Annotated in this window: 34 protein-coding genes (1 of these 34 cut by a window edge); 15 read left to right on the forward strand and 19 right to left on the reverse strand. The window is 58.8% G+C overall.

Going from position 1 to position 48497, the window contains the following annotated elements; genetic code table 11:
- Positions 1-1244, reverse strand: partial view of a vitamin B12-dependent ribonucleotide reductase gene (locus CA85_RS05475; protein WP_146390270.1) — the 5' end (the start) only. The gene continues 1927 nt to the left of window position 1, outside the view; only the first 1244 of its 3171 coding nucleotides appear in the window; the start codon lies at positions 1242-1244; the stop codon falls past the left edge of the window.
- Between the two features lie 934 nt (positions 1245-2178).
- On the opposite strand from CA85_RS05475, the gene CA85_RS05480 reads away from it, so the two are divergent.
- Positions 2179-5844 (forward strand): DUF7133 domain-containing protein, encoded by a 3666-nt coding sequence (locus CA85_RS05480; protein WP_246112531.1) that lies wholly within the window; start codon positions 2179-2181, stop codon positions 5842-5844.
- 638 nt (positions 5845-6482) lie between these two features.
- Here the strand turns inward: CA85_RS05480 and CA85_RS05485 are convergent.
- A complete protein-coding gene (locus CA85_RS05485) occupies positions 6483-7451 on the reverse strand; it encodes a UDP-glucuronic acid decarboxylase family protein (protein WP_146390271.1) in 969 nt (322 codons plus the stop codon).
- Positions 7452-7962: 511 nt separating this feature from the next.
- Between CA85_RS05485 and CA85_RS05490 the strand changes: the two genes are divergently transcribed.
- The 4 genes from CA85_RS05490 (at position 7963) to CA85_RS05505 (ending at position 11003) form a co-directional block, all read left to right on the forward strand.
- Positions 7963-8982, forward strand: a complete 1020-nt coding sequence (locus CA85_RS05490) for a ketoacyl-ACP synthase III (protein ID WP_146390272.1) — start codon at positions 7963-7965, stop codon at positions 8980-8982.
- A 23-nt stretch (positions 8983-9005) separates the two neighbouring features.
- Entirely contained in the window at positions 9006-9764 is a 759-nt protein-coding gene (locus CA85_RS05495; RefSeq protein ID WP_146390273.1) for a YqgE/AlgH family protein, read from the forward strand.
- Positions 9765-9773: 9 nt separating this feature from the next.
- The gene (locus CA85_RS05500; protein ID WP_146390274.1) at positions 9774-10481 is read left to right on the forward strand and encodes a metallophosphoesterase family protein; all 708 of its coding nucleotides are present in this window, start codon (positions 9774-9776) and stop codon (positions 10479-10481) included.
- 249 nt (positions 10482-10730) lie between these two features.
- Complete coding sequence (locus CA85_RS05505; protein ID WP_246112532.1) at positions 10731-11003, forward strand: hypothetical protein; 273 nt, start codon at positions 10731-10733, stop codon at positions 11001-11003.
- Between the two features lie 1139 nt (positions 11004-12142).
- Here the strand turns inward: CA85_RS05505 and hisS are convergent.
- From hisS to CA85_RS05520, 3 genes are all read right to left on the reverse strand, one after another.
- Entirely contained in the window at positions 12143-13516 is a 1374-nt protein-coding gene (hisS, locus tag CA85_RS05510; protein ID WP_146390275.1) for a histidine--tRNA ligase, read from the reverse strand.
- 128 nt (positions 13517-13644) lie between these two features.
- Positions 13645-14823 carry a hypothetical protein gene (locus CA85_RS05515; protein WP_246112533.1) on the reverse strand — a complete coding sequence of 393 codons (1179 nt, stop codon included), beginning with the start codon at positions 14821-14823 and terminating at the stop codon, positions 13645-13647.
- A 59-nt stretch (positions 14824-14882) separates the two neighbouring features.
- Positions 14883-15551 carry a hypothetical protein gene (locus CA85_RS05520; protein ID WP_146390277.1) on the reverse strand — a complete coding sequence of 223 codons (669 nt, stop codon included), beginning with the start codon at positions 15549-15551 and terminating at the stop codon, positions 14883-14885.
- 262 nt (positions 15552-15813) lie between these two features.
- On the opposite strand from CA85_RS05520, the gene CA85_RS05525 reads away from it, so the two are divergent.
- From CA85_RS05525 to CA85_RS05535, 3 genes are all read left to right on the forward strand, one after another.
- On the forward strand, positions 15814-16563 hold the full coding sequence (locus tag CA85_RS05525) for a lysophospholipid acyltransferase family protein (RefSeq protein ID WP_146390278.1): 750 nt from the start codon (positions 15814-15816) through the stop codon (positions 16561-16563).
- Between the two features lie 124 nt (positions 16564-16687).
- Positions 16688-17524: an arsenite methyltransferase gene (gene arsM / locus CA85_RS05530; protein WP_146390279.1), complete on the forward strand. Its 837-nt coding sequence runs from the start codon at positions 16688-16690 to the stop codon at positions 17522-17524.
- A gap of 844 nt (positions 17525-18368) precedes the next feature.
- Entirely contained in the window at positions 18369-18818 is a 450-nt protein-coding gene (locus tag CA85_RS05535; protein ID WP_146390280.1) for a hypothetical protein, read from the forward strand.
- A gap of 3 nt (positions 18819-18821) precedes the next feature.
- On the opposite strand, the gene nth is transcribed toward CA85_RS05535, so the two are convergent.
- The 3 genes from nth to CA85_RS05550 all read right to left on the reverse strand — a co-directional run bounded on the left by nth (position 18822) and on the right by CA85_RS05550 (position 21282).
- A complete protein-coding gene (gene nth / locus CA85_RS05540; protein ID WP_146390281.1) occupies positions 18822-19475 on the reverse strand; it encodes an endonuclease III in 654 nt (217 codons plus the stop codon).
- A 9-nt stretch (positions 19476-19484) separates the two neighbouring features.
- A complete protein-coding gene (locus CA85_RS05545; protein ID WP_146390282.1) occupies positions 19485-20459 on the reverse strand; it encodes a serine O-acetyltransferase in 975 nt (324 codons plus the stop codon).
- A gap of 247 nt (positions 20460-20706) precedes the next feature.
- Positions 20707-21282, reverse strand: coding sequence for a hypothetical protein (locus CA85_RS05550; protein WP_146390283.1), 576 nt, complete (start codon positions 21280-21282; stop codon positions 20707-20709).
- Between the two features lie 834 nt (positions 21283-22116).
- On the opposite strand from CA85_RS05550, the gene CA85_RS05555 reads away from it, so the two are divergent.
- From CA85_RS05555 to CA85_RS05570, 4 genes are read left to right on the forward strand one after another with little or no spacing between them, the layout of a single operon-like run.
- The gene (locus CA85_RS05555) at positions 22117-22593 is read left to right on the forward strand and encodes a hypothetical protein (RefSeq protein WP_146390284.1); all 477 of its coding nucleotides are present in this window, start codon (positions 22117-22119) and stop codon (positions 22591-22593) included.
- Between the two features lie 50 nt (positions 22594-22643).
- Positions 22644-24557 carry a DUF4129 domain-containing protein gene (locus CA85_RS05560; protein ID WP_146390285.1) on the forward strand — a complete coding sequence of 638 codons (1914 nt, stop codon included), beginning with the start codon at positions 22644-22646 and terminating at the stop codon, positions 24555-24557.
- An 11-nt stretch (positions 24558-24568) separates the two neighbouring features.
- The gene (locus CA85_RS05565; RefSeq protein WP_146390286.1) at positions 24569-25297 is read left to right on the forward strand and encodes an SOS response-associated peptidase family protein; all 729 of its coding nucleotides are present in this window, start codon (positions 24569-24571) and stop codon (positions 25295-25297) included.
- Between the two features lie 19 nt (positions 25298-25316).
- The gene (locus CA85_RS05570) at positions 25317-27080 is read left to right on the forward strand and encodes a serine/threonine-protein kinase (protein ID WP_146390287.1); all 1764 of its coding nucleotides are present in this window, start codon (positions 25317-25319) and stop codon (positions 27078-27080) included.
- An 83-nt stretch (positions 27081-27163) separates the two neighbouring features.
- Here CA85_RS05570 and dnaB read toward each other — a convergent pair whose 3' ends face one another.
- Positions 27164-28615, reverse strand: coding sequence for a replicative DNA helicase (dnaB, locus tag CA85_RS05575; protein ID WP_146390288.1), 1452 nt, complete (start codon positions 28613-28615; stop codon positions 27164-27166).
- A 101-nt stretch (positions 28616-28716) separates the two neighbouring features.
- A complete protein-coding gene (locus tag CA85_RS05580; protein ID WP_146390289.1) occupies positions 28717-30351 on the reverse strand; it encodes a DnaA/Hda family protein in 1635 nt (544 codons plus the stop codon).
- Between the two features lie 587 nt (positions 30352-30938).
- Between CA85_RS05580 and CA85_RS05585 the strand changes: the two genes are divergently transcribed.
- Entirely contained in the window at positions 30939-31880 is a 942-nt protein-coding gene (locus tag CA85_RS05585) for a DUF6263 family protein (RefSeq protein WP_186774760.1), read from the forward strand.
- Between the two features lie 483 nt (positions 31881-32363).
- Here CA85_RS05585 and CA85_RS05590 read toward each other — a convergent pair whose 3' ends face one another.
- The 8 genes from CA85_RS05590 to CA85_RS05625 all read right to left on the reverse strand — a co-directional run bounded on the left by CA85_RS05590 (position 32364) and on the right by CA85_RS05625 (position 42946).
- The gene (locus tag CA85_RS05590) at positions 32364-32966 is read right to left on the reverse strand and encodes a nitroreductase family protein (protein ID WP_146390290.1); all 603 of its coding nucleotides are present in this window, start codon (positions 32964-32966) and stop codon (positions 32364-32366) included.
- A gap of 45 nt (positions 32967-33011) precedes the next feature.
- Positions 33012-33878, reverse strand: a complete 867-nt coding sequence (locus CA85_RS05595) for an alpha/beta hydrolase (RefSeq protein ID WP_246112535.1) — start codon at positions 33876-33878, stop codon at positions 33012-33014.
- A 576-nt stretch (positions 33879-34454) separates the two neighbouring features.
- The gene (locus CA85_RS05600; protein WP_246112536.1) at positions 34455-36221 is read right to left on the reverse strand and encodes a sodium:solute symporter; all 1767 of its coding nucleotides are present in this window, start codon (positions 36219-36221) and stop codon (positions 34455-34457) included.
- A 42-nt stretch (positions 36222-36263) separates the two neighbouring features.
- Positions 36264-37691 carry a sulfatase family protein gene (locus tag CA85_RS05605; RefSeq protein ID WP_146390292.1) on the reverse strand — a complete coding sequence of 476 codons (1428 nt, stop codon included), beginning with the start codon at positions 37689-37691 and terminating at the stop codon, positions 36264-36266.
- A gap of 4 nt (positions 37692-37695) precedes the next feature.
- Positions 37696-39177 (reverse strand): sulfatase family protein, encoded by a 1482-nt coding sequence (locus CA85_RS05610; protein ID WP_146390293.1) that lies wholly within the window; start codon positions 39175-39177, stop codon positions 37696-37698.
- A 322-nt stretch (positions 39178-39499) separates the two neighbouring features.
- Positions 39500-41101, reverse strand: coding sequence for a sugar porter family MFS transporter (locus CA85_RS05615; protein ID WP_146390294.1), 1602 nt, complete (start codon positions 41099-41101; stop codon positions 39500-39502).
- 9 nt (positions 41102-41110) lie between these two features.
- Positions 41111-42541 carry an MBOAT family O-acyltransferase gene (locus CA85_RS05620; RefSeq protein WP_146390295.1) on the reverse strand — a complete coding sequence of 477 codons (1431 nt, stop codon included), beginning with the start codon at positions 42539-42541 and terminating at the stop codon, positions 41111-41113.
- Between the two features lie 27 nt (positions 42542-42568).
- Positions 42569-42946, reverse strand: coding sequence for a hypothetical protein (locus tag CA85_RS05625; RefSeq protein ID WP_222435407.1), 378 nt, complete (start codon positions 42944-42946; stop codon positions 42569-42571).
- An 845-nt stretch (positions 42947-43791) separates the two neighbouring features.
- On the opposite strand from CA85_RS05625, the gene CA85_RS05630 reads away from it, so the two are divergent.
- Positions 43792-44655 (forward strand): DUF1853 family protein, encoded by an 864-nt coding sequence (locus CA85_RS05630; RefSeq protein WP_146390297.1) that lies wholly within the window; start codon positions 43792-43794, stop codon positions 44653-44655.
- A 488-nt stretch (positions 44656-45143) separates the two neighbouring features.
- On the opposite strand, the gene CA85_RS05635 is transcribed toward CA85_RS05630, so the two are convergent.
- On the reverse strand, positions 45144-46370 hold the full coding sequence (locus tag CA85_RS05635; protein WP_146390298.1) for an ISAzo13 family transposase: 1227 nt from the start codon (positions 46368-46370) through the stop codon (positions 45144-45146).
- On the opposite strand from CA85_RS05635, the gene CA85_RS05640 reads away from it, so the two are divergent.
- Entirely contained in the window at positions 46355-47506 is a 1152-nt protein-coding gene (locus tag CA85_RS05640) for an IS4 family transposase (protein WP_261344705.1), read from the forward strand. The two genes, CA85_RS05635 and CA85_RS05640, sit on opposite strands and share 16 nt — an antisense overlap.
- The last annotated feature ends 991 nt before the right edge of the window (positions 47507-48497 follow it).

Here is a 48497-nt window from a genome sequence, read left to right on the forward strand (position 1 = left end):
ACGCCCGGGTCACCGCAGTGCCAGGCGCACTCAGCCATCTTGTTGAGCAGTTCTTTAGCGTCGTACTTCGGCGCCGCATTGGTCGGTTTGTCCGTGATCCAGCGTGTTTGCCACTGTTCGCCCTGGCGGACGGTCTCCATGAAGTCGTCTGTTAGACGCACCGACAGGTTCGCGTTCTGGAAGCAGACACTGCTGTAGGCTTCGCCGTTGAAGTTGGATTCGTAGCCTTCGCGGATCAAGGCGTGGGCCTTCTTCTCTTCTGCCCATTTGCACTCGATGAACTCAAGGATATCGGCGTGCCAAACCTTGAGGGACTGCATTTTCGCTGCCCGCCGTGTCTTGCCGCCCGATTTCACCACGCCCGCGATCGAGTCGTAGACCCGCATGAACGAGAGCGGACCCGAGGGGGTGCCACCGCCGGAAAGCTTCTCGCGCTGGCTGCGGATCGTTGAAAGGTCAGTCCCGGTTCCACTGCCGAATTTGAACAGCATCGCTTCGCTGCAGGCCAACCGCATGATGTCTTCCATGTTGTCATCGACACTCTGGATGAAACACGCCGAACCCTGCGGGAACTCATAGGGGTTCTCTGGTTGAGCGGTCGTCTGCTGCGTCGCATCCCAGTGCCAGTTGCACTTCGATCCGGTCACGCCGTACTGGGCGTGCAAGCCAACGTTGAACCAGACGGGGCTATTGAATGCACCGTGTTGGTGCAGGCACAACCATGTCAGATCACGATAAAAACGTTCGCCGTCTTCAGGGGTGTCAAAGTAACCGTCTGCCAATCCCCAATCCGAGATCGTACGCGTTACGCGATGCACCAACTGACGAACACTGCGTTCTCGCTCGCCCTCGGTGTTCGGGTCGCCGTAGAAATACTTCGACACGACCACGTTGGTCGCCAACTGGCTCCAACTCGATGGGATTTCACAGTCGTTTTGTTCAAAGAGAGCATGTCCCGTCTCGTCCTTGATCGTGGCACTGCGCAAATCCCACTCGGTCGTGGCAAAGGGGGTTCGCCCGTCATCAGGGCAGAACTGTGCCGCAAACTTCAAACCTGCCCGCTTGCCCCGGGGCGCTGCGTTGAACTTTGTCCTCGCATAGTCGACGCCATGCTGCGAATCGACCTTCTCCAGAGCCGGGTCATTGTGCGGCGCGTTCGCCGTGGTCTTCGCGTTCTCTTTTCCCCCAGCGGTGGTGCGGGAACGAGCATTCGAATCGGTCTGGGTAGGCAAAACAGTGGACATGGTTAAGTCACAGGCTCCGGAAAGAAGGCATCCTTGCGGCAAACATCCTTGCGATCTCTTTCAACAGAATCGAATGTTGCAGCGGACGGAGAAAAAGCGATAACGATTCAGCATCAAATCATCAAAATCATTCAGCCGACGCACACGACACACCGCTTTTCGTTTCCCTGAATTAAAGGGGGGGCGGGCCATTGGTACCGGCGGCTGAGCAGACTAGGCAAAATCGGCTCAATCCGAATTGCTAGCACTACCGGTAGTGGCTTCCATGCCCTCGAGGCACTACATGTGGGCGACGAGGAGAATGGTATGCATTTCAGAGGCTGTGTCAATCAAAATTATTTTCACGTCCTAAGTTGGCTGTGCAGCGGGACTTGCGGCTCCCCCCGTGCCGCTGTGGGAATGTTCGAAGTGGTGTCGGAGTCGTCGTAAGGTGCTGTCCTGCGATGACTTACAAAATCGCCGCGGCGATGGCGTTGCCGCGGTGGAAAACTTGTCTGGAATCGTTTTTTTCATATTCTTTCGCCAAACAGTCCCTAACCCGGACAAATGCGACGTCAGACGGGTTCGCGGCAGTGGGGATTCCAGAGTCGACCGACGGCTCCGCCCGTCGCGAGAAGGCAGACACATGGAAGCACTGGGGGGAGGAGCTCAGACGGGCGGAGCCGTCTGGTTACGGACGGTCGCCCTTCCCGCAGCCGCTGCAGTTTCCCAGTGCGAGGTCGTTTGCGGCAAATACACTATGTTCGTAAGCGAGCTCACTCCAAGGACAGTTGGGCGTGAGAAAAAGCCCCATACCCAGTGCCGGGTGTTTCAGTCCAGTTGCTGAACTGCTGGGCCAGTTCAAACTGATGGCCGATGGGGCCCGCTACGATGTCGCCTCTCCCTTCCCCACTCTCGCTCCCTCCCCCGCACCACCGATCTTGCCAAAGTCATCATGACGAGACCTTTTTCTACGGCGCTGCTCGCCATCCTTTCTTTGTCCGCGTTCTCCTCGCCGAGCCGGGCCAGGGCCGACGAATCGGACTCGCCGCCCCTCCACGCGCTTTTGATCGCCGGGGGTTGCTGTCATGATTACGCCTCGCAGCAGTCCGTGATTGCCGAGGGCATCCAAGCCCGGGCCAACGTCCGCGTCGACGTGTACTGGACCGATAATTCAACGACCGCACCTATCCTGCCGCTGTATCGCAAACTCAACTGGGCCGAGGACTACGACGTCATCATTCACGATGAGTGCGCCGCTGACATCAAGGACGAAGCTTTGGTTAACCGGATCGTGGGGATCCATCAAAAGCTTCCAGCCGTTCATCTGCACTGTGCCATGCACAGCTTTCGGACCGGAACCGACGCATGGTTCGCCCATCTGGGCATCCAGTCGAGTGGTCACGGACCGCAGGAGCCGATCGACATTCACTTCGTTGTTCCGAACCATCCGATCACAAAAACGTGCCAAGATTGGACGACGATCGGTGAGGAACTGTACAACAACGTCAAAGTCCTCGGTGCACAGCCGCTCGCGATTGGCACACAAAAGATCGGTGGCAACAATCCTCGTACCGACGAAGCGATCGTGGCCTGGACGAACGAGACTCAAGGCGCCCGCAGCTTCTCAACGACGATCGGACACAACACGGAAACGGTGCAAGATCCTCGCTATCTCGAACTCGTCACGCGTGGGTTGCTGTGGTCGTGCGGCAAATTGAACGACGAATACCTCACGCCCTACCAAGGCGAGAACGAAACAACATTCATCGATCAAAAGAAATATCGAGCCCCCGAAGCGACCGATCTCGGGACGATTCCCGACGACGCGACGCTGGTGAAGATGACGGCGTCGAGCACGCAAAACGGGCATCCTGCCTACCATGCGATCGATGGTGAGCGAGATACTCGATTCTGCGCCGATGGCGGTAGTTACCCACAGTGGTTGCAGTTCGAATTTGAGCAACCGCAGCGGATGGATCAGATCCGGGTTTTGTGGGAAGACCGCAATGCCGCCTACCGGTACCTCGTCGAGGGATCCAACGACGGTAAATCGTGGTCGACCCTCCTCGATGAATCCGAGAACACCGCCAACGACCGGTCGGCGAAGACGCTCTCAGGGGATACGGCGATCAAGTTCGTGCGGATTCATGGACTCGGAGGCCCGGTGGGCAAATGGTGCAGTATCCGGGAGGTTAACCTGATCGGCAAAGACCTGGGCACACTCTGGCCCGCCGACACCAAGGCTGACGCGAATGAGTTCGTACCGCTGGCGGCTGACCGCTACCAGAACCAGGGCAACGTGCCGCCCCGGATCGAGAAGCTGACGGCTGAAGCGGAAGCCGACATTCTCCGTGATGTGCGTATCCCCGACGGGTTCACCGCGACCGTCTTTGCCTCGCCGCCAGCGGTGAACTATCCGGTTTTCGTCGCCGCCGACGTCGATGGAACCCTGTATGTCAGTTCCGACGGCAACGGTTCGCTCGGCCGCAACCCCGAGCGGGGCCGTGTGATTCGGCTGCGTGATCTTGATGGCGACGGACGCGCCGACGAAACAAAGGTCTTCTGCGAAGTCGACGCCCCCCGCGGATTGCTATGGGATCACGATCGGCTGTACCTGATGCACCCGCCGAACCTGAGCGTGTTTTTCGACCACGATGGCGATGGTGTCGCTGATGAACAAAAGACCTTGGTCAAAGGGCTCGCGTTTGACTACGCCGATCGACCTGCCGACCATACCACCAATGGGCTCAGCCTCGGCGCCGACGGTTGGCTGTACATCGCTGGCGGTGACTTCGGATTCCTCGAAGCCGTTGGTAGTGACGGAACGAAACTCACTCATCGCGGCGGTGGAGTGATCCGGGTCCGGCCGGACGGCTCGGATCTCGAAATCTATTCCGCAGGCACTCGTAATATTCTCGAGGTCGCGATCAGTCCCGAGATGGAGATGTTCGCTCGCGACAATACGAACGATGGCGGTGGCTGGGACGTGCGTCTGCATCACTTCACCGGCATGGAGAACCACGGCTACCCGCGGCTCTACAAGAACTTCAATGACGAATGCGTCCAACCGCTTGCCGATTACGGAGGCGGTTCGGGTTGCGGTGCGGTTTACATCGACGAACCCGGATTTGGAGACTGGAACCACGCTCCCTTCACCGCAGATTGGGGTACCGGTTCGCTCTATCGACATACCGTCACGCCCAGTGGCGCGAGCTATCAAGAATCAGAGGCCCCCGAGTCGTTTATCAAAATGACGCGCCCCACGGACGCCGACGTCGATGGCAACAGCCGGGTGTACTGCGCCAGCTGGATGGGGGCGACGTTCAACTGGGGCGGACCCGATGTGGGTTACATCGTCTGTGTGCGTCCCGACGATTTCACGCCGCCGCCAATGCCCGAGTTTTCGGCAGCCAGCGACGATGAGCTGACCGAGTTGATGGAGTCGCCCAGCTATCGGCGGCGGATCGCGGCGCAGCGTGAGTTGATGCGGCGAGGCAACCCGGCGTCCGAACAGTTGCTCACCCGTGCGATCGCGAACCGCGCTCCCGCCCGGAATCTGTTGCTGCACCTACAAACCGAGGCGACGGATCAGGAATGCGTTTCGGCCCTGTCGCATGCAGACCCTGTCGTCGTCCATACCGCAATCCGCTGCCTCGCGGATCGGAACGCCGCCGCCGAGTGTTTCGGCGCCTTGGATTCGAGGAGTGGTTCGGCCGCGACCGAGGGGCTGTTGCGTGCCCTTGCGATGATGCACACGGCCGAGGTTGTCGACGGTTTGATCAGCCGGCTGGCCAAGGCGGATGACGATCTGAAAACAGGCATCGTTGCCGCTCTGTGTCGCCTGCATAGTCAGGAAGCGAAATGGAAAGGCGATTCGTGGGGAACGCGTCCGGATACGCGGGGGCCCTATTACGAACCGGTGCCGTGGAGCGAATCGGAGAAGATCGCCAGTGTATTGAAGCGAGCTTTGCCGGAAATCGATCCGCAGGTTGCCGCCGATGTGGTCCGCAAGCATTACTACTTGGGCAAAGAGATTTACGATGCCGGAGACGCGGAGGCGGAAACTCCCGAGCCAACCGCGCCCACTTGGTCGCCTGAGGAGATCGCGTTGCTTGAGGAGTCGATCCCCTCCGATGCGGTCAAGATCAGCACGCTGTCGCTCGACAGTGCGGCCGACCAAGCGGTTCGGACTGAGGGCAATGTGGAGCTAGGCAAGTATGTGTTCACCAAAGCCAACTGCGTCGCCTGTCATACCGTGTCGGAGGACGAAAAGCAGAAGGGACCGTTCCTGGGCAGTATCGCAAAAACCTACAAACGCCCCGATCTCGCCGTCGCCGTGTTGCAGCCGAGCAAGACGATCGCCCAGGGGTTCGTGACCAACACGATTCTGACTCTTGACGGAGAACTGTTCACCGGGTTCGTTACGAATGAACGCAGCGAGCAGGTCACTCTCCGCGACCAGAACGGGAAGGAGACCACAATCGATAAAGAGGAGATCGATTTCCGCAAGACATCCGAAGTGTCCGTCATGCCGACGGGAGTATTGAACGAATTCACGACCTACGAATTCGCTTCGTTACTGGATTACATGGAATCGTTGTCGCAGAAGTCTGAATAGATAGTCGACCGACGGCTCCGCCCGTCGTGAGTGAGCAGGCGTTGGATGAAGTTAGACGGGTAGAGCGATTGGCTGCACAGACTGCGAGTCGATTGTCTGTTGCGAGGATGGGGGGCGTTGGATGAGCTCAGACGGGCGGAGCCGTCTGGCTACTTTGGGTCATCGTCGACCGACGGCTCCGCCCGTCGTGAGTGAGCAGGCGTTGGATGAAGTTAGACGGGTAGAGCGATTGGCTGCACAGACTGCTAGTCGATTGCCTGTCGCGAGGCTGGGGGCGTTGGATGAGCTCAGACGGGCGGAGCCGTCTGGCTACTTTGGTCATCGTCGACCGACGGCTCCGCCCGTCGCGAGTGAGCAGGCGTTGGATGAAGTTAGACGGGTAGAGCGATTGGCTGCACAGACTGCGAGTCGATTGTCTGTTGCGAGGATGGGGGCGTTGGTTGAGCTCAGACGGGCGGAGCCGTCTGGCTACTTTGGTCATCGTCGACCGACGGCTCCGCCCGTCGCGAGTGAGCAGGCGTTGGATGAAGTCAGACGGGTAGAGCGATTTGGCTGCACAGACTGCTAGTCGATTGCCTGTCGCGAGGATGGGGGCGTTGGTTGAGCTCAGACGGGCGGAGCCGTCTGGCTACTTTGGGCTAAGAAAAGTTGGGGGTCGGTGGTCGGTAGTCGTCGAGGTTGATCGATTGGAACCAATCGATCGTTTGTTTCAGGCCATCGTCGAGTTTCACCGTTGGCTCCCACCCCAGTTTTTCCTTGGCGAGGGTGATGTCGGGGCGGCGGCGGGTCGGGTCATCCTCGGGCAGCGGCGCGAGCACCAACTTGCTGGGCGAGCCCAGGATCGCGATCACTTTCTCGGCTAGCTCGCGGATCGTGAACTCGTCGGGGTTGCCGATATTGACGGGGCCGATGAAGTCGTCCTGGTCCATCATCCGGATGATCGCTTCGACGAGATCGTCGCGGTAACAGAAGGAACGGGTTTGCGATCCGTCGCCGAACAAGGTGATGTCTTGCCCCGCGAGTGCTTGGCGAATGAAGTTGGATACAACGCGACCATCGTAGGGATGCATCCGCGGCCCGTAAGTGTTGAAAATCCGCACGATTCGCGTGTCGACACGGTTGCTGCGGTGGTAGTCCATGAACAGGGTTTCGGCGACCCGTTTCCCTTCGTCGTAGCAGGCTCGGATGCCGATGGGATTGACGTTACCCCGATAGGATTCGGTCTGGGGATGCTCTTCCGGGTCGCCATACACTTCGCTGGTGCTGGCCTGCAGGATGCGGGCGCCGCAGCGTTTGGCGACGCCGAGCATGTTGATCGAGCCGAGCACGCTGGTTTTGATCGTCTTGATCGGATTGTATTGGTAGTGGCCCGGCGCCGCTGGACAGGCCAGGTTGTAGATCTTGTCGACTTCGAGATGGATCGGCAGGGTGATGTCGTGGCGAATCAGCTCAAAGTTCGGGCGACCGAGCAGGTGGGCGACGTTGCTTTTCTGGCTGGTGAAAAAATTATCCAGGCAGATCACGTCGTGGCCGTCGTCGACGAGTCGTTCGCAGAGGTGCGAGCCGAGAAAACCGGCGCCGCCGGTGACAAGAATTCGGTCAATCATGATTCACTTTCGAGCTGCAAGGGGAGCCGCTATCGTCGCCAACACCGCCAGTTCTGTCGAGCGGTCTGGAGCGACTTCGCGCTTCTGGTCAGTCTCGCGGCGTCTAGAATGAGGTCTTCTGGATCGGTTCTGAGCGGAGGCGAAGCACGTCGGGGGAGTTGTTTCGGTTTATTAGCCGGTGGGCGCGAGCCCCGGTTCCTACAACGCTTCGCGTTTGGCGGCAGCAAACCGGGGCTAACGCCCACCGGCTAGTTGAGATATGCGGCAAGACTTCCTCATACGTGATTATCGTGTCCGTCACAGCGGGATTTACTTTCCCGGATGTGTTCTCAGGGGGCCCTCTCGCGGTTGGCCTTGGCCGGCGACAGGCCATCCGGGACGCAAAAGATGCTCGAAACCTTGCTTCCGCCCTAGCGGGTAGGCTGCTACGCTTGGGGGGCGACTGCCCGAGTGCGTTGACTGGCTTTGCATTTCTCACCAATCCCACCTCCCCCGTCCGCTGTAAACTCACGTGCCATACGCTCAAATCGGTCCCATTGCCGTCCATTTGCCGCCACGAGTAGAAGACAACGCTAGCCTCCAGTCACAGTTTCCCAATTGGGACCTGGATCTGATCGCGGAGAAAACAGGGATTCAGCAACGCCATGTGGCCGAACCCGATGTGACTGCCGCTGATTTGGCAGTAACGGCGGCCCAGGACCTGTTTGAACGCGAGTCCATTGACCCGGCCAGCATCGATTTTGTGCTGCTCTGTACCCAGACGCCGGACTACCCGCTGCCGACGACAGCCTGCTTGCTCCAGGACCGCTTGGGGCTGCCGACCCGCTGCGGCGCCATCGATTTTAACCTGGGGTGCAGCGGGTACGTCTACGGACTCGCCATGGCCGACGGGTTGATCCAGAGCGGTGTGGCCAAGCGGGTGTTGCTGCTGACCGCGGAGACGTATAGCAAATACATCGATTCGGACGACCGAAGTCTCCGCACGATCTTTGGAGACGCTGCCGCCGCGACATTGGTGACCGCCAGCGAAACCCCAAGCCTGTGGGGCTTTCAGTTCGGCAGCGATGGCAGCGGCGCCGACATGCTGATCGTGGGCGACGGTGGAGCCCGGCCAGCGAAGGATGCGATCCCGCCACGGCACCGTAAACGCTGGAAGAGCCGTCTGTATATGGACGGACCGAGTTTGATTGGGTTCACTGTCGAGGCGATTCCGCGGCTGGTCGACGAAATTCTGGAAGCCAACTCGCTCGGTGACGCCGATGTGCATCGCTATCTGATGCATCAAGCCACCTGGAAAATGCTCGACCAGCTTCGGCTGCGGATGAATGTTTCCGAGGAAAGACTGCCAATTGACTTGGCGGATATCGGGAACACGGTATCGTGTACCCTACCAATCTTGATCGATCGGCAGCGGCGTGGTGGCGATTGGAACGGTTCGGGGACGAACATGCTCGTCGGGTTCGGCGTCGGGCTGTCGTGGGCGGGCTGTTTATGGCGAGATGATTGGTTTGGCGACCACCCGGTATCGTGACTTGGCATTAGGAAGGATCTTCCATGACATCAATCGAGCAGAACTGCACCGGCTGTTTTCTTGTCGCATCCCCGTATCTCACCGACGGGCATTTTTTTCGCTCTGTCGTGTTTGTGATTCGCCATACCGAAGAAGGTGCCTTTGGCGTGGTGATCAATCGCAGTACGTCGAAGCGTTTTAGCGAAGTGGTGGAGATGTCCAGTCCATCGTCGGAACCCGGTGCATCGCAGCCGGCAGGAGCCGAGGCGACAGGGGCTGCTGCACCAACCCCGCCGGCAGGCGTCCCACGAGACCAGATTTACTTGGGCGGGCCGGTCGAGGGACCGCTGTTGGCGCTGCATGAGGTGGCGGGGATCGGCGAACCCTGTGGGGATCCCGAGGGCGGTACGCCGAACGATCCAGCCTCGCAGGATCCCGCGGGTGCGAAAATGACGCTGCACAACCATCCCGCCGAAGCTTGGGGATCGATGTCGATCCAGTGGTCGGAGGTCCCGGCCTGGATGACCGCCGACGAGGATCACCTGCGGATCTTAGCCCGCCGCGAGGACGCGCGGCTGAAATTTATCGTGGGGTATTCCGGTTGGGGCGCCGGGCAACTCGAACAGGAACTCGATGGCGGAGGATGGTTGGTCACCCCAGCCGATCCGGATTCCATTTTCGATCCCACCGACGAGGTCTGGGAGAAGCTGGTTCATCGTTGTGGCCACGCGATTCTTCAAGAATTGCGCCCCGATCTTACCTTGCCCGATGAGGACGTCGGGTTCGACCCCGGTGTGAACTGACAACCGCCCATGGCCCGTTATGTGATCGGCGATGTTCATGGATGCGCCAAGGCGTTGAGGTCCTTGCTCGCGGCGCTGCAGCTCGGTTCGGACGACGAGGTTATCTTCCTCGGTGACTACGTCGATCGCGGCCCCAATTCCCGCGGCGTGGTCGAGCAACTGATCGATCTGGGGCAGCGGTCCCGTGTGATCGCACTGCGGGGAAACCACGAGATCATGCTGCAGGCTGTTGCCGTTCATGGGATGGACGATTCGGTCTGGTTACGCAGCGGCGGCAAGGCGACCGTGGTGAGCTACGGTGGTTCCATCACCAAAATTCCGTCCGCTCATTTTGACTTCTTTCACGCTTTGCAGCGTTATCATGAAACCGAGCGCGAGATCTTCGTCCATGCGATGTACGACCCACAGCTCGGCATCGACGACCAAAATGATGAATTGACGTACTGGACGCACCTCCCGCAACCGTTGCCGATCGCACACACCAGTGGAAAGCGGGTCTACGTGGGGCACACACCCCAGCCGCGTGGTGAGGTGTTGTGGCGGCCCCATTTGGTAGGCGTTGATACGTACTGCTTCGGGGGCGGCTACCTCAGCGCCGTCGATCTAGAAACCGGCGCCACGACCCAGGCCGATCGCCATGGTCACATCCGCCGCGTTCCCATCGAACGCGCCTTGCACGCCCTCGCACGCTGGGGCAAATGGCTGCGAGGATCATAGTCGACCGACGGCTCCGCCCGTCGCGAGAGTGGGGCGCCGGATAAGCTGAGACGGGCAGAATGGTTTGGCGACACTGCTTGCTGGTCGATTGGTGGTCGCGGGAGTGGGGCGCTGGGTGAGCTCAGACGGGCGGAGCCGTCTGGCTACGGAACGGGGGAGGAATAAGTGTCGTGTTGGACGGACCAACGAGCTGCTCAATATCCAGAAGTATCCCGTCAGGGATGATAGAAAATAGCCGGTGGTTTGAGCGTGAGCGAACACCACCGGATAAGACCGATCGCACACACCAGTGGAAAGCGGGTCTACGTGGGGCACACACCCCAGCCGCGTGGTGAGGTGTTGTGGCGGCCCCATTTGGTGGGCGTTGATACGTACTGCTTCGGGGGCGGCTACCTCAGCGCCGTCGATCTAGAAACCGGCGCCACGACCCAAGCCGATCGCCATGGTCACATCCGCCGCGTTCCCATCGAACGCGCCTTGCACGCCCTCGCACGCTGGGGCAAATGGCTGCGAGGATCATAGTCGACCGACGGCTCCGCCCGTCGCGAGAGTGGGGCGCTGGATAAGCTGAGACGGGCAGAATGGTTTGGCGACACTGCTTGCTGGTCGATTGGTGGTCGCGAGAGTGAAGCGCTGGATGAGCTCAGACGGGCGGAGCCGTCTGGCTACATTAGCTGCTAGTCGATTGGTGGTCGCGAGAGTGAGGTGCTGGATGAGCTCAGACGGGCGGAGCCGTCTGGCTACGGAACGGGGGAGGAATAAGTGTCGTGTTGGACGGACCAACGAGCTGCTCAATATCCAGAAGTATCCCGTCAGGGATGATAGAAAATAGCCGGTGGTTTGAGCGTGAGCGAACACCACCGGATAAGACAGCTATTCTCGCTCATCCGACGGAAGCGTGCGCCCGAGGTTTTCAAGGCATGGCTCCCGTATCCAAGGATTTATTTGTGGGATGTGATTATTAATGTTAGACTGGCACCGCCGGGAGAAACGGAGCCGAGCTCGAATGGCGTGGACTTAAGCAGCTTTACTCGAGTTTCACGGGCATCTGTTTTCGCTTCCGTCCGGCTTGTCCGGGCGGAGCGGCAACTGCAAGCTACCTGCAAAACGCCCTCGCCAGATCGATCTCCGCTCCGGGCTTGTCCCGGCGGAATCAGCGAAGCAAGTCGTGTGACCGCCGGGACAAGCCCGAAACGGAGCACCGTTTCTACTTCGCATTTTTTCGGTAGCTGCCAGTTGGTTCCTCCGCCGAGACAAGCTCGACGGAAGGATGTTTCACACGCGGCAATCGCTTAAGTCCACGCCATTCGAGCCGAGCTCTGCAGAGGTGCTGGCTTGGCAAGGGATATCTCGGTCGACGGTACGCCAATGGTGTTGTTGGTCCCTGGCGAGCGTTTGTTCATCAGGGACGCATTTTTGAACGATCATTGGATACGAGAGCCATGCCTCAAAAAACCTTCCGCTGTGCTCTGCTCACGATTCCGTCGGATGAACCGCTATTCTCTTCAACGCGTCCGGCGCAGGAAGACTTGCGGGGCTCAACAGTTCGTTGCCTCGTCCACCACAGAAAAGCTTTCGCTAAATCCGCCAGTTTTTGATCGCGTGTGGCGACACTGCTTGCTAGTCGATTGGTGGTCGCGGGAGTGGGGCGCTGGATGAGCTCAGACGGGCGGAGCCGTCTGGCTACTTTGGTTGCGAGTGGGATTTTCTGTTTCGCTCAAGCGGGCGATTAGTTTCTCCGGTGCATCGTGAGTGTATTCGATCTCCTCGGATGCTTTCTCTGCCAACGTTTTGACTTGCACTTTCCCATCGGCCCATTCGTTGCCGCCCGCGATGAGGGCATAGGCGAATCCGTGGGCGTCGGCGTACTTCAACTGCGCCTTGAGTTTGCGAGGTTCTGGGTAGACTTCCGTGCCAATTCCCGCGCGGCGGAGATTGGTCGCTAGCTTCAAGTAATCGTCTCGGCGGTCTTTGTCGAAATAGGGGATGAAGACAGGACAGGGCTTGCTCGTCGAGGACAATCGGTCGAGCGTTTCCAGGGCGGCGAGCAAACGGTCCAGGCCGAGTGAGGCGCCGATGCCGGGCAAGTGCTCTTTGGTGTAGAGTCCGGCGAGATTGTCGTAGCGTCCGCCGCTGCAGACGCTGCCGATGGACGGCAATTCGTCGAGCGTGGTTTCAAAGATCACGCCGGTGTAGTAATCCAGCCCACGGGCGATCGATACGTCGATCTTCATGCGTTCCGGGGCGACCCCCGACGCGATCGCACCCTCATAGATCTCTCGCAGTCTGGTGGCGCCGTTGACGGCGGTCGCATTGTCACCAATGATCGCGGGCAGTTTCGCGAATACCTCGTCCGCCCCGCCACCGCATTCGGCCAACTGCAGCACCTGGTCCGCCTGGTCGGGGCGAATCTCCGCGGCGCTGACCATTTCTGCCGCGGTGGCTTCGCGTCCGATCTTGCCGAGTTTGTCGAGGCTGCGCAGGATCGGGGTGGTTTGATCGGCCAAGTCGAGGGATTCGAGCAACCCACTGAGAATGGCGCGGTTGTTGATGCTGATCGTGAACGCTTCGATACCAATGCTTCGCAGCAACGAATCGATGACCGTGACGGCTTCGATATCGGCCAGTACGGATTCGGTACCGATGGTATCGAAATCACACTGATAGAATTCGCGATACCTTCCTGCTTGCGGGTTTTCACCTCGCCAAACCGGAGCAATCTGGTAGCGTTTGAACGGAGTACCCAGCTGTCCGATGTGTTGGGCAGCGAACCTCGCCAGCGGCACGGTGAGGTCAAATCGCATGCCGACCGGACGCTTGCCAGCGTCAACGAATTGGTAGAGCTGGCGGTCGGTTTCCTCGCTACCTTTGCCCGTCAGGATTTCCAAGTGTTCGAGAGTGGGCGTATCGATCGGCGCAAACCCGAAGCTGCGAAACGTTTGCCGCGCCGTTTCCATGATTCGCTCGCGCGGGATCATCGTGGCGGGTAGATAGTCGCGGAATCCCTTGAGCGTGCGAGGTTGAATGAGGGCCATGGGCGATGCAAGAGTCGTGAATGGAAGGGTGGGAGAATGGCTGACGTAGCGTAAGTCACGAGACCAACCTGTGGTAGGGAAGGTTCGCTGCGACATCAATCCCAGGGAGGCTGAAAGTCCTTTGTCCCCTAGAGTTCTTCGTCGACAAAAATGATGTGCCGGAAGTAGTGTTGGGATTCAAAGCTCGCACCGAGTGCTCCGATCAACAGACCCAGGGAGGCGGCGAACACGGCCATCTGCGGACGATCGGCCCAGACCAAATCGAGCGGGCCGCTCACCGTCGACGCTGCCCAATCGGCGATCAGGGCACTCGGGAACAAAAAGAACGAGAGTGCGATTCCGACTAAGAACAAGGCTGTCCAAGTCGTCGCCATCCCTACGAACACGATGCCCATCGCCGAAGACGAAGTGACGATCGCTTGCTCGGATCGCCGGGTACCGCGACGCACCAGGAGTTGTTGGCGGAGCACGACGTAGGACGTCGTCGCCACGAGCGACAAGATGAACAGGGCCAGCAAGCGGAGGCTGCTCTGGGCCAGAGCGAGGTCCCAGGCCTCGGCCGTCATGAATAGAATTGCCAAGGTTGAAAAGGATGCGATCGTTAATCGGCTGAGGCGTTTGGGAAATTCCCAAGGGCGAGCTGACCAGATCGAGCGGTAGATTTCCGTCCGGTTGATCCACGCCGCTCGCAGCGCGAAGACGGGTTTGGTAAGTCGCCGGCCAGCCCCCTCTTCGAGTCGCTGGTCGGCGATTTCTGCCAACGTGGCACGCTGACGCTCCACGCTCTCGGCATCCATCCCAGCCATCAAGTCCAGTGCGGCCGCGTAGGGCGGGTGGTACATCAAGTCGTTGGGGTGGCTGCTTTGAGGCAGGCCGCTGAGGTGCCCGATGCTGTGCAGGATCAATCGGCTCAGACGCCGGGCAATCCGCTGGACCCTTTCGTCGCGGTTGGCTTCGATGCCGAGTGCCATCGGATCGATCAGTGACATCGACAGAACCGCTGCATCGAGGGGCCGGCTCAGGGCGGCAAAGCAGAACGGCGAATAGTTACCAGCGAGTTCGGACGCGGTCAGCATGATCGCGAAGTCCCAGTGCCGCGAATCTCGCTCCTCAACCGCCTGTTGCAACAGGACACTTGGTTCCACAGCCCCGTTGCCATCGCCTCGACCGCCTGTCATTTCGGGGCGGCGGATTTCAAAGAAATCGAAGCGGAACTCGCTGAAGATCTCCGACAAACGCTCATCGGCCTGTTCGACGGCCATGCGCGCCGCCTGCGCATCAACGAAGTCCAATGGTCCAGCGACCATCACGCCAATCGCGATCAGGGATTTTTCAACGTCCGGCTGGACCCCTTCAGGTAGTGAAGTCAGTAGTCAATCCGTTCGTCAGCAGCGTTGAATCGGGCGTCGTAATCGATTTGTTCGAGATACTGCTTGAGGGCCACCACTTCGGCAGCATCCAACTTGTCCTTGATCGAATCGACGGCTTCGGAGATCAAGTTGAGCATCTTGGCCACCTTCAGGTAATCGAAGCGGTCGTAGGTCTCGCCAGGGCTGCCGCGTTTAGCCAGCGATTCTTCGATCGGTCGGCGGTAGGGCTCGAGTTCCTTGGCATCGAGTGGTTTGGGCCAATAGAGTTCGCCGGTCGAAGGGTGGATCTGCGATTTCGACAGCCGCTTGTGGGTGGAGCGTTTGGCGGCGGCCTTGTAGTTCGCGACGCCTTCGGCAGTCTTCCGCTTGAGCTCTTCCTCGCGAAAGGCTTTGTTGTTGTAGTAACCTTCGAGAGATTCCTGTCGCAATTTGAGCCGTTCCTGCAGCGCCTTCTGCAGCTGCGTGGCGGACATCGATTCCAGCAGCGATCCTTGGCCGAGGCCGACCGCGAGGGCACCTGCACCCCGCATTTGATCACCGGCAGCCGTTGAGCCTCCGCGCCGACCATAGGGCCCGTAGACTCCGTATTGAGCCAACAATTCTGCTGGCAGCAACAATCCAGTGATGGTGAGGATGAGGGCGGTCGCGAGGTAATTACGGTACATGGGTTGGTCCAGGTTGGGATTTTTCGGCGTTCTCTCGCCTGGTTCCTTCGCCGTCGAAGGTGCCAGCGATGCCGATGAAACAAGCTACTTTCGCAAAATGTGCGTTTCAGTCGATATAATACACACTCAACAGGCTCTGTGCACATATCCCTTCCCGATCCAGCAGCATTTCGGATCGCCGTTGGGCCGGCCCGGGGCCGGCTGAGTTTTCTGGCACTGTGCCCGTGTTTCTGTCTATTTCTACTTTCTGTGTGGTCCTGCTATGGCTCAGCCCCTCCCCTGTGAGCGTGACGAGACGCCCGCCGACGGCAGTGATGGGGATGGGCCGCCGGTTGATCCTGCGGTCATTGCGGGCATCGTTGCCAAGGGGCCTCAACCGGTACTGCGATACCTGTTTTTCCTGCTGATCGTGCGGCCGGTGATGCTGGTGATCATGGGCATGAACGTGCGGGGGCGGGAACGACTCGCCGAGCAGGGGCCGCTGCTTGTCGTGGCCAATCATAACAGCCATCTCGACACGTTTGCGCTGATGACGCTGTTTCCCATGAGCGAACTGCACCGCGTCCGTCCCGTGGCCGCAGCGGACTATTTCCTGCGCACGCGGTGGTTTGCATGGTTCTCGGTTCGAGTGCTCGGGATCATCCCAATCGATCGGGATGTTCGCAGAGGCCGCGGACATCCGCTCGATCCTATCAGCGAACAGCTCGAACAGGGCGCGATCGTGTTGCTATTCCCCGAGGGCACACGGGGCGAACCCGAACAGCGCGAGCCGTTTCAAAGGGGGATCGCCCATCTCGCTCGGAGGCATCCCGAGGTCCCGATCTTGCCCGTTTTCCTTTATGGTCTCGGCAAAGCACTGCCCCGAGGCGAGGGGCTGCTCGTGCCCTTTTTTATCGATGCCTACGTTGGCCCACACGTCCACTGGACCGGTGACAAAAACAGCATGATGCAGCGTCTCGATGACGAATTCGAATCACTCGTCGAAGGCGCCCAAGTGCCCGAGACACTTTAACAGCCTGTTGACGAAACTCGCTGCCGCGCATTATCGTAGAACGACGATAAACCATGCGTTGGCGGGCAGGCCCAGAGTGCTTGGGCGCCGTTGACGCGCTCCCTCTGACCTCTGGCTGCATCCCATGAACCAACACAACAAAACCGCCTCTGTTCAAGACCAGTATGCAGCTGTGGCTCGCAGCGGTCTGAACAATGATTCCGATGCGGTCCGGTCCATCGCGTCGGCTTTCGGATATTCCGCCGACGATCTGAAGTCGCTACCGACCCAGGCCAACATGGGGGTCTCGTGCGGCAACCCGTTGGCGACCGCCGGACTGCGCGAAGGCGAGGTGGTCGTCGATTTGGGATGCGGGGGTGGCATGGATGTGTTTCTCGCTGCCCAGGCTGTCGGCGATGCGGGCAGAGCAATCGGAATCGACATGACGCCCGATATGCTCGATCGAGCTCGCGCGGGGGCTACCAAGCTTGGATTGAGCAATGTCGAGCTCCACGAAGCCAACATCGAGCAACTGCCGCTCGCCGATGAGAGCGTGGATTGTGTGATCAGCAATTGTGTGATCAACCTCGTCGATGACAAAGCCGCCGTCCTGCGCGAGATCCGTCGAGTCCTGAAGCCGGGAGGTCGCGTGGCGATTAGTGACATCGCACTGAAACAGCAGCTCCCCGAAGCGGTCAAAGACAGCGTGGCGGCGTACATTGGCTGCATTTCTGGGGCGATCATGATTGATGAGTATCGCGGTGCCTTGCTCGATGCGGGCTTCGACAGCGTCGTTGTGACCGATACCGGAGCGGATTTGAACGTTTACGCCGAAGCCAGCCAGAGTGATTGCTGTGGGACGACCGACTCATGCTGTGGCGAACCAACACTGCATGCGGGCTTGGCCGATGTGTTGAAGTCCTTTGACGTCAACGTTTACGCGGCGAGTGTCCGCGTGCACGCGGTGGCTCCTCTCGCGTAAGCAACACACGATGAATGAGTGTCGGTTTTAGTAGTGGACGAGGCGACGAGTCCTGCGGCTTTGGACTCGTCGCCTCCTGTTGATTACCCACACGCGACCCTACGCCGAAGGCGTTTAAGAAAATAGCCGGTGGTTTGAGCGCGAGCGAACACCACCTACGGCAATTCTCTGAAATCTCTAACGGAATACTTGTGGGTAACTGACAGCTCATCGGCTCGTCCACTACGCCACTTACTACTCCCGCGTTCCTAGACCGGCAGCAGAGTTGGTTCAAGGGATTCGAGCGAACCACGAAAAACCCATGCTTCAGCGGCATGTAGAGACGTAGCGGTGTCAGCGGCCGTAGGCTGGTTCGCATCGCCGATTGCGTTTGCTTCCCTCGTCCAGTTTGGATGTCGTCCTTTCCCCAAGACGATTCCGCAGCAATAACCAATGTCCAAACCGAGAGAAGCGGCGCACGCCCCTCCCGAATGAGCCTGCCCCGGGCTGTTAAATAGTTGGGATTGAGTCGCTTATTGCTTGCGCAGGTTTTCTTCCGCTTTGTTCGTGTTCGAAGCGAGCCTCCTTCCATTACCGAGTCTCCTCTCTCCACCGCGCTTCGTGGGGGCGAGGGGAGACTCGATCGTTTTGCGTTGGCGAAATAAAAATGCAATCCGAGGACAAGGTATCAATACCACTTTTGAACAGCCCAGCACAATTTGCCGGCTCACGCAAAATCTGGCTGATCCGTTTGGCACGAGGAATGCAATGTCGGGTATCATCATGAAATGAGTTTCACGCTCGTCCGCACCACATCTACCCTGTCGGTATCGCGGTCTGGACGGGCTTTCCTGAGGATCGAGTCATGTCGCGTATCACCACTTTCTTGTGTGTTTCCACGATGGTCCTGGCGGCGGGTTCGGCCCAGCAGGCCCTGGCCGCCGATACCGGAGCGAATGCGGTCTCGCAAGCGTATGGGGCGTCGCCACAGGGCGCCGGGTCCTACTACAACAGCAGCGGCTATGGTGGCTTCGGCAATAACGCCGCGAGCACTGCCGGCAATGCGACCCCGAGCAACAGCAACGGAGCGGGTGCCTACGGCGGGTCAGGGTACCGATCGATTTATGGCAGTCGCTCGTATGGGCCACTCGCCTACCCCGGCGCCGGAGATAGTCGCTACTACAGGGACCTCGACGGGTACACGCGTGGTCGCCTGGATCATTCGCCGCGGAAATTTAACGGTGTCACGCATCGCCGTAACGATCACGAGCCCCGCACACGTCACTTTATCCACGGGGAAGACATGGCGTATTGAGGTTCAGGGTTTCTTCCAAACGACCGCTTTGCGGCGTTTCGGGTAGAGTTCCTGGCAGAGGCCGCAGCGGGTGCCATCGCACCCTCGGGCTGTGCAGTGTTCGCGTCCGTAGAAGATTATCTGCAGGTGCAGTCGGTTCCAAGACGATTCGGGGAATAGCTTTTTCAAATCGTTTTCCGTCTGGACGACGCTCTTGCCCGACGACAGTCCCCATCGCTGGGCCAAACGATGGATGTGGGTATCGACGGGAAATGCGGGCACATCGAAGGCCTGTGACATCACCACGCTCGCGGTTTTGTGGCCCACGCCCGGCAGGGCTTCGAGTTCCTCGAACGATCGAGGAACCTGGCTATCATGCTGGTCGACGAGGATCTTCGAGAGCCCCGCGAGGGCTTTGGCCTTTTGCTTGGAAAGTCCCAGCGGCCGAATGATCTGCAGGATGCCGTCTTCGCCGAGTGCTTGCATCCGCAGCGGCGTGCCAGCGACTTCGAACAGCGCGGGTGTGATCTCGTTGACTTTTTTGTCGGTGCACTGAGCACTCAGGAGCACCGCGACGAGGAGCGTAAACTCATCCTGATGATCCAGCGGGATGGGAGGGTTCGGGTAGAACTCGTCGAGACGCTCAAGTAACAGCGTAGCACGTTCCGCCTTTCGCACGATCTACCTCTAAATCTGATAGTTCAGTTCCGGTGCCAAGTCATCCTTGGCACCCTCGCTCCCGCGGACCCGCAGCTGCGGCGTTTCAACCAACACCGTGGTGCCCGGAGACACGCTGCGAGTTAACCAGACACTTGACCCGATGACACTGTCGTGGCCGATGATAGTACGACCACCGAGGATTGTTGCGTTGGCGTACACCACGACATTGTCTTCGATCGTGGGATGCCGTTTCTGGCCACGAATCAACGTCCCGTCGGCGTCGGTTGGAAAACTGACCGCCCCCAACGTCACGCCTTGGTAGAGCTTGACATGCTCACCGATTTCGCAGGTTTCACCGATCACGACGCCGGTCCCGTGATCGATGAAGAAATAGTCGCCGATCGTTGCGCCGGGGTGGATATCGATGCCTGTTTGCTGGTGCGCCCATTCCGTCATCATCCGCGGAATAAACGGCACCCCCAATTCGACCAGCTCGTGAGCGATTCGGTACACCGTGATGGCCTCAAAGCCGGGGTAGCAGAAGACGATTTCATCGGTCGTCTGACAGGCAGGGTCGCCCGCAAAGGCGGCTTCCACATCCGTGGCAAGAGTCTTGCGGAGCTTCGTGATGCGTTTGAGCAGTTCGATCGTCATCGCCTGCCCCTTGGCTTCGAAGTCGATCTCGTCGATGCAGTCTGTTTGCTGATCCTTGACCCGCTGTTCGTGACGCAGGGCGCGGCCGATTTGCACGGTCAGCTGGTCATGCAGTGAATCGATCAAGCCGCCGACGTGGTAGCGAATGTTACCGGCGTGCAGGTTGGTGTTGCGGCGGTACCCCGGATACAGAATGTCTTTCAAATCCAACAGGATACGCACGACCGCTTCGTAGCTCGGCAGGGGACAATGGCCGAGATGGTTGATGGCATCGTCAGCGGTATACGTCGCCACAATCTGTTCCGTCAGATCGGGCAGAGACTCTTTGAGACGAAAATCAGATGCCATGACGGATTCATCTACACCAGGCGGCGAATGGAAGAAGAATGAGCGAACACCAAACTGAATTTGGTGGTGGGCAAGACAGGGAGCCCGCTGCAAGAGGTCCCCGTTGCCACGTTCACTACGATAGGAGGTCAATGGCGGTTGGGAAACAACCACCGACACAAAAGCCCTATGCGAGACAAATCCGTCTCGCATAGGTTCGCGGTGCCCGAGCCGATTAGAGGCTCAGGTGAGGCTGGTCCGGGATCGATCAGGGACCGATCGATGGTGGGTTAGCCATCAGGAAATCGCGAGGACCCCGGTGCGTGTAGTAGGGGTACGCCACCTGCGCCGAGGGCTGACCCGGCGTGAACGGTTGGCTGGCAACGGCTTGGCCAGCCTGATGCCCCATGCAACCGGGATTGAGGTGCGAGCTGTAGTCGAGCCCCCCCTGTTGCCATCCCAGCGGTCCGGCTTGGCAACCCACGCGACTGCCGCAGCAGTTTGGATGTCGACCATAGCAGTTCCCGCCACAATTCCCCTGGCAGCCACTATTGCAGCCACTATTGCAGCCATCGTTGCACTCCGGTTGACTGCCGGTAAAGCAGCCGGCGATCCGGCCTCTCGCTTTGCCGAACAGGCCACCCTGGGTGCCCAGGCACGAGGAGCAGCCTGGGCTACCACACTGGCCTGTATTGCACTGGCCCGTATTGCACTGGTCGGCGCAAGCCGCTCCGGTGCCGCCGGTACCACAGGGCTGGCATCCACCACGGGTGTTGTGGTGCAGGCACCCCGTGCTGAGGGCCATCAGGCCCGTTAACGATCCGATCAATAGCCAACGATTCATGCTCGAATCCTTCTCCGGCGCGGTTCAGTTTGTAAAAGTGATAGTCGTCTTCACTAACGATTTCGGCCTCAGGACCTGTCTTGATGCACATAATCAGCTCAAGCGGACCGGGATGCTGCAAAACCTGCCTGCACAAATTACCTAACCGACCAAAACTGGCCGTTTTGAGGCCATTTGACGACGTTGTGGCCCCAGCCAAGCAACGCGTGATCAGTAAGTAGCCAGTTTTGCGAAAGCTTTTCGGTGGTGGACAAGGCGACGAGCTGTTGAGCCCCGCAAGTTTTCCTACGCCGAAGGCGTTGAAGAAAATAGGGCTCATCCGACGGAAGCGTGCGCCCGAGGTTTTCAAGGCATGGCTCCCGTATCGAAGGATTTATTTGTGGGATGTGATTATCAATTTTAGACTGGCACTGCCGGGAGAAACGGAGCCGAGCTCTGCAGAGGTGCTGGCTTGGCAAGGGATATCTCGGTCGCCAGCGTTTCCCTGCAAAAGCGGTACGCCAATGGTGTTGTCGGTCCCTGGCGAGCGTTTGTTCGTCAGGGACGCATTTTTGAACGATCATTGGATACGAGAGCCATGCCTCAAAAAACCTTCCGCTGTGCTCTGCGCACGCTTCCGTCGGATGAACCTACTTCTTGGTGTCCAGCAGTTCGTTGCTTCGTCCAATACGGCACTTACTACTCCCGCGTTCCTTACGAGTGGTCGGCTGCCCGAAGGATTGCTCTCTCGGATGCCTGTCACACGAAAAGCAACGTTTTGAAGAAAAAAAATGGCTGAGCGGATAGAATAAAATGCGGTTTCGAATTTGATCGAAGACGCCCCCAGGAGCTCTCATGAGCGAAGCAGACGTAGGCAGTATCCAATCTCTCGACGAGCTCCGACGGGCAGTGGACCGGCTGGGTGATCGATTGCTGCAGCAGGGGCACCAAGTCCGGGCGGTGATCAACAAATCCCAACACCACTTTTCGCAGGACTATCCGGTATATTGGAAGCGGCAGCTGCGACTCGCCGAGCAGCGACACAGCGAAGCGCTCGACCGACTCAGTCGCAAGCAATCCGTTGTGGGTGCCGGTCAAGCGGTTCCCGCAGCCGATGAAAAAAAAGAGGTCGCTCGATGGAAGGCTCGCAAAGGACTGTGCCGTCAACGACTCGAGCGGACACGGACCGTGGCGGTCGAGATGGAACAAAACTGTGAGAAAATGAAAGGCCCCATCGCCGACTTGATGGAACTGGCCGAAGTCACCTTGCCCAACGCATCGGCCCGTCTCGCCACCCTCGTCGCACGCTTGCAAGCGTATGATGGTTCCTAGCTCCTGGTTAATAGCTTCTAGCTCTCTCTCCTCCGCTCTGTTCCGGTTCCGTGTCTCGTCGCTATCAAACGCTCGCCGATTACGCTGCCCTCGCGATTGCGCCCGCGTTGATCTGGTGGTTGCTCAATAGCTTGGCCAACTTTTTGATGTTGGTGCTCTACCACGGTAACTATTCCCAACGCGGGGCGTGGACCCTGATGTGCTACACCATGGGCGCGACGGCGCTGGCCCGGGTGACGATCGAAGAGAGCCGCGAAAAGGCGTCGGTCTACGCGGTGTGTTTGGGAGCAGCGACTTTCTTTGTCATGACAAAGTTCCTCAAGGATCCCGTCTTTACACTGGCGGTCATTCTCACGATTGGCTACCTGGCCGATCGCATCGTGCATGACTGCACGATCATTGACGATGGTGTCGATAGCAGTGGCCGAGGGCTCATCGACAATGCTCGAAAATGGTTCCAGCAACGCAGTCCTCCCTCCGTTGCCGGTCCCGCACCATCGACAGGCTGGCAGCCGCGTAGCTCCAACCGACGTGCCGGCCATCAGCCTGGAATGACGGTACTCTACCTCGCCATCGGGGCACTGCCTCTGTTCGGTATCGGCCAGTTCTTCTTGAACAACGATCCCAATATCTGGCAGCGAGCGAAGTGGTACCTGTCGCTCTATCTCTTTACGAGCCTCTCGTTATTGGTCGTCACGTCGTTTCTGAATCTGCGCCGCTACCTTCGCCAGCGTGGTACGGAGATGTCGACTCAGGTCACGATCGCCTGGTTGGCGGGCGGCGTTGGCATGATCTTCCTGATTCTACTCCTCGCGTTTCTCGCCCCGATGCCTGGCCAGACGCTCATCGCGACACGGCTGCCCGATTTCCTAACCGATTCCGATTCGACGAAGGCCAGCCGCCTGGGGTGGGGCGAGGAGGGTGCCGATCTTGCCGGTGAGAACGCGCCGACGACGGGTGCCCCGCGGCCCGATGCCCAGAAGCCGGAGGGGGCGCCCCAGATCACGAGTCCAGATCAGCCCGATGCGGAACCGGGAGGCGACAGGGGAAATCGCGACGATGGTCCGGCGGGCAAGGACAAAGGCGGTACCAAGCCCGCCGGCTCTGACGAGTCACCCGATCAGCCCGGGAAGTCCGAATCGGCGGCTTCGCCGAGCGACTCGGATAGCGGTTCGGATGCGGACCAATCCAGCGAATCGGATCCCAGCGAGTCCGCTCAATCGTCGAGCGAGCAGTCCAGTGAGAGCAACTCCTCGGACGAATCGACGCAGCCCAACGACGAATCATCGAGTCCCGAGTCAAACGATCCGCAGTCCCCCGAGAACAACCCGGCGGACGAACCCTCGGATGCCGACCCCTCCGATCCCGATTCGGCAGACCCGAACTCCACTGATCCCGATTCTGCCGAGCCAGACCCTGCCGACTCTCCGCCTCCTGAGACCGCTGCCTCCCCGTCCACGCCGCCTACGTCAACGACCGATTGGAGTGGCGCGCTTACGGGGATGTTGAAGTTCCTGTTGTTTGTGATCTTGCTGATTATTGTCGCGGTATACGTTTATCTGTATCGCGAGGCCTGGTTGGCCTGGCTGCACAGTTGGCTCAACGGTGGAGACAACATCGAGCCCGTCACGCCCACGCGCCGCAAGCGAAAGTCGCTCGAGCCGGCTGGGCGGCCGTTCTCGTCGTTCGCCAACCCCGTCGGTGGAGTGGATGCTGGCGAAGTCGTCGTGGTCACCTTTCAGGCCTTGGAGGCATGGGGCCGCGAACAAGGGGTTCAGCGCGGCGAGGACGAAACGCCCAGCGAATTTGTGCGGCGTTTGGCAAACCAATTCCCTACACTCAAACAACCTGCTTGGCGAGTGGTCGATGCGTACAACCGTGTCGTCTACGGTCGCGCGGCGGCCAACCGCGGGGACGTCACCGCGGCCTCGTCGGTTTGGGAGATCATGCGTCCTCAATTGTAGAGTCACCCGGAATGTGCAACCGATACCAACTGCGAACCAACATGCATTCGGTTTGCCGTGAACTGGACGTGCAACCTGCATTCGATTTCGATCTGCCCGACGAGGTGTTCCCCTTTTCAAAAGCTCCCGTCGCGGTGCTCAATCGCGAGGGCGATCGCGAGCTGCGGCCGATGACGTTTGGGATGGGCAAAGGTGGCGGACGCTCGTCGGGGCGTGGTCCAGCCCTCAACAACACGCGGATCGAGTCCCGCGAGAAGTGGCCGTGGAAAAAGTCCTTTGAAAAGTATCGCTGCGTGGTGCCCATGACTTCGTTCCGTGAACCCAGTTATTGGGGCGAAACCGAGGGGACCGAAGTGAGCTTTTCAGCGACAGACGATCGCCTGTTGCTGGCCGCGGGAATCTTCTCCTTTCGTGACGGCGGAGGCGACGACAACGCGCCAGCCGAGTTGTCGATGAGTTTGATCATGCGCCCGGCGTTGCCATTCGTGATGGAACACGGCCATCATCGCTCGCCCTTCTTCCTGCGTCCCGGCGGAGTCGGCGCCTGGTTGCAGCGATCCGCTCGCCCGCCGGACGAGTCAATCGAGGTGCTGAGGGAGTACGCGGATGATCCTCCTCTGGTCTTCCAAACCGACCGGCAGATGGCGGCATCATGGACCAAACGCCGGGCGGCGAAGCTGCAGAGCCGTGATGACCAGTTGGCTGAAATCGAACAGACCGGCCCGCTGGGGATCGATTAGGCGGGCTATACTGAAACAGATGAAAAAGTCGTCCCATCGTTCCGAACCCGCCCCCACCCAAGCCGCTGGCGGCGGTGGGATCGATCCTGATGCCTCCTTGGAATCAGTGTTGGCTCATTTTATCGAGCAGCGCGAGGCGGGCGATCCGGTTCGAGTCGATGAGATGATCGCTCGCTTCCCTCAACATGCCGAGCCACTGCGTAGTTTCGCAGCGAACCAGAGGTGGTGGGACCCTCACTGCGATCCCGACGAAGGGTCCTTGATCGGCGAATGCCTCGACGATTTTCTCTTGACCCACGAGATCGCCCGCGGTGGGATGGGGACTGTCTACGCAGCGACGCAGCTCAGCCTACGCCGCGACGTTGCCGTGAAATTGATCAGTGATGGGGTGCTTGCCGATGCGGACCTGAAGTTGCGTTTTCGGATTGAAGCCGAAGCGGCTGCGGCGCTTTCGCACCCGAACATCCTGCCGATTCATGCCATCGGCAGTTGGCGTGGAATGGATTACTTCGTCATGCCCTTGGTCAGCGGGGAGTCGCTGCAGGCGGCTGTGAATCGACGCCATGCGCATCTCGAACGCAGCGCCGGTGATCCGCGCAGCTCGAAGTCGGACTCCGAGCGTGACACGATCTGCGTGGCCATCGCACACGTCCGTGATATCGCTCGCGCCGTCGCATACGCGCACCGTCGAGGGATCATCCATCGGGACATCAAGCCCGACAATGTGCTGATTGATAATGATGGTCAACTCAAGATTGTCGACTTTGGGCTCGCCAAATGGCACCGCGATGAACCGGGGATGACCAAGGATGGCCAGATCATTGGCACACCCCATTTCATGAGCCCGGAGCAAGCTCGAGGGGAATTAGACGTCACCGCAGCAACGGATATCTACTCGCTCGGTGGGATCCTATTCGCGCTGCTCACCGGTCTACCGCCACACACCGGCAAATCGACTGCGGAGGTGCTCGGCAATGTGCTCCGCGATGACGTGCCATCGCTGCGTTTGACTTGGCCAGGCGGGATGCCCCGGTTGCCGCAGCTGGCCGATCTCGAGCATGTTCTCGTGCGGGCGATGGCGTTTGATCGGACGCGGCGGTATCGCTCCGCCGATGATCTCGCCGATGACCTCCACCGCATTTTGGCCGGGGAGCCACCCCAGGCGGGCCCGGATGGAATCTTCAGCAAAGTTTCGCGTGAGTTAACCCGGGATCAACATCAGGATGCGTTCTCCAATTGGGGACGCGCTCTGGTTCGCATCGGTGTGATCGTGCTCGTGGCGCACGTACTGATGTTCGGGATTGCCGAAGCGATGACGCCTGAGGTTCGCCAGGCGATGTCCGACTCGGCGCTCAGCACCGCCTCGATGCTGGGGTATTTCGTGCCGCGTCTGTTGATGCTCATCGGCATCGGATGGACCATTCACTACTCACGCGATGGGTGCTGGATGCCGCGCGGTGTTGCCGAACGCCCTGTTTGGTCAATCTGGCTGGGCTACCTGGCCTCGCTCACCCTGGTCAATTTGCTATGGGCGGCGGGTTACTTTGATCACACCGATGTGATGGTCTTGGCAGCCATGATGAGCGGCTTTGGGTTCTTCGCCATGGCGGGTCATCTCTGGGGCGGCAATGCGATTTCCGGCGCGATCTTCTTTGTCATCGCGGGGCTCTCGGCGGCCTGGCCTCGTTGGAGTCCATTGTTCTTGGGCGCCAGCTGGATGTTCGCTATGTGGCTGCTCGGCCGGCGGTACACCGCTTCGGTGAGTCAATCCGAACAAGCTTGACTAGCCACGGGGGTCATCGGGTCGGCGCGGCGGCGATCGTCCGCCGTCCAGAGACGCGACTTCTCCAAAGCGACGAAGCGGCTTCAGAATCCACCGGGTGAGGTGAATTCACGGTAGTCGTCAAATTCGCTGTGGTGCTCAGCGGCACGATTGGTGAACCGCGTGAAGTCGGCTTCCCAGGTTAGATCGACGTCGCCGACGGGGCCGTTACGTTGCTTGGAGATGATGATCTCGGCCTGGCCTGCGTACTGCGCCTTTTCATCGCCGCGGTGGTAGTACTCTTCGCGGTGGACGAACATGACCACGTCAGCATCCTGTTCGATAGCACCGGATTCCCGCAGGTGGCTGAGCTTGGGCCGGTGATCTTTGCCTTCTTCGGCCTGCCGGTTGAGCTGGGACAAACACAGCAATGGGACCTCGAGTTCCCGGGCCATCCCCTTGAGCCGCCGGGCGATCTTGGCGACCTGTTCCTGGCGAGGGTCTCGCGAATTGTCGGGCTCAATCAACTGCAGGTAATCGATCACGATCATCCCAAGGCCTTCCTCGCGACGTTTGATCCGCCGGGCCGCCGCCGCGATTTCACTCACCGTCCGGCTCGGCGAGTCGTCGACGAACAAAGGCGCTTGGCTGACCTCGTTGGCTTTGCCGACCAGCCGATCACGATCATCCGACGAGATCGTACCGTTTCGCAGCCGGTGCCCGTTGACGCGCGCCATCGAACAGAGCAAGCGGTCGGCCAGTTCGATCGCCGACATTTCCAAACTCACAAAGAGCACGGGTTCGCGCTGAACGCAGGCGACATTCTCGGCAATGTTCATCGCCAGTGCTGTTTTGCCCATCGAGGGGCGGGCGGCGAGAATGATCAGTTCGCCCGAGTGCAGCCCGCCGGTCATCTGATCGAAATCGGTCAGGCCTGTCTCGGCACCTCCCTCGACGTAGTCGTCTCGCATCCGGGCTTCCATGCGGTCCATCGCTTGATGCAGGACATCGCTAATCGCCGACACGGAATTGCTGCTACGCCCGTCCATGATCGCGAACACTTTCTGTTCCGCTTGGGCGCAGAGTTCTTTCGCGGTGCTGGATTGCTCGTAAGCTTCCCGGAGGATCTCGGTACTCGACCCTATCAGGCGTCGGAAAACCGCTTTCTCGGTCACGATCTCTGCATAGAACACCGCGTGGGCAGCGTTGGCGACACTGCCCGAGAGCCGCGCCAGGTACGCGGCGCCGCCAATTTTCTCGAATTCACCCGACGTCCGCATGCGGGAGACCAACAGCGTGATGTCGATCTTCTCGCCGGTATCGTACATGTCACGCAAGTGACCGTAGATAATCCGGTTGGCGTCGTCGTAAAAGTCGTCTGCTCGTAGGGACGCGATTTCGTCGCAGATATCGGGCATGATCAGGATACTGCCGATCACGCCCATTTCGGCTTCGAGTTCGTATGGCGGTTGCCGCTGCAGAATCTCGCTGGCCGAGATCTCCTTCTTCTTCTTGTCACGAAATCCGGAAGCCGGAAACTTGTCGTCTTTGATCATCCGTGTGACAGTGGGTTGGAGGAGCTTGGAGTTCGTAGAATAAGCGATTGGTCAATCGAGCCAAACCGGGGCGGCTCGACGGCTGTCGTGTCGGCGGCCGATTAGGCACGCAGTCGGGCTTCGACACGGGCGATCGCATCAGCAGCGGCCATGGCTGCGTCACCACCGCCGATCTGTTTTCCATCAGCCAACCACTGAGCAACTTTCTGTTGGGCGGCGATCGCCCCGGTATGGCTGCGGCGGCCGAAGTGTTGAGCGATCTCAGTATACGCGCTGCCGGTGTGTGTCCGAGCGAGGTACATCGCCAGCGTCCGCGGTTCGCTCACCCGCCGTGTCTGGGCTTTCCCGCGAAGTCCGTCTCGTTCCAACCCAAAAGCGTCACAAACAGCTCGCTCGATCGACTTCAGAGAAGGTGCCGCACGCGTGTTTCGCATCAGATCGCCACCGAACTGACGGATTTCGTCGATCGTGGGTTCGCGGCGGAACATTCGTTGTAGCATCCCAATCAAATTGGCCACGCCAGCGACGGCGCGGGCGTCACCGCCGATCGCTTCGCTCACCTCGGCCAATAGCCCTGGGTCACAGTCGAGCACGCAGCGGGTTTTGACCAACCGCGTTAAGAGATTCAAACGGGTTTCGGCATCGAGTGCCAACAGTGGGCAGACCAGACCGGAGGACATTCGCCCGGCCACTTCCCCGGTCAGCCCACGAATATCCGCTGGCGGAAGGTTCGCCGTGAACACGAGCGGTTTGCCCGCCGACGCGAGCGTTTCGAGCGTGTACAGGGCTTCGCGAAGCGTGGCTGTCTTGGACGCCAGGAAGTGAACATCGTCAATCAACAACGCGTCCACCTCGCGGTACTTGCGGCGGAAGCTCGGCAGCCCCGTCGAGTTGACCGAGCCGACGAAGTCGTTCGTGAACTGCTCGGCCGTCAACAGGATCACTCGTCGCATCCGCCGCCGGCGGCGGAATTCTTCGGCGATCGCTGCCAGCAAATGGGATTTCCCCGTCCCTGTCGGGCCATGCAGGAACAGCGGCGTGGCCACTTCGGGTGTCGACATCGCCATCGTCGCTGCTGAGAAAGCGAATTCGTTGCAGGGCCCTGTGATGAAGCTATCGAGCGTCCGGCCAGCGGTCGGGAGTGATTCCGGCAATGGGGCACTCGGAGCCGAGCCCGACTCGTCTCTGGCGTTGCTGCGGGCCGTTGCTCGGTCTCTGCTGAAATCCGCCGCGTCGGCTTCCTCGGCCGCCTCCTCGGCGGACTGAGTCAATTTGGAATCGGCTAACAGGCTCGATAGTTTCCCGGACGGCCCTTTGGCCCGCCCTCGGCGGCGAGCCGTGCTCTTCGATGCAGTCTCGCGGGCAGACCGCTTGTTACCGGTGCCCTCGGTCCGGCCATCGGTTGCCGTGTCGGCCTCGTCGATGAGCGGCGGCTGCGTCGCGGCGGCTTCGACGAGCATCCGGAAACGCCCGTGATCTCCCAATGCCATGGTGGCCGCGGCGCGGAGGTCGGCAGTGAAGTTTTTGGAAATGCGGTCCGCTGCAAACGGGCCACTCACCCGCAACACGACCACGTCAGCCTGCCCATCGACCGTCTCATCGGAGGCTTCGAGATCAAACTCGATCCCGTGGGTGAACCACAAGCGGAACCGGTCCGACCCGATGCGTTGTCGCAAGGCATCGGCAAATTGCTCGATGGCCTCCTGCGTCTCGATGCTGCCTTGCGTCGACGACATACCGGTAGCGACAACTCCCTCGTGGATGATGATGACGGAAGCGGTGCCGCGTGAGCGTCAACGCTAAAACTCAAACAGATTCCGACCCCGCTTCCCGCCACCGCCCAACCCGCCTGAAGACGTGATGAACTCAGCGAAAAACGATGTTTTTGTGAAAACTGGAACGGATTCCAAAAATGACTCAGCCGTTTCCGCCCGATGGCTCTCCTGCGGCGAGTGAGGCAGATTCTAGATTTGATAGCAAACAAGTCAAACCGTTTGACTCAAGTTTTTGTACTCAGCTGCCGGGGCCCCTGACGGCGCTCTCGAAGCGGTCGCAAAAAACGAGTTCTATGGGATTCAACGCCCTCGCGTCCACGCCGGTTCGTAGGCTTATTCGACTCTGCACACTCGTGGATAATCTGTCGGTAACCCAATCTTCATTTTGATTTCACAATCGCTCGGTGCGGGTAACCTGTTGCTACCAAGGTAGTTGGAGCGAAACTCCCTCGCCAGGTCGAAATTCAGCCCTAGCGGTCGACTTTTGGCTTCTGCTACACGCGGGGACGTCATCCTTTGCCCGCCCCCGTTCCGGAGCCCGAAACACGATGTCTGTTCGCCTCGCCCCGCCTATTCGCTTGCTCGCCACCTTCGTCAGCTTAGCCCTCGCCACGGCACCCCTCTCGATGGCCGCCGACAGCGGCAACGCTGGATCCGGTGAGAGCGTGCTGGCCAAGTCAGAGGACGCCACCTACCAACTCCGCCATCAACTCTCGCCCGAACAGACGATCCGCTACAAAGTGACCCATGTCGCCAAAACGAAAACGCGGATGAACGGCACCGAAGAGATCGCCAACGTGTACACGACGAGTGTGCGGTCCTGGAAAGTACAGAATGTGAACGAACAGGAAATCACCTTTGACCACCAGATCGACTCGGTCGAGATGACCCAGCAAAACGGGGACAAAGACGAAATCCGGTGGGATAGTCGCACCGGTGAGAAACCGCCAGCAGCGTTCCGCGTGGTCGCCGACCAAATCGGTACCCCGCTGGCCACGGTCACCATCGATGCGAAGGGCACCGAACTGGACCGAGAGAGCCATGCGGGGTCAAAGGCATCCTTGGGCATGGGATCGCTGACATTGAGCCTGCCAGCGGATCCGGTCGCGATTGGCGACAAATGGACCGTGCCATCGGAAATCAAGGCGCGGACAGACGACCAGCAAGTCAAAACAATCAAAATCCGCCAGGTCTACACGCTGAAGAAAGTCAGCGCCGGTGTCGCGACAATCTCAGTGAAAAGCCAAACGTTGACACCGATTCATTCCGAATCGCTCCGCGCCCAAGTCGTTCAGCAACTCAGTGACGGCAGCATTCGATTCGACGTCGACAACGGATACCTGCTCAGCAAACAACTCGATTGGGACGAAACCGTTGTCGGTTTCCAAGGTCCCGGGAGCATGATGGAGTACCGCGCCAAGATGAACGAAGAGCTGATCAACGATGATGTCGTGCTATCGGCAGTCAAGTCGAAAAAACCGCTTCGCTAGCCGTCTGTCCGGTAAGACCGTTGGTGGATCGCGACCAGCGAAATGGGCATGGATGCGACAATAGTGAGCCGAGTGCCGTGAGTCACTGGGTAGCGCCGCCCCAATGCCATCTACTTTGCCCCCGTTCGGGGCATCATCACGATGGTAACCCGACGCGTCAGCGAGGAAAATGCAGTGTTTTGCGTGGCGAACAAGTGATCCTCGCTGACGCGTCGGGTTACCAAGACCGCTTCGCGGTCGAAAGATCTATCCGGTGGTGTTCGCTTACGCTCAAACCACCGGCTATTTTCTCCAACGCCTTCGGCGTAGGAAAACTTGTGGGAGATCGACAGCCCGAGCGACGCCCACAGCCTTGGCTTTGCGCACTTGCTCGACATCTCCGATATCAGCGACCGAGACGTTCTCGAGAACGGTCTCGTGCTGGGGATAGACCTCATCCTCGGATCGTCTTTTGCAGATAGGTCCATTGAACACAATCGTAGACTAGAACGTGTGCGACTCGCCCCATTTGTCGCCAAAAACAAACTCCTGCAGCGGTTTGCGACTTCGCGGTTGCAGGTCACGCTCACGCACTTCCTCGGGCACCGCGTCCACCGGCGGCGCGTAGCCGATCGCCAGGGCGGTTTTGGCTTCCGCATCGTCCGGGATATTGAAGAGACTGCGAGCCCGGTCAGGTAGAATCCCGATCATTTGATGCACCACCAACCCTCGCGCCGTAGCTTCCAAGGTCAAATTGGCGCTAGCCAGACCCAGGTCATGCTCACAGGCCGCATTGGGTTTCCCATTCTTGGAAAACTTTCGGCTCGTGCAGCCGATCGCCAATACAGGTACGCTCTTGGTCCAAGCCTGATTGCCTTCCACCAGACATGACCACAGCCGTTCAAACGCCGCGTCGTCCTCGCGGCGAGCTACGAGATAACTCCAAGGCTGCTCATTGTAGGACGAGGCCGCCCACCGAGCGGCTTCGAAGACAGATTGCAAATCCTCATCCGAAACATCGCGGTCCGCAAACGCATACGGGCTCCATCGCTCGGCGATCAGTTGATGAACAGGATGGTCGGTATCGGCGTGCTTGGGATGTGTCATGGTTCTCGCTGTGTGGTTTTCGTGGGGCGTTTCAAGAAATGATTGTCACTTCTTAGGAACCGCCATCGATTGACGGGTCAACCATTGCCTGCAAAGGCCGGGCCACTGGGAAGCCCCTGGCGTCGAAGCGGCGAGCCCCAAGCCGTGGCGTCCCTCTGGAAATAAATGCATCTCCACGTCGACGCCGTGTTCGATGCAGGCCTCGTAATACGCCAAACTATTCTGCACCGGAACCGCTTTGTCTGCAGCGGTATGGAACAAGAACGTCGGTGGGGTTTGCTCGCTCACCTGTGTCTCGTTCGAGAGAGATTCGATCAAGTCCGCGTCGGCGTCTTTGCCAACCAAGTTGATTTGGCTGCCCCGGTGCGTGAACGGTTTACCGAGTGCAATGACGGGGTAACAGAGGATGCAAAAATCCGGTCGTGATGAGACTCGCGCTACCAGATCGCTCGCCTCCGAGTCCGCTTCGGCGAAATGGGTTGAAACCGTCGAGGCCAAGTGGCCGCCCGCGGAAAAACCGATCACGCCAATTCGATTGGGATCCAAGTTGAGTTCCTCGGCACGGCTGCGGAGCGTCTGGATCGCGCGCTGAGCATCCATCATCGGTGCCGGATGGCCGTAGCCTTTGCCCTCGTTGCCTTTGCCTCGCATCCGGTAGGTGCAGATGGCCGAGGAAATACCCATCGAGGCGAACCACTCGGCGAACGCATAGCCTTCGTGATCGATCGCGTGATGACCGTAACCTCCTCCCGGCAAAATCACGACGCCCGCGGTCGGTTCGTCCGCTGTGACCTGATGGATGATCAACTCCGGCACATCGCCGTCAGCCACTAGATCCGACCCGGGGATCCCATCCTGCCATAGTTTGGCCGTGGTCGATGGCACCGAGGGCTGGGCTGAACAGGCAGACACGCAAATCAAAACAAGACAAAAACACAGCGGCAGTGGAGTGCGCAAAGGCATGAAAGGCTCTCAGTGAGAAGAAACGGACTGACGGAATCAGGCCATCTTAACGAGAAAGAGCCGATCGTGGGCCAGCTATGCACGTCGGGGGAGATGCTTCGCTTTATTAGCCATTGGGCTAACGCCGAATACCGCTTACTTCAGATGCGAAGCAGTCTTGTTAACTCGACGCGAGAGCGCTGCGACAAGCCCTCCGTCCCAAGAACTCGTCGCCTCCTCATGAATCCCCACAAGTCAGCTCCCCCGTGTGCTTGTCGCACGGGAAGCTAAGTTTTGCAATTAGAAAACCGCGGCATCGACACACGTTCCCCTGTCAGCTTGTCTGACAGGAAACCAAGCCGACAGACTTTGCTGTCATGCGGGGCAAGCCCGCATGGGAGCGGGGTGAACGCTCTATTGTTCTAATCACAAAACGGCGATTCCTGTCAGACAAGCTGACAGGGGATCTGGTTTGGTGGTGAATCAACAGCCCGCCTGCCTCGTCAGATACGACATTGTATGCGGAAAGATTCCCCGCAGACGTGCTTAGCGGAACACCCAGTACAAGCCGACCATCACGATGGCCAACCCAATCGAGAGAAACCGCGGATCCGACCAGCGACTCGGGGCAGGGATCTTCAGTGCGGCCAGCGGGGTTTCCCAAGCGAGATCGGCGCCACGCAGTTCCGCGCCCGTACGGGGCACTTCGGAGCTAGCACGAGCCGGATCCGGCAACGCGAGGCTGAGCACGACTTGCAGCACGCAGCAGATCACGAACAGATTGAATGCCATCATCATGAACCCACCCGGCAGCTGATTCAGTTCACCTTCGGGCCGCAGCGTGTTGATGGTGAACACCCCGATGCCGAGCAACGAACCCGCGATCAGCGTGGTCGCCGCGGCACGCGAACTCGAACGCCGCCAGAACACGCCGAGCACGAGTACCGCACTGATCGGCGGTGCGATGTGCGAGATGATTGTCGCCATACCGTTGAAGATGCTCTCAAATAGATTGAGTGCTGGCACAATCGCCACCGCGAATACCAAAGCAGCCGTGGCCGAGATGCGGCCGAAACGCACCAGAGAGGCGTCATCGATCGTCGGTCGAAACCGCTTGATGATGTCGTAACTCACCAGAGTAGAAATGGAATTGAGCGCGCCCGACACCGTGCTCATCAGCGCCGCCATCAGGGCCGCGACCAATACCCCGCGCAGACCCACCGGCAACAACTCCGTGATCATGCTCGCGTAGATCCCCTTGCTCTTGACCTCGCCATCGACCGTGATCAAGGACAGGTCCAAGCGTCCATCCTGATGCAAGGCGTAGGCCAGCAATCCAGGCAACACAAACAGGAACACGGGCAGAATCTTCAATACGCCTGCGAAGATGGGCCCCTGCCGCGCGTTGAGTTCGTCCTTGGCACCGAGCACCCGCTGCACGATCGTCTGGTCGGCACACCAATACCAAATGCCGAGCACCGGGTATCCCAGTAGGATCGCGTACCATGGCATCTTGTCGGGGTCACCATGCGGGCGGAGCATCGATAGCTTCTGTGGTTCCCCCTCACGCTCGAGCACCGAGACGAGGTTCTGCCAACCGTCGAATCCTCCCGGGGAGTCCGGTGTGCCACCGAGCTGATAAAATGCCAGGCCAGTGATCAGCGCGGCTCCGGCGAGCAACACCACGGTCTGAATGCATTCGGTCACGACCACGGCGAGCAGTCCGCCCACAATCGTGTAAACGCCCGTCAATACACAGAGCACGACGATGCTCAGCATCATCGAAACGCCGAGCAACTCCTCGAGAATGATTCCTCCGGTGAGCAGGGCGAAGGCAATGTGAATCACGACCGCCGAGACAATCGAGATCAGCGCCAAAACGTCGCGGCAGATACGGTTGTATCGCCGCTCGAGAAAATCGGGCAACGTCGCGATCGATGAACGAATATAGAAAGGTGCAAAGAACAACCCGAGCAGCACCAGCGTGAAGCCCGCCATCCATTCAAAGTTCCCATTGAGCAGTCCCGTGTCAAATCCGTTCTGTGCGAAACTCACCAAGTGCAATGTCGAGATATTGGTGGCGAACAATGCCATCCCGATGCTGAGCCAACCGAGACTCTTGCCTGCCAAGAAATACTCCTCAGCCGCCCCTTGTTTCTTCTTATGATGCCACGCCGCTAGCAATCCAATCGCGACGATACCGATGAGGTACGTGATGGCCGTGACCAAGTCGATCGGCCCGAGCTGGATTCGACCCGTGTCGGGCCCTTGCGGAGTGGCCAGTTGATTGGCCAAGACAAAAGGATGGTTCAACAGACGGTCTCGCTCGAAGTCAATGTGTGAGGCGTTGGTAGATCAAGACGATGGGGTCACGGGGCCAGAGGCGTTGATGGTGGTGGCGTCGTGAGCGGCGCCGGGAAGTTCACCACGTTTCACTTTCCCACCCAGCTTCTCGTGCAGCCCCTGCCGGTCAGGGGTCGGATGAGTAGGCACGCTATCGCCGGTTTCCTCCTGCCAACGCTGCAGCAGGCCTCGCATTCGCGACAAAGTCGGTTCCATCTCGGGGTTCGCGGCCAAGTTGTCGAATTGATTCGGATCCGATTTGACGTTGAACAGCATCTCGGCCGGTTGCGGTTTCGTCGTGAGCAGAGCCTGAGCATCGGTGAGTTTGCCCGCCTCAGCCGCCTCCCACAATTCCTTCACGGCCTGGAACCCATAAGACGAACTCTCTCCAGAAACACTGTATCGCTCGGGCCATGCGTTCCAGATATACAGCCAATCGCCCGTCCGCACCGCTCGTTGGTGGTTGCGGTAGACGTGCCAGTTGCGTTCGGCAAAGGCAACGTCGCGAACGGTCGCCTCTGGATTCGATAGAATTGGCACGATGCTCACTCCTTGCTCTGTCTCGGGCTGCTCCACGCCTGCCAGCTGCAAGAAGGTCGCCGAGAAGTCGATCGAGCTGACCAACGAATCGGTTCGACCTACCTCCACGTTTGGCCCCGCGATGACCAGGGGCGTCCGAATTCCACTGTCATAGAGATAGGTCTTGCAACGCGGGAACGGTCGGCCATTGTCGCTGCAATACACAAAATACGTATTGTCCGCGATCCCTTGCCGCTCGAGCTCCTTCATCAACTCGCCTGCGTAATGATCGGTGCGGCTCACCTCATGGTAAAACCCCGCCAGTTCCTCACGCGTTCCCGGTCCGTCGAACATCATTGCTGGAACATCGATGTCCCCGGGCTCGTATGTGGGAGCCTTTCCGTTGATAGTAAAGCCGTGGTGCGCGTCGTGGGAAGCAAACCAAGCAAAGAACGGTTGGTCGTCGGGGCGTTGACGCAAGTGCTCGACCCATTTCTCACTCCCGGCTGGATGACTATCCGAGGAGACGTCGAATCCCAGCGTCTTCGCCTTGCCCATGTGGTTCTTGCCGGACAGGATCGTGTAGTAACCGGCGTCCTGAAGGCTTTGAACAAAAGTCTGTTGATCCTGGGGGAGAGACTGGTGTAGCTCGGGGGCGCCGGTGTTGTGCGGGTATCGACCTGTGATAATGCTGCAGCGACTCGGCGAGCACGAGCTGATCGTCAAGTAGGCGTTGTCAAAGACCAGTGCCTGGGATGCGATCTTCTCAAGATTGGGGGTCTCGACATGCTCATTGCCATAGATACTCAGATCATCTGGGCTGATGTCATCGGTGATAAAGAATATGAAATTGGGAGGTGTCTCCGCGCTCGCGTAGGGAGCGGTCAGACAGACCAGTGCTAAGAAGTAAGCGAGTTTCATCGTTTCAGTTTCCTTTTCCGTTGGGGCGATGCTCTGCTGCCCATTGCTGGTACTCGGCGTTGCCACCGTGCATGTGAGAGAATGCCTGCAGTTCCGTTTCCAGGCCCAGGTCGCCTTGTGATTTCATCCAAGCTGTGAGCGCTGCGTCGAGTTCGCTGCGGGTGGACGCATAGGCGGGATCCTCGGCCAGATTGTTGAGTTCGTGAGGGTCCGATTCGACATCGTACAGTTCCACCGCGGGCCGATTGGCAAAGCGGTCGACAATCGACTGGGCCCGCTCATTGCCCGCCGTGGCTTGCTCTTCCCAGCTTTGAAACCATGGTTTGGCATTGATGGTGTTGTGAAACGTTGCATCCGGGTCCAAGTTTCGGATCAGCTTGAACCGCTCGTTGCGGACACTGCGGATCGGATAGTGGTGCGGGCCGCGGAAAATGCCGCGTGTGGTCTGGATTCCGAAGACGTGATCTTTGTGGTGATCGGTCTGCCCACGCAGTACAGGCAGCATGCTCTTGCCATCGAGCACGCTCGCTGGCGTGCCCCCCGCAGCCTCGACGAACGTGGGGCAGACATCGACGTATTCGACGAGAGCATCGGATTCACTGCCCGGTTGGATCTGTCCGGGCCAGCGTGCGATCATGATCGATTGCAGCCCCGCGTCATAGCAGCTCCACTTCGCAAACGGGAAACTGTTTCCCTGTTCCGAAACCACCACGACGAGCGTGTTCTCGGACAATTCATGCCGGTCCATCAGCGTTAAAATCCGTCCGACCTCTGCATCGAAGAAGCTGATTTCGGCGAGGTAGTCTCGGTATGCCGCGCGGGTGTCGGGCGTATCGACCATGTAGGGTCGTAGCTTCAGTGCTGCGGGATCGTATTGCGAGCGAAACTGCTTGCCCTTGTTCCAGGGTTCGTGCGGCTCGTTGGAGCACGCGAACAACGCAAAGGGCTGTTCGCTAGCGGCACTTTCTTGCATCAACTGATTGACCGCGACCATATCAATGACCGAAGGTTCTTTCAGTTCCGGCCCCTGCATGGACTTCTTAAGAGACTTTTTCTTCTTGCCGCGTTTGGAGTACTCAAAAGGAAAAACCGACTCCGGGGCGATGTGAGTTTTTCCCGACAACGCGACTCGATACCCGAGCGGCTGAAGGTAGTGAACGATGCTTTCAACGTCATCGCGGGCAAACGTGTGATTCGGATAGGCGCCGGTTTTGACAGGGTATTGCCCGGTGTACAGATTGTGCCGCGTAGGGGAACACATCGGCGCCGCTTGAAAGCACCGTGTCAGCCGCATGCCCTGCTGAGCCAAGGCGTCAATGTGCGGTGTGAGCGCTTGGCCGCCATAACAGCCGATATCAGCGTAGGTGCAATCGTCGGCAATGATGAATACGAGGTTGGGAGGCGTCGCGGAATCCGCGGCACGCAGGTTCGTAGCCAGCGGACTGATCGCCAGGCAAACGGCAATGATGGACGTGATTATTTTCATGGAATTGATTCGGTGGTCGGGGACTTTTCCTGGAAAGATCACCGGCGACGGGATCGATGCCCGAGAAACAGCCGCTGAGCTCCGAGCAGCCTGTCGTCGCATCCGACCAGCTGTGCTCTGGCGAGATGGCGGACTAGGGACCCCTGTCCATTGCTGAAGGGGAATATCGCTGCCCAGGATAGGCGGCGAGTATAGCAGACCGAATCAACGTGCGTTGGACCAGTCCTGAACCGAATCGTTCAGTCGTTTCCGTTGCGTTGTCGACCGAGATATTTCCACGCGTGCCTACCACGCGGGCAGCAACGTTCTCAAATGAGTGGGGTCACTTCGAATCCCCGATCAATCGTGCCTCCATCTCCTCCAACGGCACGCCTTTCGTCTCGGGGACCATCGTGGCGACCCAGATCAATTGCAAGATCATCATGAAGCAGAAGAAGCCAAACACGGTCGAGGGGGCGAAATTCCCGATGAACCAAGGGAATGCGAGCGTGATCAGGGCTGCGAAGATCCAGTGCGTGAAGCTGCCGAGGGATTGACCAGCAGCGCGGTGTCGGTTGGGAAAAACCTCCGAAATGAGTACCCAAATCACGGCACCCTGTCCGACCGCATGGGCGGCGATGAAGGCGAAAATGCACAGCATCACCATCGTCCCACCACTTCCCGACGCTTCGCTGGCTTGCTCCATCGCTTCACTAGCAGTCGCCAGCACCTCGTCGTTATCGGCCGCATCGACGAACTCAACGGTGTCTCCGCTGTAGTCCGGCGAGTTCGATGCGGCGAGCAAGTTTCCCTTGGCACTCTCAACATCCGCTTGGAATCGAGCGTTGTCGGTTTCATTCTGAACAGGCAGTGCCTCTGCCTTCTGCAACGTTTCAATCGAAGTCTTCACCGCGATCGCGGAATTGGCCACTTGGAACTGCGGTGCGTAGGTCACAAACACCCAGGCGCATAACCCCAGCGAGACGATGTACCCGAGCGACCCGATGTACAACAGCGTGCGGCGACCGAGCCGATCGATTAGATACAAACCGACGAAGGTGAAGATCAAATTGACCACACCGATTCCGATCGATTGCAACAGCGCAGCCTCCTGGCCGAGTCCAGTCATCTCGAAGATGCGCGGTGCGAAGTACAGAATCGCATTGATGCCCGAGAGTTGGTTGAAGAAAGCAACCAAGAACGCCAGCATGATCGGCACGCGCATCGACCATGTCCAAAACCGCTCAGACGATGTGTGCTCGGCAGCCGACTCTTGAATTCGCTCAACGAGTTGATCGATCTCGGCCTCTGATAGTTCTGGGTTGGCAAGCTGGAGGACGCGGCGGGCCTCGGCGGTATCACCGCGCGCCGAAATCAACCAGCGAGGGCTTTCGGGTAAGCCAAAACACAGCAGCGAGTAGATCAACGCCGGGATCGCTTCGACACCGAGCATCCACCGCCATGCATTCTCGCCGAGGCCAGCAAGCAACGCGTTGGATGCATAGGCCACGAGAATGCCGAATACGATATTGAACTGGAACATCCCCGCCAGTCGCCCGCGGCGATCGGGCGGCGAAATCTCCGAGATGTACAGCGGGGCGGCCACGGTCGATATCCCCACACCCACACCACCGATGAAGCGGGCGATCATGAACGAGTAGACGTCTGTGGCCAGACCCGACCAGATCGCCGAGACCAAGTACAAAATGCCGATCCAAAGCAGCGTCGTTTTGCGGCCAAATCGATCCGTCGGCCAACCTCCCACGAGTGAGCCGAGCACCGTGCCCCACAGGGCCATGCTCATCGCGAGCCCGTGCTCGGCGTGGCCGAGTGACCATTCCGCTTGAATCGTTTTCTCTGCACCGGAGATGACGACGGTGTCAAATCCGAATAGGAATCCTGCCAGCGCGGAAGTCAGTGCCCATAGAAACAAACGGCTCGGCATGAGGGTGGCTCAGAATTGAAAATAGACGAACGGACGAAAATCGCGGGGAGCGTACAATAGCAAGGTCCAAATCATGATGCAGGTCGCCGGGGGGCTGTACCAGGCATCATACGGTAACCGCATGCACCGACGCAGGCGTGTCGACCAAACCGCGTGGTCGATCACCATGATAGCAATCATTAGGAGGGTCAGTGGCGGTAGCCACAGAAGATGTTCGTGCGAGCCTGGGGCCTGCAGCGGCAGCCACAACCGTTCGTACACACGCAGACTCGTCGACCAATCCGGACTGCGAAATAGCACCCACCCCATCAGTACGACGAGCATCACGATCGCCCACCGCAGAACGCGTGAAGCCACACTCCATCCCGCTCTCTTGCCCCGTTTGAGATCGCGCCGCGGGGCGATCATGGTCTCCAGCACGAGGGCCACACCGTGCCAAATCCCCCACAATACGTACGTGACGGCCGCCCCATGCCACAAACCACCCAATCCCATCGTGATCATCAGGTTGCGTTTGGTCATCCAAGTCGAGCCGCGTGATCCACCCAGCGGAATGTAGAGATAGTCGCGCAGCCAGGTCGACAAGGTGATGTGCCAACGATGCCAGAAATCAGACATCGAGGTGGCGAGATAGGGATGACGAAAATTGGCAGGGAAGCGATAGCCGAGCATTTTCGCGATCCCGATCGCCATGTCACTGTAACCGGAAAAGTCATAGTAGATTTGTCCCGCATAGGCGATCACGGCCACCCACAGCGTCAAACTGCTGTACAGATCCACGCCCGCGAAGACGACGTCGACGGATTCGGCAAGCCGGTCAGCGATGACGACTTTCTTGATCGCGCCACGAAGTAACTGCTGAAAGCCACCGTACATCCGGCGGCGACGCAATGCGGGGACGCTGCCGAGCTGCGGCAACAGGCTGCTGGCGCGGACGATCGGCCCGGCAACCAGCTGGGGGAAGAACGCCACGTAGAGCGCGAAGTCCATCAAGCTGGAACTCGCCCGCAGCTTCCCACGATAGACATCGATCGTATAACTGAGCGTCTGGAACGTGTAAAACGAGATCCCGACCGGCAGGATCACGTCCAGCGAAGCGGCGTGCAGCCCCAGGGATTCGACGAGCGGGCGGGCGCTGTCGATGAAGAAGTTGGCATACTTGAAGAAACCAAGTACACCTAGGTTGACTGCCAGGCTGACGGTCAACCAAGCCCGACGCTGACGCTGCGACTGGCATCGCTCCATGCAGCGAGCGACGGTAAAGTCGACGAGCGTCGACAGCAGCAACAGCCCACAGAACCGGTAGTCCCAGTAGGCGTAGAAGTAGTAGCTCGCCGCTAAGAGGAAGCCGTTGCGGAGCCCGCGTCGTTTGCCTGCCGCCCATGTCGCTGCAAGCACGACCAACAGGAAGATGACAAATTCGGCTTGGGCAAAATTCAACGCGGCGCTTTCGGAGCTGCTCGATTTCTATTGACGAAAGTAGTCAGCATAGTCACTTTTCTGCTCAGCAGCAGTTTTGACTGGGCCTCGCGTCGGTGCCGTGACCTCGTTGGCAAAAGTCGCTTGTTGAATCGAGGGCTTTCCAGACGCCTGGTACCGAGCAGAGTCATCTTCGAAAGGATCTTCGAGCGCGTCGAAGGTCTCGCCGGGCTGGCGGTCTTCGATCTCGTTCGCTGTTGGCAGATCGGCAGGTGCCGGTGGTCCTGACGACTCATATTGCACGGGCGTTCGGGACTCCATCGTGACTGGGCCCGCTGGCGAAACCGCAGGCACCGCTGGAGCCAAATGAGGCTGGCAGTCACGACAGGTTGCCGGTGAATGGTGGCCCGATGAATGATGGCCCATGGAGTGGTGACCCGAGGAGTGGCCGCATGATCCGCAATCACAGCTCGAACGCGATGCCCGCCGGCCGTGAGGCCGCAGGGTGACGACCTTTTCGATCCCACAGGCAACGGCATTGAGGGTGCCGTGAATCAGCCCGCACGGGTTAAGGTGAGTGCGAGACAAAAGCCCTTTCTCGGAACCGACCTGCCCGCCAGATCCCGATGAACCGCAACCGCAGTTCGGCTCATGACGGTGCTGGCACGGCCCTTCGCAGCCACAGGAAACCTCCGCCCCGCAGGATACTTCCGCCCCGCAGGACACCTCGACCCCGCAAGACGCTTCCACCCCGCAAGACGATTCAGCCCATACGCCTTGCGCCATCGTTGGGCTCGCCGTCATAGCGCCAAGGGCCACTGTCGTCACGCTCAACATCGCGAGCGAGCGAAGTGGGGGAAACAACTCTTTGAGTCTGCGGGTTATCACGATTTTGGTCTCATGGTCGTGGTCATTGAAAACTCTTCGAGCGAACGATCTCGCTCCGGAAGGATGTATCGACGACGCATGATCGCTAGGACCAAAGCAAAGCGAAGCAAACGCAAAAGCAACGCATCTTGCCCAAGTTCCCAATGCCCATCCACCCCGTCTCGAAACGACTTCAGGGTGGAGCCGCAGGTCAGCGTCGACGACGGAAAACACGATCACCTGTATCGCGAACGAACCGCATTCTGACCATCAAAGCAGTCAGCCACGAATAGCACGAACCAACACGAATGAAATCCAGTCCTGAAATTCGTGTCCATCCGTGAGATCCGCAGCAAAACATCTCAACGAACGACAAGCTGATCCACTATCGCTATGCTGTTGGAATGCAAGAAACTGAACGTTTTGTCCGTGATCTGGTTTGGGCGGTCAACAGCCCGTCGTTGATGAACCTCACCAGCCAAGAGTCTGTCCCCGCGCGGCCTCTGAAGGTCAGTGACATCGACGGCGAGCACCTAAGCGTCCACTTGACCTCGCCTCGCGAGCAACGTGTCGGACGATATTTTGAGCGTCTGCTCATCTACTGGATCCGCTTCCTACGCCGCTGCGAGATCGTGGCTCATTCGATGCAGCTGCGTGACGGGAAGCGAACCGTCGGTGAAATTGATCTACTGTTTCGCGATGAAAAGGGCCGCCTCAACCACTGGGAAGTCGCGTGCAAATTCTATCTCCAAGTTGACGCGGGCCATCTTGCTGCAAGCGACTATGTCGGCCCGAACGCCACCGACACATTGCGCAAAAAAGCCACCCGACTACTCGAGCATCAACTGCCTCTGGGCGTCCGATACTTCCCGGATATCGAGCTGCGTGAAGCGTTCGTGAAGGGCCGGATCTTCTATCACTGGCAGACCGGCTCGAAAGACTCATCGCCGATCGAGCTAGCAACCGATCACCTCGAAGGCCAATGGTTGCGCGCGAGAGAGGTTCCCGAGCTACTTCGCAGCAGTCGCCGGCGCTACCGAATCCTCCGCAAGCCGTTTTGGCTAGCTGACGAGATCGCGGATCCATCCGACGACGAGATCTTGACCGATGATGAAACTACGCAAGTTCTCCAGGACCACTTCAGCAGCCACCACAGCCCGCGTCTACTGAGTGGATTTCGCGACAGCACATCACCCGTACGTGAATCCGAACGCTGGTTTGTCGTGCCCAACCATTGGCCGCGCCAAGACGAACGAATCGACGTCTGATCAGAGTAAGCAGTCAGCCACGAATAGCGAGGGGCGACACGAGTGAAATCCGGCGTTGAAATTCGCGTCAATTCGTGAGATCCGTGGCGAAGCAGCTCAACGGACGACCGGCTCCGGGCTCAACTGATCAGCATACCTGAGGACACTCCGCTCGAAGCTGTTGGTTACCTCACAAGTTTGCTCCCCCGTGTGCTTGTCACACGGGAAGCAACGTTTTGAAATTAGAAAACCGCGTCACCGACACGCGTTCCCCTGTCAGCTTGTCTGACAGGGAACCAAGCCGACAAACTTTGCTCTCATGCGGGGCAAGCTCGCCTGTGAGCGGGGTGAACGCTCCCTCTGTATCTAATCACAAAACCGGGCTTCCTGTCAGTCAAGCTGACAGGGGATCTGGCGTTGTGGGAAAGCAGCAGCCAGGTCGAAGCTCGGGTAACTCGTGAACTTCGGAAAGCGCGAGAACCGGGGCTAAGGCGTCGTTCGGAAATAACTTACCCGTTTGACCTGTTCTTGTGTGGTTGAATCTCATAGTTCCAGTCACCGTGAAAGCTGTTACGTTTTAGGCGTATGCTTTGCATCTCATTGTCAGTCACTTTGCGGCCAGTCTTGTACTGGCCTTCGTCAAGCCAGCAGTGAACTTCCAAGCCTTCGTTCGTTTTTGTTGAGCCGACCAAGCTCACAACGACCTGATGGGTTTCCAGAGGAACGCCTCGCCAGTTGCGAGTGATGTGACAGAACAGACGGTGCTCGATTTTGTTCCATTTGCTCGTCCCTGGTGGATAGTGGCAGACCTCAATCTTCATCCCGGTTTCGTTGGCTAGTTGCTGAAGCTCCAGTTTCCAGAGTCGGCTTCGATGAGCGTTGCTTCCGCCGCTATCCGCGGTGATCAACAATCGGCTTGGACGACCGTAGCGTTCTTGCCCAAGTTCTTGCCACCATCGACGGATCGCTTCGACGGCAAATTCTGCGGTGTCACTGCTCACCCCGATGCTGACCATCGCTTCATTCTCAGCAATGTCATACACGCCGTAGGGAACTGCCTTGCCAAGTTTCTTGTCGGGAAAGTCGTGCGTGTCGACTTCAAGCGGATCGCCTTTGGGACGGTACTCCCGGCCCACATTTGCCTTGTTTCCCAGCACTTCCTTCTTTTTGGTGTCCACCGAGACCGCCGGTCGTCCACCATGCCGGTACGCTTTGACCCGTGCAGCTATGTGCTTGAACTGGGCATCGCGATCAGGGTGATCTTTGCCTTCTCTGCTTTTTCGATTCCCCTGCAACGAGTAGCCAAGCGAACGAAGGATTTCCGAGATCTTTGTGCGTCCAACTTGGAAGCCTTGCGAGAACAACTCCGTTTGCAGGTTCGTTAAACTCTTGCACGTCCATCGCAGCGGTGATTGAGGATCACCTCGTTCGGTAGGTTCGACCAATGCTTCTACCGCCGAGACCAACTTGGCCTGATGGCATTCGAGCGGCTTTCGTCCGCCACCGGGGTGACGTTGGCGTCCCGATGGCAGTGGCGTTTTACTTTGAAGTTCTGCAATGCCATTCTTGACCGTGCGATCTGATAGGCCGGTAGCGGTTGCCACTGCTACAATACCGCCACGACCAATCGCGATCGCTTCGGTTGCGGCCCAACGACGCCTGCCCCGCTCATCGAGGTCATCAACAAGCGCGTTATATTTCGATCGGAGTCCATCGACCAGTGTTGCATCCGGCATTTAACCATTATGCAAATCCGTATGCCGCAGGTCGATGCCAATCAGGTAAGTTATTTCCGAACGACGCCTATGCCCTGAGTGAGCAAGGTCTTCCGTTAGGAATGGTCGATCATGTCCTCTGGACACGCCAATCCATTCTCACCAACGTGGACAGACCCGACAAAGAGCGTCTCCGCAAACAATCTTGTTACGAAGAGAAAGAAAGTTGCCGCTGGCTGGAAATGCTTCAAAGTAGTGAGCAAATCGCACGTGCTAACCCTGGGACTCACTACATCAACGTGGCTGACAGCGAGTCAGATATCCACGAAATGTTTCTCGAAATCGATCATCAGGTCGATAATCACGATTTCATTTTGCGTGGCTGTCAGAACCGAGCTCTGGTCGATAGCGATGGCCATCCAAGGAGTATCGATGAAGCTCTAGCGAACTGTGAAATCTGCTGCCAAAGCGAAGCGAGCATCAGTGAGCGAGTTTCCATGATAGCGGGCGAAACACGTCCACGGCGAAAATCACGTTCCGCCCGTGTGGCTCAAATCAGCCTTCGCGCGACCCCGGTCAACGTCCGTGGTCCGTATCGGGTGGGCGGGAATTTACCGGACGTGCAGCTGAATGTTGTCGAAGCGATCGAGTTGGACCCTCCCGAGGGCGAAGACGCTATTCGCTGGGTACTATTGACGTCACTACCGATCGATGAAATCTCACAGGTTCAACGGGTGATCGAGCTTTACGGCCTACGTTGGCAAATCGAGTTATTTTTCAAAACCCTGAAAAGTGGTTTGGGTATCGAGAAGCTCAAGTACCAATCGTTGGATCGTTACTTAACGGCATTCTCGATGCTTCTAGTCGTCGCCTGGCGAGTGGAGCAGATCAAGATGGCTGCCCGAATTGACGGAGATGCCAGTTGCGAAGACTACTTTGAAGCGAGCGAATGGAAACCAACGTACCTGGTCGCAAAAAAAACACGGACAGTTCCTCAGTCACCGCCGACAATGGCCGAGTTCATGCTGGTGTTGGCGCAGTTGGGCGGCTACTTGAACAAAACAGGGCAAGGACCGCCCGGTTCCACCGTAATCTGGCGTGGACTGCGGCGACTGCAGGCGTACCGCGAAGCCTATATTGCATTCGGAACGGGCTAAAAAAAGATGTGTAGGATAAAGAGGGCATCGCCCTGGGGTCGGATAATCGGATAGCGAAATGTTTCGGTAGCCCCAACGGGGCGGCCCTCATGTTCGCCGCAATCCTGCCGTTCGGATGGCATGTGCAAATGCCTCGTCCGCAGAATCTGCGGGTGAAACAAAGGAAGAAATCACCTTGTGCACCGAGAATCACGGGATTTGCGATGGAAACCGCAGATTTTGAAAGTGACATCGGGTTTCAAGCCCGGGTTGCTCGTCTCAGCGTGGTGGATTTCGGGAGGTCCTGGCTCCTGCGTCCAATGGGCAAAAGGAACCCTCGGCGAGAAACATCACGCCGAGGGTCAACCGCACCGCCTGCGCGCTATCGACCGAGTTATCCCTTCCAGAGCCCGCGTCCCCGCAGAGCTCCAGTCGAATGGCGTGGACTTAAGCAGCTTTACTCGAGTTTCACGGGCATCTGTTTTCGCTTCCGTCCGGCTTGTCCGGGCGGAGTGGCAACTGCAAGCTACTGCAAAACGCCCTCGCCAGATCGATCTCCGCTCCGGGCTTGTCCCGGCGGAATCAGCGAATCAAGTCGTGTGACCGCCGGGGCAAGCCCGAGACGGAGCACCGTTTCGACTTCGCATTTTCTCGGTAGCTGCCAGTTGGTTCCTCCGCCGAGACAAGCTCGACGGAAGGATGTTTCACACGCGGCAATCGCTTAAGTCCACGCCATTCGAGCTCGGCTCGGTTTCTCCCGGCAGTGCCAGTGCCTGCACGGTCAGCGAGTCGCTTTCACCCACTGATTCTGCGGATGAACCGTGCAAATAGAGCCGCCCCCGTTGGGGCTAACGCGAGGTGGTGGCGACTGAAACCCCAGGCGTTGCCCTCTTTATCCTACACATCTTTTCGGGTAGATACACAGGCACATAAAGGATCTCAGTGTGCTCAGGGAGGGCTGTGGCGATGGAATGGATTGAATCGGAGTTCGCTTGGCTTGAATTAGGCGACC

It is taken from the genome of Allorhodopirellula solitaria, assembly GCF_007859855.1.
In the GTDB taxonomy this organism is placed as follows: domain Bacteria; phylum Planctomycetota; class Planctomycetia; order Pirellulales; family Pirellulaceae; genus Rhodopirellula; species Rhodopirellula solitaria.

What these genes read in the sequence shown, in the direction of transcription:
- CA85_RS05485 (WP_146390271.1), bottom strand. Translation starts at nt 7,451, where the DNA reads ATGATTGACCGAATTCTTGTCACCGGCGGCGCCGGTTTTCTCGGCTCG.
- CA85_RS05580 (WP_146390289.1), bottom strand. Translation starts at nt 30,351, where the DNA reads ATGTCGTCGACGCAAGGCAGCATCGAGACGCAGGAGGCCATCGAGCAA.
- CA85_RS05495 (WP_146390273.1), top strand. Translation starts at nt 9,006, where the DNA reads ATGACATCAATCGAGCAGAACTGCACCGGCTGTTTTCTTGTCGCATCC.
- CA85_RS05635 (WP_146390298.1), bottom strand. Translation starts at nt 46,370, where the DNA reads ATGCCGGATGCAACACTGGTCGATGGACTCCGATCGAAATATAACGCG.
- CA85_RS05500 (WP_146390274.1), top strand. Translation starts at nt 9,774, where the DNA reads ATGGCCCGTTATGTGATCGGCGATGTTCATGGATGCGCCAAGGCGTTG.
- CA85_RS05520 (WP_146390277.1), bottom strand. Translation starts at nt 15,551, where the DNA reads ATGTACCGTAATTACCTCGCGACCGCCCTCATCCTCACCATCACTGGA.
- hisS (WP_146390275.1), bottom strand. Translation starts at nt 13,516, where the DNA reads ATGGCCCTCATTCAACCTCGCACGCTCAAGGGATTCCGCGACTATCTA.
- CA85_RS05525 (WP_146390278.1), top strand. Translation starts at nt 15,814, where the DNA reads ATGGCTCAGCCCCTCCCCTGTGAGCGTGACGAGACGCCCGCCGACGGC.
- CA85_RS05610 (WP_146390293.1), bottom strand. Translation starts at nt 39,177, where the DNA reads ATGAAAATAATCACGTCCATCATTGCCGTTTGCCTGGCGATCAGTCCG.
- arsM (WP_146390279.1), top strand. Translation starts at nt 16,688, where the DNA reads ATGAACCAACACAACAAAACCGCCTCTGTTCAAGACCAGTATGCAGCT.
- CA85_RS05605 (WP_146390292.1), bottom strand. Translation starts at nt 37,691, where the DNA reads ATGAAACTCGCTTACTTCTTAGCACTGGTCTGTCTGACCGCTCCCTAC.
- CA85_RS05585 (WP_186774760.1), top strand. Translation starts at nt 30,939, where the DNA reads ATGTCTGTTCGCCTCGCCCCGCCTATTCGCTTGCTCGCCACCTTCGTC.
- CA85_RS05550 (WP_146390283.1), bottom strand. Translation starts at nt 21,282, where the DNA reads ATGAATCGTTGGCTATTGATCGGATCGTTAACGGGCCTGATGGCCCTC.
- CA85_RS05565 (WP_146390286.1), top strand. Translation starts at nt 24,569, where the DNA reads ATGTGCAACCGATACCAACTGCGAACCAACATGCATTCGGTTTGCCGT.
- CA85_RS05515 (WP_246112533.1), bottom strand. Translation starts at nt 14,823, where the DNA reads ATGGTCGCTGGACCATTGGACTTCGTTGATGCGCAGGCGGCGCGCATG.
- CA85_RS05480 (WP_246112531.1), top strand. Translation starts at nt 2,179, where the DNA reads ATGACGAGACCTTTTTCTACGGCGCTGCTCGCCATCCTTTCTTTGTCC.
- CA85_RS05535 (WP_146390280.1), top strand. Translation starts at nt 18,369, where the DNA reads ATGTCGCGTATCACCACTTTCTTGTGTGTTTCCACGATGGTCCTGGCG.
- CA85_RS05630 (WP_146390297.1), top strand. Translation starts at nt 43,792, where the DNA reads ATGCAAGAAACTGAACGTTTTGTCCGTGATCTGGTTTGGGCGGTCAAC.
- CA85_RS05555 (WP_146390284.1), top strand. Translation starts at nt 22,117, where the DNA reads ATGAGCGAAGCAGACGTAGGCAGTATCCAATCTCTCGACGAGCTCCGA.
- CA85_RS05590 (WP_146390290.1), bottom strand. Translation starts at nt 32,966, where the DNA reads ATGACACATCCCAAGCACGCCGATACCGACCATCCTGTTCATCAACTG.
- dnaB (WP_146390288.1), bottom strand. Translation starts at nt 28,615, where the DNA reads ATGATCAAAGACGACAAGTTTCCGGCTTCCGGATTTCGTGACAAGAAG.
- CA85_RS05625 (WP_222435407.1), bottom strand. Translation starts at nt 42,946, where the DNA reads ATGGGCCATCATTCATCGGGCCACCATTCACCGGCAACCTGTCGTGAC.
- CA85_RS05570 (WP_146390287.1), top strand. Translation starts at nt 25,317, where the DNA reads ATGAAAAAGTCGTCCCATCGTTCCGAACCCGCCCCCACCCAAGCCGCT.
- CA85_RS05545 (WP_146390282.1), bottom strand. Translation starts at nt 20,459, where the DNA reads ATGGCATCTGATTTTCGTCTCAAAGAGTCTCTGCCCGATCTGACGGAA.
- CA85_RS05615 (WP_146390294.1), bottom strand. Translation starts at nt 41,101, where the DNA reads ATGCCGAGCCGTTTGTTTCTATGGGCACTGACTTCCGCGCTGGCAGGA.